Source organism: Novimethylophilus kurashikiensis, assembly GCF_003112435.1.
In the GTDB taxonomy this organism is placed as follows: Bacteria; Pseudomonadota; Gammaproteobacteria; order Burkholderiales; family Methylophilaceae; genus Novimethylophilus; species Novimethylophilus kurashikiensis.
The window spans coordinates 1-57,671 of the sequence record NZ_BDOQ01000002.1 but is presented as its reverse complement, the minus strand read 5'-3'; the positions used below and the strand labels follow the sequence as shown (position 1 = coordinate 57,671).

General features: G+C 56.0%; 50 protein-coding genes and 2 tRNA genes (1 of these 52 running past the window's edge). 26 read left to right on the top strand and 26 right to left on the bottom strand.

Annotated elements, in window-relative coordinates; all coding sequences use genetic code 11:
- The 3 genes in view from NMK_RS01555 to NMK_RS01545 are tightly spaced (each overlapping or abutting the next) and all read right to left on the bottom strand, a layout consistent with a single transcriptional unit that may run on beyond the window.
- Positions 1-254, bottom strand: the beginning of a protein-coding gene (locus tag NMK_RS01555; RefSeq protein WP_109014009.1) for an SPOR domain-containing protein. The gene continues 436 nt to the left of window position 1, outside the view; 254 of the gene's 690 nt are visible here — the first part of the coding sequence; it begins with the start codon at positions 252-254; the stop codon falls past the left edge of the window.
- Positions 251-979, bottom strand: a complete 729-nt coding sequence (locus NMK_RS01550; RefSeq protein ID WP_109014008.1) for a type III pantothenate kinase — start codon at positions 977-979, stop codon at positions 251-253. The genes NMK_RS01555 and NMK_RS01550 overlap by 4 nt, the downstream gene beginning before the upstream one ends.
- On the bottom strand, positions 979-1,956 hold the full coding sequence (locus tag NMK_RS01545) for a biotin--[acetyl-CoA-carboxylase] ligase (RefSeq protein ID WP_109014007.1): 978 nt from the start codon (positions 1,954-1,956) through the stop codon (positions 979-981). The genes NMK_RS01550 and NMK_RS01545 overlap by 1 nt, the downstream gene beginning before the upstream one ends.
- A gap of 85 nt (positions 1,957-2,041) precedes the next feature.
- On the opposite strand from NMK_RS01545, the gene NMK_RS01540 reads away from it, so the two are divergent.
- Genes NMK_RS01540 through NMK_RS01525 form a run of 4 tightly spaced genes read left to right on the top strand, consistent with a single transcriptional unit; the run spans position 2,042 to position 6,182 of the window.
- The gene (locus NMK_RS01540; RefSeq protein WP_109014006.1) at positions 2,042-3,814 is read left to right on the top strand and encodes a glutamine--tRNA ligase/YqeY domain fusion protein; all 1,773 of its coding nucleotides are present in this window, start codon (positions 2,042-2,044) and stop codon (positions 3,812-3,814) included.
- A gap of 10 nt (positions 3,815-3,824) precedes the next feature.
- Positions 3,825-5,216 carry a tetratricopeptide repeat protein gene (locus NMK_RS01535; protein WP_109014005.1) on the top strand — a complete coding sequence of 464 codons (1,392 nt, stop codon included), beginning with the start codon at positions 3,825-3,827 and terminating at the stop codon, positions 5,214-5,216.
- Positions 5,217-5,223: 7 nt separating this feature from the next.
- Positions 5,224-5,793 (top strand): flavin reductase family protein, encoded by a 570-nt coding sequence (locus tag NMK_RS01530; RefSeq protein ID WP_109014004.1) that lies wholly within the window; start codon positions 5,224-5,226, stop codon positions 5,791-5,793.
- Positions 5,790-6,182: a hypothetical protein gene (locus NMK_RS01525; protein WP_109014003.1), complete on the top strand. Its 393-nt coding sequence runs from the start codon at positions 5,790-5,792 to the stop codon at positions 6,180-6,182. The genes NMK_RS01530 and NMK_RS01525 overlap by 4 nt, the downstream gene beginning before the upstream one ends.
- Positions 6,183-6,236: 54 nt before the next feature.
- Here NMK_RS01525 and NMK_RS01520 read toward each other — a convergent pair whose 3' ends face one another.
- Complete coding sequence (locus NMK_RS01520) at positions 6,237-6,509, bottom strand: hypothetical protein (protein WP_146187114.1); 273 nt, start codon at positions 6,507-6,509, stop codon at positions 6,237-6,239.
- Between the two features lie 60 nt (positions 6,510-6,569).
- On the bottom strand, positions 6,570-7,118 hold the full coding sequence (locus tag NMK_RS01515; RefSeq protein ID WP_109014001.1) for a YgjP-like metallopeptidase domain-containing protein: 549 nt from the start codon (positions 7,116-7,118) through the stop codon (positions 6,570-6,572).
- 185 nt (positions 7,119-7,303) lie between these two features.
- On the opposite strand from NMK_RS01515, the gene NMK_RS01510 reads away from it, so the two are divergent.
- Both NMK_RS01510 and NMK_RS01505 read left to right on the top strand, forming a co-directional pair.
- Complete coding sequence (locus NMK_RS01510; protein WP_109014000.1) at positions 7,304-7,957, top strand: helix-turn-helix domain-containing protein; 654 nt, start codon at positions 7,304-7,306, stop codon at positions 7,955-7,957.
- Between the two features lie 78 nt (positions 7,958-8,035).
- Positions 8,036-8,126 (top strand) — tRNA-Ser (locus NMK_RS01505).
- 99 nt (positions 8,127-8,225) lie between these two features.
- On the opposite strand, the gene NMK_RS01500 is transcribed toward NMK_RS01505, so the two are convergent.
- On the bottom strand, positions 8,226-8,798 hold the full coding sequence (locus NMK_RS01500) for a HutD/Ves family protein (RefSeq protein ID WP_109013999.1): 573 nt from the start codon (positions 8,796-8,798) through the stop codon (positions 8,226-8,228).
- Between the two features lie 60 nt (positions 8,799-8,858).
- Positions 8,859-10,433: a phospholipase D family protein gene (locus tag NMK_RS01495; protein WP_109013998.1), complete on the bottom strand. Its 1,575-nt coding sequence runs from the start codon at positions 10,431-10,433 to the stop codon at positions 8,859-8,861.
- A 159-nt stretch (positions 10,434-10,592) separates the two neighbouring features.
- Here NMK_RS01495 and mltF point away from each other — a divergent pair, with 159 nt between their 5' ends.
- Positions 10,593-11,990 (top strand): membrane-bound lytic murein transglycosylase MltF, encoded by a 1,398-nt coding sequence (mltF, locus tag NMK_RS01490; protein WP_109013997.1) that lies wholly within the window; start codon positions 10,593-10,595, stop codon positions 11,988-11,990.
- Positions 11,991-12,006: 16 nt separating this feature from the next.
- Here the strand turns inward: mltF and NMK_RS01485 are convergent, their stop codons facing one another.
- Genes NMK_RS01485 through NMK_RS01470 form a run of 4 tightly spaced genes read right to left on the bottom strand, consistent with a single transcriptional unit; the run spans position 12,007 to position 16,636 of the window.
- A complete protein-coding gene (locus NMK_RS01485; RefSeq protein ID WP_109013996.1) occupies positions 12,007-12,798 on the bottom strand; it encodes a potassium channel family protein in 792 nt (263 codons plus the stop codon).
- A 2-nt stretch (positions 12,799-12,800) separates the two neighbouring features.
- Positions 12,801-14,084 (bottom strand): serine--tRNA ligase, encoded by a 1,284-nt coding sequence (serS, locus tag NMK_RS01480; protein ID WP_109013995.1) that lies wholly within the window; start codon positions 14,082-14,084, stop codon positions 12,801-12,803.
- Between the two features lie 36 nt (positions 14,085-14,120).
- Positions 14,121-15,434 carry a replication-associated recombination protein A gene (locus NMK_RS01475; RefSeq protein ID WP_109013994.1) on the bottom strand — a complete coding sequence of 438 codons (1,314 nt, stop codon included), beginning with the start codon at positions 15,432-15,434 and terminating at the stop codon, positions 14,121-14,123.
- Complete coding sequence (locus NMK_RS01470) at positions 15,434-16,636, bottom strand: glycosyltransferase (protein ID WP_109013993.1); 1,203 nt, start codon at positions 16,634-16,636, stop codon at positions 15,434-15,436. Before NMK_RS01470 ends, NMK_RS01475 begins: the two co-directional genes overlap by 1 nt.
- 209 nt (positions 16,637-16,845) lie before the next feature.
- Between NMK_RS01470 and NMK_RS01465 the strand changes: the two genes are divergently transcribed.
- From NMK_RS01465 to NMK_RS01455, 3 genes are read left to right on the top strand one after another with little or no spacing between them, the layout of a single operon-like run.
- Positions 16,846-18,501, top strand: coding sequence for a ShlB/FhaC/HecB family hemolysin secretion/activation protein (locus NMK_RS01465; RefSeq protein ID WP_109013992.1), 1,656 nt, complete (start codon positions 16,846-16,848; stop codon positions 18,499-18,501).
- 26 nt (positions 18,502-18,527) lie between these two features.
- Positions 18,528-21,347, top strand: coding sequence for a beta strand repeat-containing protein (locus NMK_RS01460; RefSeq protein ID WP_109013991.1), 2,820 nt, complete (start codon positions 18,528-18,530; stop codon positions 21,345-21,347).
- Positions 21,348-21,363: 16 nt separating this feature from the next.
- The gene (locus NMK_RS01455; RefSeq protein ID WP_109013990.1) at positions 21,364-22,050 is read left to right on the top strand and encodes a FecR family protein; all 687 of its coding nucleotides are present in this window, start codon (positions 21,364-21,366) and stop codon (positions 22,048-22,050) included.
- Positions 22,051-22,111: 61 nt separating this feature from the next.
- On the opposite strand, the gene NMK_RS01450 is transcribed toward NMK_RS01455, so the two are convergent.
- From NMK_RS01450 to msrP, 4 genes are all read right to left on the bottom strand, one after another.
- Positions 22,112-23,536, bottom strand: coding sequence for a tetratricopeptide repeat-containing glycosyltransferase family protein (locus tag NMK_RS01450; protein WP_181376136.1), 1,425 nt, complete (start codon positions 23,534-23,536; stop codon positions 22,112-22,114).
- A 138-nt stretch (positions 23,537-23,674) separates the two neighbouring features.
- Positions 23,675-23,750, bottom strand: a tRNA-Lys gene (locus tag NMK_RS01445).
- Positions 23,751-23,782: 32 nt separating this feature from the next.
- On the bottom strand, positions 23,783-24,454 hold the full coding sequence (gene msrQ / locus NMK_RS01440) for a protein-methionine-sulfoxide reductase heme-binding subunit MsrQ (protein ID WP_109013988.1): 672 nt from the start codon (positions 24,452-24,454) through the stop codon (positions 23,783-23,785).
- Positions 24,454-25,434, bottom strand: coding sequence for a protein-methionine-sulfoxide reductase catalytic subunit MsrP (gene msrP, locus NMK_RS01435; RefSeq protein ID WP_109013987.1), 981 nt, complete (start codon positions 25,432-25,434; stop codon positions 24,454-24,456). Before msrP ends, msrQ begins: the two co-directional genes overlap by 1 nt.
- 93 nt (positions 25,435-25,527) lie before the next feature.
- On the opposite strand from msrP, the gene NMK_RS01430 reads away from it, so the two are divergent.
- Entirely contained in the window at positions 25,528-25,941 is a 414-nt protein-coding gene (locus tag NMK_RS01430; RefSeq protein WP_181376135.1) for an ester cyclase, read from the top strand.
- Between the two features lie 34 nt (positions 25,942-25,975).
- Here the strand turns inward: NMK_RS01430 and NMK_RS01425 are convergent, their stop codons facing one another.
- A complete protein-coding gene (locus tag NMK_RS01425) occupies positions 25,976-28,117 on the bottom strand; it encodes a YgiQ family radical SAM protein (protein WP_370848361.1) in 2,142 nt (713 codons plus the stop codon).
- 202 nt (positions 28,118-28,319) lie between these two features.
- Here NMK_RS01425 and NMK_RS01420 point away from each other — a divergent pair, with 202 nt between their 5' ends.
- The 9 genes from NMK_RS01420 to NMK_RS01380 all read left to right on the top strand — a co-directional run bounded on the left by NMK_RS01420 (position 28,320) and on the right by NMK_RS01380 (position 40,469).
- The gene (locus NMK_RS01420) at positions 28,320-31,145 is read left to right on the top strand and encodes a bifunctional diguanylate cyclase/phosphodiesterase (RefSeq protein WP_227871307.1); all 2,826 of its coding nucleotides are present in this window, start codon (positions 28,320-28,322) and stop codon (positions 31,143-31,145) included.
- 20 nt (positions 31,146-31,165) lie between these two features.
- Positions 31,166-33,394, top strand: coding sequence for a heavy metal translocating P-type ATPase (locus NMK_RS01415; RefSeq protein ID WP_227871304.1), 2,229 nt, complete (start codon positions 31,166-31,168; stop codon positions 33,392-33,394).
- Positions 33,391-33,756: a cupredoxin domain-containing protein gene (locus tag NMK_RS01410; protein ID WP_109013984.1), complete on the top strand. Its 366-nt coding sequence runs from the start codon at positions 33,391-33,393 to the stop codon at positions 33,754-33,756. The genes NMK_RS01415 and NMK_RS01410 overlap by 4 nt, the downstream gene beginning before the upstream one ends.
- Positions 33,757-33,768: 12 nt before the next feature.
- Positions 33,769-34,251, top strand: a complete 483-nt coding sequence (locus tag NMK_RS01405) for a YHS domain-containing protein (RefSeq protein WP_227871303.1) — start codon at positions 33,769-33,771, stop codon at positions 34,249-34,251.
- An 81-nt stretch (positions 34,252-34,332) separates the two neighbouring features.
- Positions 34,333-34,980, top strand: a complete 648-nt coding sequence (gene aat, locus NMK_RS01400; protein ID WP_227871341.1) for a leucyl/phenylalanyl-tRNA--protein transferase — start codon at positions 34,333-34,335, stop codon at positions 34,978-34,980.
- Positions 34,964-35,695: an arginyltransferase gene (locus NMK_RS01395; RefSeq protein WP_109013983.1), complete on the top strand. Its 732-nt coding sequence runs from the start codon at positions 34,964-34,966 to the stop codon at positions 35,693-35,695. Before aat ends, NMK_RS01395 begins: the two co-directional genes overlap by 17 nt.
- 167 nt (positions 35,696-35,862) lie before the next feature.
- On the top strand, positions 35,863-37,857 hold the full coding sequence (locus tag NMK_RS01390) for a UvrD-helicase domain-containing protein (RefSeq protein ID WP_109013982.1): 1,995 nt from the start codon (positions 35,863-35,865) through the stop codon (positions 37,855-37,857).
- Between the two features lie 110 nt (positions 37,858-37,967).
- On the top strand, positions 37,968-38,525 hold the full coding sequence (gene pagP, locus NMK_RS01385) for a lipid IV(A) palmitoyltransferase PagP (protein WP_109013981.1): 558 nt from the start codon (positions 37,968-37,970) through the stop codon (positions 38,523-38,525).
- A gap of 39 nt (positions 38,526-38,564) precedes the next feature.
- Positions 38,565-40,469 carry an ATP-binding cassette domain-containing protein gene (locus tag NMK_RS01380; protein ID WP_109013980.1) on the top strand — a complete coding sequence of 635 codons (1,905 nt, stop codon included), beginning with the start codon at positions 38,565-38,567 and terminating at the stop codon, positions 40,467-40,469.
- Between the two features lie 24 nt (positions 40,470-40,493).
- Here NMK_RS01380 and NMK_RS01375 read toward each other — a convergent pair whose 3' ends face one another.
- Positions 40,494-40,916, bottom strand: coding sequence for a surface-adhesin E family protein (locus NMK_RS01375; RefSeq protein WP_146187113.1), 423 nt, complete (start codon positions 40,914-40,916; stop codon positions 40,494-40,496).
- Positions 40,916-41,107, bottom strand: a complete 192-nt coding sequence (locus NMK_RS01370; protein WP_109013978.1) for a YjfB family protein — start codon at positions 41,105-41,107, stop codon at positions 40,916-40,918. The genes NMK_RS01375 and NMK_RS01370 overlap by 1 nt, the downstream gene beginning before the upstream one ends.
- Positions 41,108-41,251: 144 nt before the next feature.
- Here NMK_RS01370 and NMK_RS01365 point away from each other — a divergent pair, with 144 nt between their 5' ends.
- The gene (locus NMK_RS01365; RefSeq protein WP_109013977.1) at positions 41,252-42,052 is read left to right on the top strand and encodes a TIGR01458 family HAD-type hydrolase; all 801 of its coding nucleotides are present in this window, start codon (positions 41,252-41,254) and stop codon (positions 42,050-42,052) included.
- On the opposite strand, the gene NMK_RS01360 is transcribed toward NMK_RS01365, so the two are convergent.
- Positions 42,038-42,583, bottom strand: coding sequence for a chemotaxis protein CheW (locus NMK_RS01360; protein WP_109013976.1), 546 nt, complete (start codon positions 42,581-42,583; stop codon positions 42,038-42,040). The genes NMK_RS01365 and NMK_RS01360 overlap by 15 nt on opposite strands.
- A gap of 79 nt (positions 42,584-42,662) precedes the next feature.
- The gene (locus NMK_RS01355) at positions 42,663-44,285 is read right to left on the bottom strand and encodes a methyl-accepting chemotaxis protein (protein ID WP_109013975.1); all 1,623 of its coding nucleotides are present in this window, start codon (positions 44,283-44,285) and stop codon (positions 42,663-42,665) included.
- A 207-nt stretch (positions 44,286-44,492) separates the two neighbouring features.
- Here NMK_RS01355 and NMK_RS01350 point away from each other — a divergent pair, with 207 nt between their 5' ends.
- On the top strand, positions 44,493-45,152 hold the full coding sequence (locus NMK_RS01350; RefSeq protein ID WP_109013974.1) for a peroxiredoxin: 660 nt from the start codon (positions 44,493-44,495) through the stop codon (positions 45,150-45,152).
- Between the two features lie 65 nt (positions 45,153-45,217).
- Here NMK_RS01350 and NMK_RS01345 read toward each other — a convergent pair whose 3' ends face one another.
- The 6 genes from NMK_RS01345 to NMK_RS01320 form a co-directional block, all read right to left on the bottom strand.
- The gene (locus NMK_RS01345; RefSeq protein WP_109013973.1) at positions 45,218-46,843 is read right to left on the bottom strand and encodes a methyl-accepting chemotaxis protein; all 1,626 of its coding nucleotides are present in this window, start codon (positions 46,841-46,843) and stop codon (positions 45,218-45,220) included.
- Between the two features lie 22 nt (positions 46,844-46,865).
- Positions 46,866-48,485, bottom strand: a complete 1,620-nt coding sequence (locus NMK_RS01340) for a methyl-accepting chemotaxis protein (protein ID WP_109013972.1) — start codon at positions 48,483-48,485, stop codon at positions 46,866-46,868.
- 77 nt (positions 48,486-48,562) lie between these two features.
- On the bottom strand, positions 48,563-49,012 hold the full coding sequence (locus NMK_RS01335) for a cache domain-containing protein (protein WP_109013971.1): 450 nt from the start codon (positions 49,010-49,012) through the stop codon (positions 48,563-48,565).
- Positions 49,013-49,091: 79 nt separating this feature from the next.
- Positions 49,092-50,615, bottom strand: a complete 1,524-nt coding sequence (locus NMK_RS01330) for an OprO/OprP family phosphate-selective porin (RefSeq protein WP_109013970.1) — start codon at positions 50,613-50,615, stop codon at positions 49,092-49,094.
- Positions 50,616-50,809: 194 nt separating this feature from the next.
- A complete protein-coding gene (locus NMK_RS01325; protein ID WP_227871302.1) occupies positions 50,810-52,453 on the bottom strand; it encodes a methyl-accepting chemotaxis protein in 1,644 nt (547 codons plus the stop codon).
- A 289-nt stretch (positions 52,454-52,742) separates the two neighbouring features.
- A complete protein-coding gene (locus tag NMK_RS01320; RefSeq protein WP_109013968.1) occupies positions 52,743-53,345 on the bottom strand; it encodes a Yip1 family protein in 603 nt (200 codons plus the stop codon).
- Positions 53,346-53,600: 255 nt separating this feature from the next.
- Between NMK_RS01320 and NMK_RS01315 the strand changes: the two genes are divergently transcribed.
- From NMK_RS01315 to NMK_RS01300, 4 genes are all read left to right on the top strand, one after another.
- Entirely contained in the window at positions 53,601-54,083 is a 483-nt protein-coding gene (locus NMK_RS01315; RefSeq protein WP_109013967.1) for a DUF2244 domain-containing protein, read from the top strand.
- Between the two features lie 13 nt (positions 54,084-54,096).
- Positions 54,097-55,302 (top strand): cytochrome c oxidase subunit II, encoded by a 1,206-nt coding sequence (gene coxB, locus NMK_RS01310; protein ID WP_109013966.1) that lies wholly within the window; start codon positions 54,097-54,099, stop codon positions 55,300-55,302.
- A gap of 11 nt (positions 55,303-55,313) precedes the next feature.
- Positions 55,314-56,915, top strand: coding sequence for a cytochrome c oxidase subunit I (gene ctaD / locus NMK_RS01305; protein ID WP_109013965.1), 1,602 nt, complete (start codon positions 55,314-55,316; stop codon positions 56,913-56,915).
- A gap of 12 nt (positions 56,916-56,927) precedes the next feature.
- Positions 56,928-57,671, top strand: a 744-nt coding sequence (locus NMK_RS01300) for a cytochrome c oxidase subunit 3 (RefSeq protein ID WP_109014368.1), incomplete at its 3' end; no start/stop codon positions are given.

Genomic DNA, 57,671 nt, shown 5'->3' with positions numbered 1-57,671 from the left:
CCACCCCACTCGTAACATGCGACTGCTGCCGGTGCAGTGGTCGATATTGGCGCCAACTGAGGCTGATCGGCCGGAGACGCGGCCTTCTTGGGCAAGGCATTCAATTCATCCGGGGTGAGCATTTTGATTTTTTCGGGGGCGATGGGTTCATGCCCGGTCAACGGCTCACTGCTCGTCGTATGACCTTCGGTGAGCTTGAAAACCCCGAACACCGCCACGTTCAACAACAGCAATCCCCACACCAGCCACTTCATCGCGCTATTTCCTTCGCCATCCGCACCAAGCCATCAAGCACTAGATTATCCACGATCACGGCATGGCTGGACAACGCTGGCTGGAGGCTCAGCGCATCGCCGCCTGTCAACAAAAGAGCGGGAGTAACGCCTTCGCGTTCGGCCAGATTGCGGCACATACTCTCAATACTGCCCGCCAAGGCCGCTATGGCGCCACTCTCGACAGCTTCGCCTGTGGAATTCGGAAAAACATTCATGTTGCCTTCGGTCTCGGCCACGCCAGCGGTATTAGCCAGCAATGCTCGCTTCATCAAAGTCAAACCGGGAACAATATAACCGCCCAGAAACTCGCCTTGCGAGGACAAGGCATCCACCGTGAGGGCGGTGCCTACACTGGCAACCACACAAGCACTGTGCTCCTGCTGCCATGCGGCGATCAACGCCGCCCAGCGATCAGTACCCAATTGCTCTGGCACCGAGTAGCCGTTTCGTACACCGCAACATTGCGCGGAAGACTGAACCCAATTCTGCACGACGTTCAGCGGCGCCAATAGGGCTTCCAAGGCAGCCTGCACTTCCACACCAGCAACATTGGAGAGAATAGTCTGGGAGATCGAATAAGCTTGCCACAGGGCGGCCAGTGCAGGGATTTCGCGATGAACGATGGCGCCCTGTGCCAGCCATTGGGTGCCGTCGTGTACCCCCCATTTGACGCGGGTATTGCCGGCGTCTACCGCAAGCAGCATCAGGCGACTCCGCGCAGGCTTATTTCTGCCGAAGAGAAGCGTTGCAAACCTTCGCCCGCTTCGGCCAGCAATGTGCCGTCCTCGGCCACACCCAGCACGGTCGCCTCGCGGCTGGAACCGTCAGGCAAAATCAGATTGACCAGCTTGCCGTGATACGCGTGCTGTGCCACCCATTCCTCGCGCAAGGCATTGAATCCGTCACGTTCGAATTCGCTTAACACATCGCCTAGATGACGCAGCAGCAAGGCCAGTAACTGACTGCGATTGATCTGCCCAGGAAGAATGCCGGACAGGTCGGCGACCGGCTGACCGATGGCAGCGGCAGCCCCTTCTGGCAATCGTACATTGAGACCGATGCCGATAATCGCCGCGCTCGGCCCCAGCATTTCGCCTTGTAATTCGATCAGGATGCCCGCAAGCTTACGGTGCCGATGCAGCACGTCGTTCGGCCATTTGAGGGCAACATCCTTGGCCCCTGCCTCCTTCAGCGCTCGTCCAAGCCCCACACCCACGGCCAGGCTCAGCCCGCTTAATCCCGCTGCGCCCTGGCTAAACCGCCACAGGAGCGAGAACGTCAGTCCCGCACCCAAGGCTGAAACCCAGGTACGCCCTCGCCGTCCTCGCCCACCTTCCTGCAACTCGGCGGCGACGCAAGTACCGCTGGGCGCGCCTTCGGCAGCGGCACGCGTCAATCGGGTATTGGTGGAATCAACCAAGTCGTGAACTTCCAGCAAAAATCGCTGAGAATGGCCGTTGAGCCCAGTTTGCACGACCTCGCGGTCGAGAAAATCCACTGCCTGAGGCAGGCGATATCCCTTGCCACGGACGGAATAAATGGTGACGCCCAGAGTCTCGGCGTGTTTCACCGCGTTCCAAACGGTAGCTCGGGTGACGCCGAAGTGGCTGGCCAGTTCTTCGCCGGATCGAAAGCGACCGTCGGCGAGCAGGCGAAGGATGGGAAAGAGGTATTGAGGCACGACCCAATATTAGCACAGGCTTCCGCAATCCCCGGTCGCCTGCGGCAGTGTAAAATATAGGGAAATACAACCGACACCGAACAACATGTCCGACACCAATCACACTCCTGCTTCCAATTTTTTGCGTCAAATCGTTGAGCGCGACCTCGCCCAAGGCACCTATGTCAGCCGTCACTGGGGCAGGACACCGGGCGATGCCGAGCATCATGCCGCAGGCGAACCCGATCCGGCCAAGATCCGCACGCGTTTTCCGCCCGAGCCTAATGGCTACTTGCACATCGGCCACGCCAAGAGCATCTGCCTCAACTTCGGCCTGGCGCGCGATTACGGCGGCGTTTGCCATATGCGTTTCGACGATACCAACCCTGAGAAGGAAGAACAGGAATACGTCGACAGCATCACCGATGCGGTGAAATGGCTGGGCTTCGGCTGGGATGCGTTCGGCGCATCGCACCTCTATTACGCCAGCAACTATTTCGATTTCATGTACCGCGCCGCCGAGTACCTCATCACGGCCGGTCATGCCTACGTCGACCAGCAAACGGCCGAGGAAATGCGTGCCAATCGTGGCACCCTGACCGAGCCGGGCAAGAATTCGCCCTGGCGCGACCGTCCCGCCGATGAAAGCCTGGCCTTGTTCCGCGAAATGCGCGACGGCAAGCATCCGGACGGCGCAATGATCCTGCGCGCCAAGATCGACATGGCCTCGCCCAACATCAACATGCGCGACCCGGCCATTTACCGCATCAAGCACGCCACGCACCACAACACCGGCGACAAATGGTGCATTTACCCGATGTACACCTTCGCCCATCCGGTCGAAGATGCGCTCGAGGGAATCACGCACTCCATCTGCACGCTGGAATTCGAAGACCAGCGCCCGTTCTACGACTGGGTGCTGGAGCGACTTGCAGAAGGTGGCTTGCTGGCGAACCCACTGCCCAAGCAGTACGAATTCGCCCGCCTCAACCTGACCTATGTCATCACCAGCAAGCGCAAGCTGATGCAGTTGGTGACGGAAAACTTCGTCGATGGCTGGGACGACCCGCGCATGCCGACCATTGTCGGCCTGCGTCGCCGCGGCTACACGCCGGAATCGCTGCAACTCTTCGCCGAGCGCATCGGCGTCTCCAAGGCCGATTCCTGGATCGATTACAGCACCCTGGAAGGCGCGCTGCGCGACGACCTCGAAGGCAAGGCCGCCCGAGCCATGGCCGTGCTCGATCCGGTCAAGCTCAAGCTCACCAACTGGGATGCATTGTTCGGCGCCAATCATGCCGAGCCTTGCAGCGCCCCCGTTCATCCGCATCACGAAGAGATGGGCAAGCGCCATTTCAACCTCACGTCCGAGGTCTACATCGAGCGTGAAGACTTCATGGAAACGCCGCCCAAGGGCTATCACCGCCTCTACCCCGGCAACATGGCGCGCCTCAAGTACGGCTATGTCATCCAATGCACCGGCTGCGAGAAGGACGCCGACGGCAATATCACCGCCGTGCTGGCCGAGATCGTGCCTGACACCAAGAGCGGCACGCCTGGGGCCGACAGCGTCAAGGTCAAGGGCGTGATCACCTGGGTTTCCGCCAGCGAAGGCCTGCAAGCCGAAGTGCGCCTGTACGACCGTCTGTTCACCGAAGCACATCCCGATGCCGGCGGCCGCAACTTCCTCGATTCGCTCAACCCAGCCAGCCGTAGCATCGTCAACGCATGGGTCGAACCCGATCTCGCCAATGCCGCGCCCGACACCAAGTTCCAGTTCGAGCGCCACGGCTACTTCGTCGTCGACGGCAAGGACAGCCAGCCTGGCAAGCCGGTCTTCAACCGGGCAGTGACCTTGCGGGATACGTGGCAGAAGTAATCACCGGCGAATGCCCCACTCGCAGCGCAGCCAAGCCGAAGCGCTGTTTCTGGAAGGAAATCGCCTGCTCGCCGCAGGCGATCTTTCCGGGGCAGAAGCCGCATTCAAGCAAGCCCTCACCCTTGTCCCAGACTTTATCGAGGCGCACGCCAACCTGGGGCTGATCTACAACTTATCAAACTCGCCGCAAGAAGCGGAACATCATTACCGCCAAGCCCTCACGCTTGCCCCGCAAGTCGCACAGATTCATCTCAACTTCGGCGCACTTCTCGCCAAGGTCAAACGCTTCGAAGAGGGCGAATCGGCCTATCGGCAGGCCATTGCGCTTCAACCGGACTATGCTGCCGCCTGGTCCAATCTTGGCGCGCTGCTTGCAGGGTTAAATCGGGACGAAGAGGCGGAGCAATGCCATCTCAAGGCACTCGCCATCGATCCCGACTACGAGAAGGCTCGTTTTAATCTTGCCTACGTCCTGTTGCGCCAGGGTCGATTCGAGGAAGGCTGGACATATTTTGAAGCCCGCGATTGGCACGCTTCGCTTGCGGCCCATTTGACATGTCCTCGCTGGCAAGGCGAATCGCGTGTTGGGAAAAAGCTATTGATCGGCTATGAAGGTGGGTTCGGCGACGTGCTGCAGTTCTGCCGCTACATCCCGTTAATAAAGCGGCTGAGTGCTGCCGAAATCACCCTGTTTTGCCACCCGCAGCTCAAGTCTCTCTTGACTACACTGGAAGGCGTAGATGCCGTAATCGGCTACGATGAAGCATTGCCCAGCGACGGCTGGGATGCCTGGCTACCGCTGCTTAGTGCACCGTTCGTGTTTGGTACTCGTGCGGACTCCATTCCCGCGGCCCTCCCCTATCTCAAGGCCGAGCCTGAGCGAATGCAGCACTGGGCACCTCGACTTCCTGAAACCGGCTTTCGTGTCGGCCTGGTTTGGAAAGGCAGCCCGAATCACGACAACGACGCCGATCGTTCGCTGTCGTCGTTGGCTTGCCTCGCACCGCTCACCGACATTCCGGGGATCCAATTCGTCAGCCTGCAAAAAGGCGCGGGAGAAGATGAAACACAGCTTGGGTCGCACAGTCTCATCCCGCTAGGCCGCGAAATTCAAGACTTTGCCGATACCGCCGCCATCCTCGCCCAGCTCAACCTATTGATTTCCATCGACTCGGCTGCAGCCCATTTGGCTGGGGCCTTGGGCATTCCATGCTGGGTATTGCTTCCGGCGTACCAACCTGATTGGCGCTGGCTCAACACCGGGGAAACGTCGCCCTGGTATCCAGATGTGATGCGGCTGTTCCGGCAGCGGCGCATGGGCGATTGGGAAAAGGTAATCGCGCAAGTTGCAGCATCCTTGGCAATCTGGGTACAAGAGAATACGGCTACAGCCTCGTTATAATCTCGCCATGCGCCGCCCTGTCGAACTCCCCCATGCCTACCGCCTGCTCAACCACGGCCCGACCGTGCTGGTCACCTGCGCCCATGCCGGCCAACGTAACATCATGGCTGCCGCATGGAATATGGCGCTTGATTTCAATCCGCCAAAAATCGCCATTGTCATCGACAAAAACACCTATACACGAGAACTCATCGAAGCTTCCGGCAGTTTCGGTGTCAACATTCCATGCCGTGCTCAAAAAGATATCGTGATGCAGGTAGGTAGCTGTTCGGGACGGGATTGGTTGGCTAAGCCGGAACATGACAAATTCAATGCCTTTGGGCTACAGACATTTTTCGGAGCAGAGATCGAAGCCCCCATGTTGGAAGGCTGCGTCGGCTGGCTGGAATGCAAGGTTATCCCAGAGCCGCACAATCAATCGACCTACGACCTATTCCTCGCTGAAGTCGTCGCAGCCTGGGCGGACGACCGCGTGTTTTCCGAGGGTCGCTGGCACTTCGAAGGGCATGACGAACTGCGCACCTTGCACTATATTGCCGGTGGTATGTTTTTAACGACGGGTGAAACGCTCTCATGAATCAATCGCCGCGCCTCACGTATCTTTTCGCAAATTTGATCTTCGCCGCTTTAATTTTCAATTGCGCGTCTTCGGCAGCACTTGCCGACGAAGATGGCGGTGTCCGCATCCAGCAGCAATTTGACGCCAAGTTCAAGAACTACATGGGAAGTGGCAGCGATGCCTTACTACCGCTGCCGAAACTGGAAAAGCCCGATTGGGAAAAGCTGCGTAGCACGCATGCGATGAAGCAAATCTTCGTCGAGCGCGACGTGTTCTACAACGCCAAAACTTACACCCTGACGTTATTTCAAGCCGAGGACGGCAGCTACTATCTGGACGCCAAGGGCGGCTTCTGGGGCATGGATGAGCTGATCTACGGACCGTTCGATCAGTCGGTGCTGCAATAATAACGGTCGATCAGACAGGATCTGTGATCGCCCAAAGAGGGCTAGTCAAATTGATTAACCTTGCGGGGGACGCGCCTGGGGGCGTTTGGTGCAGTTGCGAATAAACGCGGTGCCGTAGCAATAATCCTTGGAATAGGTCGTGTTGCCCATGCAGAACTTGCTCTCGGCTTCCATGTTGGTACGCTGGTCGGGCGTGCAAACGTATTCTATCGGCGCCACGGTCCACGGCTCGATCTGGGACGAAATCGATTCGCCCACCTTGGGCTCTTCCGCAACAGCTGTGCCCCAGACCATCGCTAGCACCGCCATCAAGACCATACGTTTCATTTTTGTTCCCCCAACCTCTTTCACGCCTCCATCCTCCATCGGCCGCTTCCGTACAAAACTTTAGGCCTTATCGACTGATGACACTGCCTCGACAGACCACAATGACTTACCCGTAGTCTCTAAATAAGTCAGATACACCCGCAAATCGAACTCCAACTGGTGGTAATCCGGCTCCATATGCTGGCACAGCTGATAAAACGCCTTGTCGTGCTCACGCTCCTTGATGTGCGCCAATTCATGCACGACGATCATCCGCAAAAACTCCCCCGGCATTGTCCTGAACATCGTCGCCACGCGAATCTCGCGCTTAGTCTTGAGCTTGCTGCCCTGAACTCGGGAAACGCTGGTATGCGTACCCAAGGCGTTTCGAATGACGTGAATCTTGTTGTCGTATTCCACTTTGCTCAATTGCCCGGCGTTGCGCAGGTACTCCGCCTTGATCTCGTGCACGTAGTCGTAGAGTGCCCTGTCGGTACGGACGGTATGAGCTTGAGGGTATTTCTTAAGCAAAATATCGCCAAGGCGATCCTGGGCGATGAGTTGGTGGACTTGGTCGACCAATGAAATAGGGTAACCGGCAAGATAGTTGGGGGTAGAGACAGCTTTCATTCTAGAATTTTAACGGAATAGATGTCTTTTCAATCACATCAGATAGCATTGCGATCATGGTTTTTGGCAATACTTAAAAACCTTCGACATCGCCCTCCTCATCTCCCTTATAAGGTGCTTCCAACTTTATTTGGTAAACTGGATGTAAAAATATAGAAACAATTTCATCGAGGGAGAAATGGGTGATGGCAACCCGGCAGAACAATGCAGCACAGGAAGTTGCTCCGGTCGAGCCGCAAGGCAAGCCGCTGGACCGCTACCTGGGCAATACCGTGCGCCAGTTGCGACTGGAGCACGGGCTGACGATTGCCGAGATTTCGGAGCGTGCGGGCATCAGCCGCGGCATGTTGAGCAAGATCGAGAACGGCATCACCTCCGCCAGCCTTGAAACGCTGGAGCAACTCGCCAACGCCTTGGGCGTGACCATCTCGCGCCTGTTCCGAGGTTACGATGCGCCTCAAAGCGGCGCGCAGTTGGTAAAAAAAGGCAAAGGGCTGGAAGTCGTGCGGCGCGGCACCAAGAGCGGCCACACTTATCATTTACTGGCCTACGACCAAGGGCCGCAAAAATCCTTCGAACCCTTTTTGATCACGCTGGAAGAACCGGGCGAAGAATTTCCGGCATTCGAGCATCCGGGCACCGAGTTCCTGCACATGCTGGAAGGCGTGCTGGAATACCGAGTCGGCGATGAAACCTTCGTGATGGAGCCCGGAGACTCCCTCACCTTCCGCGGCGAAATCCCGCACAAGCCGGAGAAGATGCATCGATTGCCGATCCGTTTTCTATCCATCATTCATTACGACACACCTGCCGGGGCTGCGGAAGCAGCCGAAAGCTGATTCCGGCAAGACAACCATCGCCACTCCAACAAGCCGCTTTGTATAACGCCCTCCCTCAGCTATAATCCACGCCTTTCCGGAGAGGTGGCAGAGTGGTCGAATGCACCGGACTCGAAATCCGGCATAGCCTTATGGGTTATCGTGGGTTCAAATCCCACCCTCTCCGCCAGAAATAAATAAAGCCGTATTTTCTAGCCAAAACAATTGGTTAAGAAAATACGGCTTTTTCATTTACCCCACGCCCCAACCCCATACTTGAGCCCGTAGCTTACGAACTGCCAAATGTCAGTTCAATCAAAGTAGGTCGTATTCCACCTGACATTTCCATTTGCAATTGTGCATTGGGGAAAATTAATACTGCATCACTTGCTTGAAGCATTACGGATGGATTGGAATGTTCAATCAACTGCACTGCACCTTCAGCAAGGACGATGATGCGCTCTACCCCGCGGGTCGCTGGCAGGGACAAATCGGGCACCACATTCATTTTGCAAACCTGATCACCTCGTGTCATCACGTTTAGAACCAGGCATGCACCATCGACAGGGATGCAATGAAGGTCTTCGTTCCCGGAGAAATCAATTGCCTCTCCGAGATTGGTCAGCGTGATGTTGCGGTTAGAAAACTGGAAAAGCGCCCCTTTCCCATTCAGCAACATCAAGCGCCGGCTAACATTGTGAAACCGGGAAAACGGCCCCGTGCACTCAATTTTCGCAATGCTGACGCGCCACAAAAAATTTTCTGAATTCGCTGTTACTGGATAAACAGCAATCTCACGCGTAAGACCACCACCATTTTTCCACGGCTTCCAGCTATCTGGATGATTTCTTCGGACGATCATCAATCACCTCAATGGCACACTTAGTCTGATCAGCAATCTTAGTAATATTTAAGCGATCAACTACAACTCGCTGTCCAGCGGAAGTATCGACATCAATTCTTCCTTGACCTTACGACCGCGATCACGCGAAGGCTCGGTATCGTAGTCTTTCTGTTTACCATCCTCCCGCGTGCTCCAGACCAGCGACTCTACCTGGGTCGCAGAATCTACCTTTAATTGCACTCGATAACTGTTGGCGGGACTGCTCAATCGTTCGAACCGTTCCGCTTCTTGCCTCGCGAGTTCGGGGCTATCGATGATCAAACCGATTTCGGTATTGATGTGCATGGAGCGCTGGTCGAAATTCATCGAGCCGAGAAAAATCCGCTGCCTGTCGAAGATATATTGCTTGGCATGCAAGCCGTAGGTGCCGTAACGAATCAGGTCTTCCGATTCGCCGCTGCCCTTTGCCAAGCCGAGCGTGGCGCGTACTTCATACAGTTGGACACCCAGTTTGAGCATCGCCCTGCGGTAATGGGCGTAACCGGCATGGGCCGGCAATTGCGGCGTCGATTCCAGTGAATTGGTCAAAGCACGCACCGCTACGTGACGCATTTGCAGGTCCTGAAAAAGCTTGAGCCCCTCTTCACCCGGCACAAAAAATGGCGTCACGATCAGGACTTCGGAATTGGCCGCTGCCGCTGCCTGCGCGACGGGTTCATAAATCAATGTGCCTGCCAGCTTGTCATCCTCGACCTCACGCTTGTCTGGGCTGTCGCAAACAACTTGAGCTTGAGCCCATTTCATGGCGGCAATGCTGGGTATCGTTCGACGCTGCAACCCGGCTGCAAACGAAGTCTTGTCTTGCTCAGCTTCCTTCCGATAGCTACTCAGGCTGGTTTTCAGCACGTCGAGATTTTGTGGTGTGACTCGTGCCGGCTCAATATTTTGCGCCGGTAAGACGTGGTCGGAATTCCAGAACCAATCAAACTTCTCGGTGAGTTTTTTTACGACTGGCCCGATGCTGATCACATCGTCATCGCCGAACTGACCTTGCGGGTCGATCTGGAAATATTCGTCCCCGATATTACGCCCCCCTACCAAGGCCACAGCCGAATCCGCGACGAACAGCTTGTTATGCATTCGGTAATCAAGATAGGACTTATGCGTGCTGATTTCCATGACACGGGCTAGATTGTCGTGGCCGCGATAATGCAGTGGATTGAACACTCGCACCTGGATATTACGGTGCGCGGCCAACGTCAGGAGCTGCTCGTCGCCGTCCACGGTGGCACCGTCATCGACTAGGATCCTGATCTTGACGCCCCGTTCTGCGGCAGCAAGCAAATGGGCCGTCAACAATCGACCGCTCCGGTCTTGCCTGAAGATGTAATACTGCAAGTCGAGCGAAGCCTGGGCCTGATCGATCAACTGCAATCTCGCAGCCAAGCCGTCAAGCCCATCATTGAGGATGTAAAAGCCGGAGCGCCCTTGATGCTTGCGGGATGCATCAAGGTAAAGTCGCCCCAATCTTGTTTGCTCGGGATGTTCGAAAGCGGTGGAATAGGTTTTTGCGACGTTGGTGTTCGTGGGCAGCGCACTGCAAGCAGTTAATGCCGCAGCCAGCATTAGCGCAATAAAGTTGGTTTTTCTCATTGTTTCTACATCCGAAAAGATCAGGTGAATACTCCAGGCGACACCTTGATTTTAAGACCGGCTGAAACTGATCAGGTTCGGCTCGGTCTTACAGCGACATTATTTTTTGATGAGTTCGCGATACTGGACAAACCTCGCAGTTTTAGCAACACTCCGCCCATGATTCGAGCGCTAGCCCTTCTTTTTATCGCTGTTTTTGTTGCAAGCTGCTCCAAGCCGCCCGCTAAAACCTTGCCATCCGTCAAACAAGGTCACGAGTTAGTTGTGGTGACTTACAACAATCCGGGCACGTACTTCGTCAACGGCAACAACGAATATGCCGGGTTGGAATACGACCTGGTGAAACTGTTCGCCGAGCAGCTAGGGCCGAACGTGAAAGTGAAGTTTTTGGTGGTGGACGGAGTGGATGAAGTCATCCCGGCGCTGCTCAAGGGCAAGGCGCATTTCGCTGCAGCAGGATTGGGCGTTTCGCACACGCGGAGCCATCTGGTGCGGTTTGGCCCGGTGTATCAACACGTGCAGCCGCAGGTGGTGGTAAACCGCGAAAAAACCGAAAGTCCGAAAAAACTGAGCGATCTTGTCGGCAAGACGCTGGAAGTATCGACAGGCAGCAGCGCCGCCGAGCGGCTCTCTGAATTACTGTTGCAACTGCCTGGGCTGCATTGGGACGAAATTCGTCACGCCGGGGCGGACGAACTAATGGAAAAGGTCGCCGACGGCGAACTCGACGCCACCATTGCCAATTCGCACTTGGTGGCCATGGTGCAGAACTACTACCCAAACTTGACCGTCGGCTTCGATTTTGGCCTGCCGGAAGACCTGGCCTGGGCCTTCCCCAAGAACGGCGAGGAATGGCTCTACCAGGACGCACAAGCCTTCTTTGCAAAAATCCAGAAGGACGGCACGCTGCGTAATCTGCTGGACCGCTACTACGGTCATACCGAGCGCCTCAATGCAATGGACGTGACCAATTTCCTGGTTCGCGCCCGCACCGTCCTGCCGGATTTCCTCACCACATTCAAGCTGGCGCAGGAAATCAGCTCCCTGGATTGGCGCCTGTTAGCGGCTTTGAGCTATCAGGAATCGCATTGGGATACCTATAGCACGTCGCCCACCAATGTGCGCGGCATCATGATGCTGACGGAAGATACGGCGGACAAGATGGGCGTGAGCAACCGGCTCGACCCCAAGCAGAGCATTCCGGCCGGGGCGCGCTATTTACAGCTGATGAGGGATAACATCCCGGAGCGCATCCCCGAACCAGATCGTACCTGGTTGGCATTGGCGGCTTACAACGTGGGAATTGCACACCTGGAAGACGCCCGGGTACTGGCGCAGAAGCTCAAGCTCAACCCGGATTCATGGGCAGACGTGAAGAAAACCCTGCCGATGCTCAACAAGGCCGAGCATTACTCCAGCCTGAAATACGGATTTGCGCGCGGCGGCGCGGCAGTGATTTTTGTGGAATCGATTCGGACCTATTATCAGATCCTGGAGAAATACGAGCAGAAGCATCTGCCCGTATTCCCGCATCTCAACGCGGTATCGCCGGCTTAAGCAAAGACGCCGTTTTTCAGGCGTCGTCGCGTCCCCGCTCGTCTAGCCTTTTTTCGATATTCTCGAGCCGGGCGAGAATTTCGTGCAGCGTATCGTCGACGCTTTTTTCTTCCTTGACGATCTTGTGCTCGACTTCCGAACCAATCAAGAACACCGACAAACTGGCCGTCAGCACTGTGACCAGCACCACACCCAGCAGGATAAGGAAGCTGCCGAAGACTCGTGCCGCTGCCGTCTTGGGTACGATATCGCCGTAGCCGGTGTGCGACATGGTCACCCAAGCGTACCACATGCCGTCCCACACCGTACCGATCGAGGGATCAAGGCGCGACACGATGATTCCGGAGAGAACCACGACGATAGCCACGATGATTAGCGTCGGGCCGACCTTGGCCCCCGCCAACACCTCGCGCAACCGCCGCGACACGCGCATCAGGATGAACATCATCAAGAACAGCCGCAGGTTACGCAGCGCGCCGATCAAGGGCGTGAACTGCCATTCGATCGGTAGACCGCCCACGATGATGACGAGGTTCATCCAGTTATTCAGCAGGTAGCGCCGCTTGTTGTGCACCAGCGACGTCAGCAGTACCGTCTCGAACAGGAAAACGATCCAGATGATCCAGTCAAACACTTTGGACCAATGCGGACTGATTGAACCGGTTTCGTCCAGATACCACTGCACCGGAATCCACAACGCGACCAACAACAGCGGCCATTCCAGCCGCTGCGCCCAAATGCGCGCCTTGCCGCGCTCGCTGGGGTCAACCCCGGTAACGCCGAGCAGGCTCGTTAGATTGAGCGCCACGGTTAAGCCGCAACGATTTTTTCGAGACCGCCCATGTAGGGGCGCAGCACCGTAGGAATGGTCACGCTACCATCCGCGTTCTGGTAATTCTCCAGGATCGCCACAAGCGTACGACCCACCGCCAAGCCGGAGCCGTTGAGCGTGTGCGCCAATTCCGGTTTGCCGGCGGCATTGCGGAAGCGGGCCTGCATGCGGCGCGCCTGGAAGGCTTCGAAATTGGAGCAGGACGAGATTTCGCGGTATGTGTTCTGTGCCGGCAGCCAGACTTCAAGATCGTAAGTCTTGGCCGAGGAAAAGCCCATATCCCCCGTGCATAGTGACATCACGCGGTACGGCAGCTCCAGCTTTTGCAGGATGGCTTCGGCGTGGCTGGTCAGTTCCTCGAGCTTTGCATAGGACTGATCGGGGGGAACAATCTGCACCAGCTCCACTTTGTCGAACTGATGCTGGCGGATCATGCCGCGCGTATCGCGGCCATAGGAGCCAGCCTCGGAACGGAAGCACGGCGTATGGGCGACAAACTTCAGCGGCAGTTGCTCCAACGGCAGGATTTCGTCGCGAACGAGGTTGGTAACGGGCACTTCTGCCGTCGGAATCAGATACAGCTTGCCTTCGTCGCCGCGCGGCACATGGAACAGATCTTCCTCGAACTTGGGCAACTGGCCGGTGCCCTGCATGGAGTCGGCGTTGACCAGATAAGGGACATACAACTCGGTGTAACCGTGCTCAGCGGTATGCACATCCAGCATGAACTGGGCGAGTGCACGGTGCAGACGGGCCAGCGGGCCTTTCATGACGGTGAAACGTGCTCCGCTCAGCTTGACGCCCGCGGCGAAGTCGAGCTGCGACAAGCCCTCGCCCACATCCACGTGGTCCTTGACCTCGAAATCGAAGCTGCGCGGTGTACCGACGCGACGCAACTCGACGTTATCGGTTTCCGACGTGCCCACCGGCACAGACTCGTGCGGGACATTGGGAATGGTCAGAAGCAAGGACTGCATTTGCGACTGGATGACGGTGAGCTTTTCTTCCGCCGCCTTGAGCTCATCGCCCAACGTAGCGACCTCGGCCATAATGGGCGCAACATCTTCACCCTTGGACTTGGCAATGCCGATCTGCTTGGAAGTGGCGTTGCGCTTGGCCTGGAGGTCCTGGGTATGGGTCTGCACCGTCTTGCGTTCGGCTTCCAGCGCCTGGAACGCGACGGTATCCAGCACGAATTTGCGGGAAGCAAGGCGCGCGGCGGCACCTTCGAGATCGTTGCGAAGTAATTGAATGTCGAGCATGTTGTTCTCTTGTCCTGAAATACGCGCGGTTTGTGGCTATCCGCGCTTCTTGGCTTGTTGGTCCAGCGCCCGCAGATGCGCCAGCTTTTCCCCTATTTTACCCTCCAGCCCGCGCGGCGTGGGTTCATAAACGCGCAATGGCTGCATGTTGTCGGGAAAATACTGCTCACCGGCGGCATAGGCTTCCGGTTCGTCGTGGGCGTAACGGTATTCCTTCCCGTAACCAAGCTCTTTCATGAGCTTAGTCGGGGCGTTACGGAGGTGAATCGGCACAGGTCGAGTCTGATCCTGGCCCACTAGCGCCTTCATCTTGTTGTAGGCCATGTAGGCCGCGTTGCTCTTGGCCGCCACGGCGAGATAAAGCACGGCATTAGAAAGCGCCAGCTCGCCTTCAGGCGAGCCCAGGCGTTCGTAGATCTGGCAGGCTTCCAGTGCCATGGTTTGTGCACGCGGATCGGCTAGGCCGATATCTTCCACGGCCATGCGCACAATACGGCGACCAAGGTAGAGCGGGTCCGCCCCACCGTCCAACATGCGCAGCAGCCAATACAGCGCCGCGTCGGGGTTGGAACCACGTACCGATTTGTGCAGCGCCGAAATCTGGTCGTAGAACTCCTCCCCGCCCTTGTCGAAACGGCGCAGCTTGGAAGAGAGCGTGCTGTTGAGGAATTCGAGATCGAGCTTGGGGATACCAGCACCGAGCGCGGCATTAAACAACTGCTCTACAAAATTAAGCAGCTTGCGCGCATCGCCATCGGCGTAAGCCAGCACCTGCTCCTTCACTTCGGCATCGACGGCCAGCTCAGCAGCTTCCTGCTGCCGCGCGCGCTCGAACAATTGGCCGAGTTCGTCCTCGTTGAGCGCCTTGAGTACAAACACCTGTGCCCGGCTCAACAACGCGCTGTTGACCTCGAAGGACGGGTTTTCGGTGGTAGCGCCGATAAAAGTGAATAACCCGCTTTCCACGAACGGCAAAAAAGCGTCCTGCTGAGATTTGTTGAAACGGTGGACTTCATCTACGAACAAGATGGTGCGTCGCCCGGATTGCTGGAGGGTGTGCTGCGCCCGTTCCACCGCCTCTCGGATGTCCTTCACGCCGGAAAGCACGGCCGATAGCGGAATGAACTCCGCATCCACGGAATTCGCCATCATGCGCGCCAAGGTGGTCTTGCCTACGCCAGGCGGCCCCCACAAGATCATCGAGGGTAGCCGTCCCGACTCGAATGCCATGCGCAAGGGCTTGCCCGGCCCCAGCAAGTGTGACTGCCCCACAACTTCATCCAGCGTCTTGGGGCGCAAACGCTCGGCAAGCGGTGCGTGTGGTTCGATATTGGAAAACAGGTCTGCCATTACTCGATCAGGCTCTTGATGGTTTGTACGATCATGTTGCGTTGCGCAACGGGATCAAAATCTGCATATTTTGCCGCAAAACCGGCCGCCGCTTGCTTGAAACTTTTATCGGTCAGCATTTTCCTGACAAGCTCGGGGTAATCCGAATTTCCTTCCATATCAGTAACAATCCCCGCTCCAATCGCCATCACACGCTGCCCCATCAAATATTGCTCGAGATGCATGGGCATCAAGAGCAACGGAACGCCAGCCATCAATACATCCGAAACAAAGCCATGGCCAGCATAGTTGATGGCTAGATCGCATGTAGGCAACAAGTGATCGAGCTTAATCAACTCATCAACAATTCGGCAGTTGGGACTTTGCCATTGTGCTTGCTGTGTCGCGGATAAACCGGGGATAAAAGCAACGATTCTGCAGTCTGCAGCTTTGAGTGCTTGCATCATCGGCTCTAACGCTTTCACTTCAGGCCTCAGATAGACCAGAACGCACGGATCATCGCCGTCAGGCCAATCGACGGGCTTACCCTTGGCTTCAATCATACTGCCCACATAAAAAGCCCGCTGCATTTCGGCGATGCGGAACGCATAGTGGTCCAGTTCAGGAAATGTGCACAACAGATTGGCTGCCACGTCAAAAAGATCGGCAACCGATCTCAGCGGCGGGCGGTGATAACGATCCAGCACGATGTTGATATTGCGCGTCACCCATCGGTCAGCCTCTACAAGGCGCTCGACCGGGACCGGTACCCAGGGACGCATATTCGGAACCGGATTAACGCGCGGCGGAAGATTAAATCCACTGCCCAAGGTAATAGCGGGAAGACCTAGAATACGCGCTGCCAATAGCGCAGTAGGAGAATAGTTGGCAATTACCGCCTGGGCATTCAAAGCTTCAAACGCAGAGCACCAGCCTGTTACCAGGCCTTGCAGGCAATCAGCATCGTGATACCCGTAACGGAGCAAGATTTCAGCAAAGCTTAACGGTGGATCCGGCAGCCCACCAACTTGCAGCGTCCATACCGGGCTTTGCAATACGGGCATCGCCGGCAGGTTTAGTCCGACAATCCCGTGCAACTCGCGCACCATCAATGCAATAGGCAGATGGTGATTATCCAGTGTACGCATGACGGGAAGCATCTCACCCAGATGACCGAGAGTGCTGCCTAGTTCCCAGACACACACCACGCGCTTTTGCGCCATAAATAAGAATTTCCTTAAATTTGATCAAAAAAACATTAATTAATCAGCTCAAAAGTTTAATTAACAAATACCGCAAACATCCATTGATTATCCATTGACTTTTATAAGGAAATTACTCAGCATTACCAATAATTAACGCGTTTCCAGAACAAATAATGCCAATAATTCCGGGAATAGCGAATAAATAATCCATAAGGGAGCTAAAGGATATGTTCAGCCGACGCTTGCGTGCCCTGACCGCAGCCGGAATTCTTGGTGGCCTCGTTGCCACCTCCAGTTACGCAGATGCAGACCTCACTGCATCGCCTCGCTTCGATATTCGCGAATTTCAGGTCGAAGGCAACACCCTCCTGCCAGAATCCCAGATTCATTCCCTGGTTACGCCTTATGTCGGCGTCTCACGCGATTTCGGCGATGTTCAACGTGCCATTGCGGCATTGCAAACTGCTTATCAGCAACTGGGTTATAACTCCGTGCAAGTGCTCCTGCCCGAGCAGGAAGTCGTCGACGGTGTCGTCAAGATCAACATCCTTCAACAGCATATCGGCAATATCAATGTCGAGGGTAATCAGTTCTACGAAAGCGACAACATCCTCCAAACTGCGCCAGCATTGAAGTCTGGTGAAATCCCCAACATGAAGGTGGTACAGAAAAGCATTGCTGTCGCCAACGAAAATCCCAGCAAGCAAACCGTCGTGTTGTTCAAGAACAACCCGGACGACCCCGCCACCATCGACGCAACGCTCAAAGTGGTCGACGACAAACCCTGGAAAGGCTTTGTCACATTGGACAACAGCGGCAGCCGCGAGACTGGCCAGGGGCGGCTCGGATTCGGGTACCAAAACTACAATTTGTTCGGCCGCGATCATCGGCTCACCTTGCAGTACATCACCAACCTTCACTCCCCCGAGGAATATTTCAACCCGGAACACGAAGTCAACGTGTTCGGTGCAGCCTACACCATTCCGCTTTATGAGCTGGGCGACAGCGTGGACTTCATCGCCGGCTATTCCAACGTCAATACGGGTACGGTGGCGGGCGGTTTGATTACGGTCAGCGGCAAGGGTGTGATCCTTGGAGCGCACTACAACCACAATTTTGCCAAGCAAGGCAATTACGACCAGCGCGTGGTGGGTGGCGTGGAATATCACGCCTATCGTAGCGACATCTTCATTGGCGGTTCCGGCAGCGGCCTGACGCCCCATGTGACGGCGACGCCGTGGAGCCTGACCTATATCGGCAAATGGCAGCAGGAAGAGGAAAAATTCGCTTTCAGCGTAGGTGGCAGCTGGAACGTGTTGTCGGAAGCCGCAAGTCATGGCGACGAAGCGATTTATAAGGGCTTCCCCTACCTCGCCGAGCAGGATTTTTCCAAGTACAGCTTTAGTGTCGATGCGGTGCACGCCTTTGCCAAACATTGGCAATTGCACCTCAACCTGAGTGGCCAATTTACGGATGACCATCTCATCCCCGGCGAGCAGTTCCGCATCGGCGGCATGGATTCCGTACGCGGCTGGCACGAGAGTGTGATCTCCGGCGACAAGGGTTATCGTTGGACGGCGGAAATCATCACCCCGGATTTCGGCAACCAATTGGGAGATAAAGTAGGCTTGCGTGCGCTGGCATTCATCGACGGCGGGTATGTCGACAACAACCGCGGCATAGATGGCACCAAGGCCGTGGACGGTTCTGACAAATCCATTGCCAGCATCGGTGCCGGGTTACGCTACAGCTACAGCAAGAACATCGTCGCGCGCTTCGACTACGCTTACGTTATCGATGGCGACATCAACAAGAACAACCCTACCGGCAGTCGTGAGCGCGGCGACGCCTTCGGCCACATCGCCCTGGGCTACATCTGGTAAACCATTATCGAGCGGAGACCACCATCATGGCCTCGAATAAAGCAACTCCCACTTTCAAACGCAAGCTGCTCGCGACTGCTGTCATATCCTGCTTTGCAGTCGGCACTGTCGAGGCTAACCCCAACGGTGCAACGGTTGCCCACGGCACAGCGACCTTCAGCACATCGGGCAGCACGCTCACAGTGACCAACACGCCTAATGCCATCATCAACTGGGCCAACTTCAGTATCGATAGCGGGGAGACCGTGCGCTTCGTGCAACAGTCCTCCGCTTCCGCCGTGCTGAACCGCGTTACCGGCAGCAATCCGTCACAAATCCTGGGGGCACTGCAATCCAACGGCAAGGTATTCCTGGTCAACCCCAACGGTATCCTGTTCGGCGCTAACGCCCAAATCAACGTCAACGGTCTGGTCGCCTCATCGCTCAATATTACCGACAGCGATTTTCTCAATGGCAAGCTCAAGTTCAATGCCGACCGCGCTAATCCTGGTGCCGTGACAAATGCGGGACAAATCGCAACGCCGGCGGGCGGCTTTGTCTACCTGCTCGCGCCCAACGTCGAAAACAGCGGTGTCATTACCACACCGAGCGGTGAAGCAATCCTGGCAGCAGGCAATTCCATCGAAATCGTCGATTCGGTTGATCCCAGCCAGCGGGTCGTCGTATCGGCGACGAGCCAGGATGTCAACCTTTCGCAACTGATGACACAGAGCAACGGCAATATCTTCACCGTGCTAAATTCGGGCAAGGTGTCTGCGAATACGGCAGTGCAAGACCAGACGGGGAAGATTTATTTCAAGTCCGCGGGAAATATTTTGACTACCGCAACCTCGGTACAGGAAACAAACGGCAATCTGAATGCCGATGGCGGGCATATCCAGGCATTTGCAGACGGGGGCGGTTTTTACCAGGGAACGTTCTCGGCGGACGGTAAAAACGGAGGATTTATTGAAACTTCCGGCCATTACCTGAATGTAGAGGGTGTCAACATCTCTGCAAAAGGCTTGGATGGAAATGCCGGCACATGGCTCCTTGACCCAACGGATGTAACGATCATTCACGCGACTACTGCCAATGACACCAATTTGTATGGAGGCTTCTCAACTTTCCAGCCTCAAGCTGGCAGTTCCTCCACTGTTATTTCCGATTTCACACTTAATAACGCCATCAACGGCAACACAAATGTAACCCTGACCACGCAGCCGTTCGATAACGCAGTAGGAACCGGAAACGGAGATATTACCTTTGCAGGGGATGTCGTACTTAGCAAGAGCTCAGGCGCCACATTCGGCACCACCTTAGCCATCAGTGCCTATCGAGATATCGTTTTTGGTGGAACCGGCACCAACAGCATCGTAAATAACTCCACTAGCCAGAGCCTTCTCGTTACTCTTGAGAGTGGAACGGGTGGCAGTGGAAGCATCAGGAATATTGTAGGAAGTACCTTGACCCTCAACAGCGCTGGCGGCGGAGGCTCAATGGTCCTTCAAGTAAAGAATGGAAAAACATGGACTAATAATGGAACCACTAACCTTCTTGGTGGTTCCCAGATCCAATTGTACGATGGCACCACTCCTGGGACCTTTGTTAACAACGGCACAGTTAATATCACCAACAATACGTCTAACTGGGCGTTCAGGACTGGTGGCGGTAGCGTTCAAACAGGTGTGATCAACAATAACGGCATTCTAAACGTCACGACCGCGGGTCTGAACTCGTTCGAAGCCATTTTCAATAATGGCACATCGGGAAAGCTGAACCTCTCAGGAGGCGGCACATTGAGTTTGCAAAATGCCGGCACCATTAGAGGCACAGTCAATATCGGTAGTGGTTCAAAAGTGTGGTTGAGCCAGGACAACGGCGTCTCGCACATTTTCAACAACACCACCCTGAACGGCCCTGGCACTCTACAAGTTGACATTGGAACGACTCAGATGACCGGAACGATTACCTTGGGTAGCGTGGTAATCGATTCACGGGTTACAGTTGCCGCGCCAACGGGGGTTACCCTCAATTCATCGTCTGGTATTAATTTAACCAACTTCAACTTGAGTGCCGCATCCGGCAATGTGGCGGTGAACTCTTCTGCAGGGATTGTATTGAACAACGTGGGGATCACCGCGACGAATGGCAATGTCACGCTAGCAGGATCGACACTTTCTTTGGATGCTGCCACGATAAATTCAGCCACACAAAATTTGAGCGCAAGCTCTGGTATCTCGCTCGTCAACGACACCACACTCAACACCAGCGGCAATATGCAAATTAGTACGCCTGGTGCGCTTATGATCGATGGATCAGTTCTAACTTCCAATGGCACGCTTTCGTTCACCGGCGGCAATACGACTATCCAGAATATCAGCAGCCTCTCATCGAACACGATGTTCGGAAAAGCTAGCGGAGATATGACGTTGAATGGCAGTTCGTCGTTAACTGCACAGTCCGAAATGACGCTGACGACAACTGGACATTTATCCTTGAATAACTCCAGCTTTATCAAGGTCGTCTCCCCAAACACACTATTCTTTAATTTCCCTGCGCTATTTGCTAATGGCTGGTCGGTGGACGGCCTTGCAAACGCTTACGGTACAGCAGGAAACGGCTCTTACATTATCGTGAACAATGCAACTCCTATCCTGGGGAGCGACTTTTTCGTAACGTATGCATCATCGACACCTTCAACCATGGGCGTCATCTACAACACTCCGAGTAACGCGCTTACACCCAGCGATCCGGTTCCCACGGGCATCACGTCCGGACTCCCCACCATAGGCGATTTCTTCCCGACTGGGCCGACCAATCCGCCCGGTTTGAATCGCGACGAAACACCCCAGCAGTGCAGTTGATTGCAAGGACAAGTTCATGTTGAAAACACTACGCCTGCTCGCAGTTCTGTTCACCGCCTGGCTTTCTCTGGAAGCCTACGGCGCGGCCGCCATCGTGACCAATCTTAGTGGCACCTTGTACGTGCAAAAACCGGACGGAACGACGAAGATTTTGTCGCAGAAGTCGGAAGTAGACGTGGGTGATGTGCTCTCCACAGAGAAGGATAGCTATGCTCGCATCAAATTCACCGACGGTGGAGAAGTGATCATCAGCCCGAAATCGCGCCTTAAGGTAGACGATTACCGTTTCGAGGAAAATTCGCCAGACAAGGACAATTTCGTATTCAGCCTCATCAAGGGCGGCTTACGGACGATTACAGGCCTAGTAGGCAAGCGCGGCAACCGCGATGCCTACCGATTGAATACGCCAGTCGCGACCATCGGTATCCGAGGCACGCACTTCCGCCTGCTGATGTGCCAGAACGATTGTGAGAAGTTGATCAACGGGCTGCATATCAACGTCATCAGCGGCACTATCAATGCCCGCAACCAGGGAGGCGACAAGGACTTCACTTCCGGCCAGTATGGGTATGTGAAGGACGAAAACACCGCGCCGGAACTGGTTCCTGATGATCCTGGCTTCCCGCCTTTCGAAAGCACATTTGACGGCATAGGCGGCGAGAGTGGGGAGGACACCAGCGGACCTGGCTGCTATGTGAAATAACAGTCGAGGCGTTCTAGCGTTTGCAGAAAAATACGGCCCGAGTTTCCCCGGGCCGTTCTATTTATAGCGCTTCAAGCGCAGCTTTTAGTTCGAGCATCACAGCCTCCCAATCCCCTATCGCGGGCTGACGGAACAAGCGTGCATTGGGATACCAAGGACTGTCACTTCGATCCAGCATCCACCGATAGTCTGGCATATAGGGCAACAGTAGCCACAGAGGCTTGCCCATTGCGCCGGCGAGATGGGCTACTGAAGTATCCACGGAGATGATGATATCCATGGCGTCGACCAAGGCGGCCGTATCGGAAAAATCGTGGATGTCATCTGCATGAATACGAATTTGCGTACGCTGCTGAAGAGTCTCTAGGTCTTCTTCCCGAATATCTTTTTGCAAACAGTGAAATTCAAACGGGAAATCTAGCACGGATGCCAACTGGGAAAAGCGGAGACTACGGTTCCGGTCGTTCTTGTGCGTGGTGTTACCAGACCAGACAAGGCCGATGCGCAGAAGACAGCGCTGGCCGAGACGGGCTTGCCATTCTGCTGTTTTGATTGAGTCGCTAAAGAGATACGGGATATTGGCGGGAATCGTATCTAGTGTGGTCTTGAACGCAAGCGGAAGGCTCATTACCGGGCAAAGCGCATCATAGTGTGGCAACGCTTCGCCTGAGGCGACAATCTTGAAAGTACTCGGGAGCGTAGCCAGTACCGACACCAATGCCGCCGGGGCTTCGAGGATCACCTGAGCACCTAGCGCCTCCACCTGGGGCACATAGCGACAAAATTGTATGTAGTCGCCCAACCCCTGCTCTGGGTATATCAACAATGTTTTTCCCGCAATTGAAGTCTGTCCCAGCCATGGCAAACCGCGAAACTTCCCGGATGCTTTCGCTTCATTGCGCAGCCAACGCCACTCGAACAAACTCCAACCCAACTCATACTGGCCCACTAGAATCAGCAACAAGGCCTTGTTCCAGTAAGCTTCGGCATATTCGGGATTTAACTGGATGGATTGCTGATATGCCGCCCATGCCTCTTCCAGTCTGTTAAGTTCCTGCAAGGCGATACCCCGATTGCTATGCGCTTCCGCATAAGCAGGGTAAAGCGCCAACGCCTGATCATAACTGGCAACGGCTTCCTCGAATCGATTAAGCGATTTCAACACGACACCGCGATTATTCAAGGCTTCCAGATAATCCGGTTGAATCGCGATGGCGCGGTCGTAGTCCTGCAACGCCTCTTCGAAGCGCATGAGAGTTTTCAGTGCAACGCCGCGATTGTTATAGGCCTCTGCAAAATTTGGGGAGTACGTCAGTGCCTGGGTGTAGCAAGCGACGGCTTCGGGTAAACATCCCTTCTTATGCAGCGCCAAACCTTGTTGGGTAAGAGCTTCCGCAATATCGGCCTGTACTAACGTAGCACGTGTAGAAATGATGGGAGTCGCCTCCAGACTAAGAGGCGATTTGTAATCATTGTTATTCTTCATTGTTCTGCCCTTACCGGGATTACCGCCAGTTCGTGACATACATCAAGACTGCTGCCAAGCTTTGAGATGCGTCGAGAGCAACTCAATACTATCGTCAAAACAAAAACGGCCTAGGTCGTAACCTAGGCCGTTGAATTCTGGTGGGGCATGTAGGGGTCGAACCTACGACAAACGGATTAAGAGTCCGCTGCTCTACCAACTGAGCTAATGCCCCCTCGAGAGACCGCAATTATCCAGATGAGCTTATTACCTGTCAACACCTTTTTTGCGGAAAACCGCTCTGCAAGCCAATAGCAGGGCCAAAACCATTGCGTAGACAATGGGTTGAGTCAAATCCTTTTTGACCAGCCACCAGTAGTGCGTCACCCCTAAAATGGCAATGGGGTAAACCAGGCGATGCAGTTTCTGCCAATTGCCCCCCAGGCGGCGCATCATGGCGTTGTTCGAGGTGGCGGCCAATGGAATCAAACAGAGAAAAGCGGCAAAGCCGACCAGCACGTAACGATGTTTGGCGACGTCCTTGGTGATCGACGCCCAATCGAACCATTGGTCGAGCCAAACGTACGACAAGAAATGCAGCACTGCATAGAAAAAAGCATAGAGCCCTAGCAGTCGACGCAACGCGACCAGCCAGTTCAGGCCTGTGATCTTGCGCAAAGGCGTGATCGCCAAGGTGATCATCAGGAATGTCAGTGCCCAGGTTCCGTTGGAATGGATAACGAACTCAACAGGATTAGCTCCCAGGTTGTCCATAAAACCTAGCACCACCAAACGCACCAGCGGCAACAGCGCCAGGAGAAATACCGTTGCCTTGATACGCTTGATCTGCTGCGCGGATACCTTGACCCATATCCCTGGCTTCGGCTTCGACTCTGCCTTACGCCCCTCACCTCGACCTAATGCAGCGGATTGTCCCATCAGAAATATTTCCTCAAATCCATGCCCGTATAGAGCTGCCCGACCTGATCGCCGTAGCCGTTGAACATTAATGTCTTGCGGCGACGATTGAACAAGCCGCCCTCCCCGATCCTGCGTTCGGTCGCTTGGCTCCAACGCGGGTGATCGACTTCCGGGTTCACGTTCGAATAAAAACCATATTCATGTGCATTAGCTCGCATCCAGCTGCTCACTGGCATTTTTTCAGTGAAACGGATGGTCAAGATGGACTTGATTCCTTTAAAGCCATATTTCCAAGGCACGACAAGGCGAAGTGGCGCACCGTTCTGGTCCAGCAAGGCCTCGCCGTATAGGCCGACGGCAAGCAGCGACAGAGGATGTCGCGCCTCATCCAGCCGTAATCCTTCGGTATACGGCCAATCCAATACCGGCACACGTACCCCGGGCATCTGGTCTGGATCCGCCAGCGACACGAACTCAACGTATTTGGCATTACCCGTAGGTTCTGCCCAGTCGATCAGCTTGGCAAGCGGGATACCGACCCATGGAATGACCATGGACCACCCTTCCACACACCGCATACGATAAATACGCTCCTCCATCGGAGATAACTTGAGCAAATCTTCGAGGCCGATTTTCTTGGGCCGCTTCACCTCCCCTTCGATACTTACCGTCCAAGGCTGCTTGTGCAATGTTCCCGCATTGCTGGAAGGATCGCTTTTTCCTGTGCCGAACTCATAAAAATTGTTATAAGTCGTCACGTCCTCATAAGGCGTGAGTTTTTCATCGACGCGATAAGCGCTTTTGACGATCGGCGTGAGTTTGCGACGTGTCTGCGCTTGCACGACGGCAGCCTCAGCAGGATGAATCAACCCGCTAGTCAGGCCTGCGGCAGCTGCTAAGCCAAGTCCTGCCGTCTGAAGAAAACGGCGGCGCTCGGCATAGATTTCCTTTGGCGTAATTTCCGAAGGGGTAATATCGGCGGAACGACGAATAATCATGATAGTCTCCTGGTATTTCCTATTGCTTTTGTCGGTTTACTAAGCAGAAAATTACACTGGATTCCAAAATAATTTTGCAGGACGGAGATGCCCATGCGCCCGCACAAAGAAATCGTCCGGCAGTTTTACGAAGCCATTTGGAATAACGACGACAAAACCATCATTCCAGAGTTGCTCTGCGAAGATTTCTCCTTCCGGGGCTCCCTGGGGAAAATGCAGTACGGCCATGCCGACTTCGCCACTTATCTCAACCTCGTGCGCGAATCCATCCAGAACTATCGCTGCGATATCGTCGAAATGATTCAAGAAGACGACAAAACCTTCGCCCGCATTCATTACTCTGGCATCCATTACGGGGATTTTCTAGGCTACGCCCCAACTCACGCCAAGCTCGAGTGGAACGGTGCCGCCGTGTTTACCTTTCGCGACGGCAAAATCGCCGACCTTTGGGTACTATGGGACATCCAGGGCCTGCAGAAGCAGCTCGCACAACTGATCCAGGAATAAAAAAGCCGGCTTACACGCCGGCTTTTTTATTAATTTAGTAGTGTCGCGGATTGGGCTTCTTGAAGCCTTTTACTCGCGGCGTACCTTCTTTTGCACGATCACGGTGTTTACCTCCGCCTGATGGCGTCGTGGTCGTCGGCTGCCAAGCCGGCACAAGATGCTTTTTACCATTGCCAATGAGATCGGCACGTCCCATCTCCTTCAATGCCTCCCGCAGCATCGGCCAGTTAGCCGGATCGTGATAGCGCAGGAAAGCCTTGTGCAAGCGCCGCTTGCCGCCTGCCTTGGGCACGGCCACATCTTCGCTCGACTTGGTCACCTTGCGGAGAGGATTCTTGCCGGAGTGGTACATGGCTGTCGCCATTGCCATGGGCGTAGGGGTAAAGGTCTGCACTTGATCCAAGCGGAAATTGTTCTGCTTGAGCCAGATGGCCAGATTCATCATGTCTTCATCCGTCGTACCCGGATGCGAAGCGATGAAGTACGGGATCAGGTATTGCTCCTTGCCCGCTTCCTTGCTGAAACGCTCGAACATCTCCTTGAACGCCTGATATGCCCCCATGCCCGGCTTCATCATTTTCGACAGAACATTCTCTTCCGAATGCTCCGGCGCAATCTTGAGATAGCCGCCCACATGGTGCTGCACCAGTTCCTTGACGTATTCCGGCGATTTCACCGCAAGATCGTAGCGCAGGCCGGAACCAATGAGGATTTTCTTCACTCCGGGAATCGCCCGCGCCTTGCGGTACAGCTGGACCAGAGCCGAGTGATCGGTATTGAGGTTGTCGCAAATATCCGGATAGACGCAGGAGAGCTTGCGGCAACTCTTCTCGATATCCTTGCTCTTGCAGGCCAATCGATACATGTTGGCCGTAGGACCACCCAGGTCGGAAATCATGCCGGTAAAACCTTCTACCTTGTCGCGGATTTCCTCGATCTCGTGAAGGATGGATTCTTCCGAACGGCTTTGGATAATGCGGCCTTCGTGCTCGGTAATCGAGCAGAACGTACAGCCGCCAAAGCAACCGCGCATGATGTTGACCGAAAAACGAATCATCTCCCAGGCCGGAATCTTGGCGCCTTTGTAGGCCGGATGAGGCGCACGGGCGTAGGTCAGGCCGTAGACGTGATCCATTTCCTTGGTGGTGAGCGGAATTGGCGGCGGATTAAGCCACACTTCACGGTCCCCGTGGCGCTGCACCAAGGCGCGGGCATTGCCCGGGTTGGATTCCAGATGCAGTACGCGCGAAGCATGGGCATACATCACCGGGTTGGCCGAGACCTGCTCGTAATCCGGCAAACGTACCACTTGGCGCTCGCGAGGCACCTTGGCCGGGCGATGAATCACGATAGGCTGACTTGCAGGCTGGTCGGCGACACCGTCCGAGGCGCAGGCAGCACCTTCCGCCATCACCATGGCGTACGGATCAGGATGCGGATCGACGCGCCCCGGACGATCCATCATCGCCGAATCGACTTCCAGCCAATCCTCAGGGATGGATTTGCGCAGGAACGCCGTGCCGCGCAAATCGGTGATATCACGAATATTCTCGCCCTTGGCGATACGATGCGTGAGATCGACCAAGGCCCGCTCGGCGTTGCCGTAGATCAGCAAATCGGCCTTGGAATCCACCAGGATGGAACGGCGAACTTTATCCGACCAGTAGTCGTAATGAGCAATACGGCGTAGGCTGGCTTCAATGCTACCGATCACCACCGGCACATCCGAATACGCCTCGCGGCAACGCTGCGAATAAACGAGAACAGCACGATCCGGCCGCTTGCCGGCTTCGGCATTGGGCGTATACGCATCGTCCGAGCGGATTTTACGATCGGCCGTGTAGCGGTTGACCATGGAATCCATGTTGCCCGCGGTCACACCGAAATACAGGTTGGGCTTGCCCAATACCTTGAACGGATCAGCCGATTGCCAATCCGGTTGAGCAATAATACCGACGCGGAAGCCCTGTGCTTCCAACAACCGACCAACCAGTGCCATGCCGAAGCTGGGATGATCGATATAAGCGTCGCCGGTAACCAGAATAACGTCGCACGAATCCCAACCCAGCGCGTCCATCTCGACGCGACTCATGGGGAGGAAAGGGGCGGTTCCGAAGCGTTTTGCCCAGTACGGGCGGTACGAAGTAATAGAGAGGGGCTCTTGCATGGCGCGCATTGTACTCTTGTACCGAATCAATTACATCAATAAAAACAAACCCATAAAGCATTTGGGCGGAGTATTCGAGATTGATGAATCACGATCAATACGAGACCTACCTAATCCGCATGGCATTCTTTGCCTTTTATCTAGACGTTAACGAAGCAAATCCCTAGACTATGTACACATAGCCCTACAACTAAATTCCAAGACTACCGGCTTGAAATTCCTATCCACATTACAGCGATTCCTGATCCCGATCGTGATCCTGGTCATCTTCGGGCCGCTGTTCATGGCGCAGCGCGAGTTCTCGCAAGAAATGCGCAACGTCGACCTCTTTGCCCAAGGCCGGGCGGAGTCCCTGAAGCGCCTTCTGACCGTCAGCGAACACCTGATGATGGACCAAGTACAAGCGTCCATGCGTTTACTCAAGGAAGTCGGGATCGATCAGCAAGGCGCACCGCGCATCAATGGCGAAGCCGTCGTTCTTGGACGCAAGGTACCTGCCCTGTATCTCGGTAACCAGCCGCAAACCATCAATTTTGCTGTCGTCGATCACGTCACCGCCATCATGGGCGGCACCGCCACGCTATTCGTCAAGACGGGGGAAGACTTCGTCCGCGTGGCTACCAACGTCAGGCAAAACGGTGAAACGCAGCGTGCTGTCGGCACTATGCTCGACCCGCAAGGCAAGGCCATCCAGGCCATCCGCAACGGCGCGCCTTTCTACGGCGTCGTCGATATCCTGGGTACACCGTACATCACCGGCTACGAACCCATGTTCGATGCCAACCACCAGGTCATCGGTATCTGGTATGTGGGTTTCAAAGTCGATATCCAGGCCTTGCGCGAGGCCGTCGAGAGCACCAAGCTACTGCAATCAGGGTTCGCCGCCGTGCTGGATGCCAACAGGCATATCCGGTTCCTATCCAAACACGTATTGGAAAAAACCGCGGAACAGATCATCAAGCAACAAGACCCGGACTGGACGCTGACACGACAGCAAATCCCGGAATGGGGATTCGAAGTCGTGGTGGCCTACCCCACCAGCGAAGCGCATAACGTCAGCCTGACGCGCTCATCCAACATATTGCTTATTTTCCTCGCCCTGGGGCTTGTGCTCATCGCGCTGGTGATTTTCCTGATGCGACGTTTTGTGCTGCGACCATTGGGTGGCGACCCCGTGGTCGCGACCGAACTGGTGCGCAACATTTCTGCAGGTAACCTGGCCGAAGACGGCATCGAGGCGGATGAAGGCACCTTGATGGCCAACATGCTCAAGATGCGGCAAAACCTGCGCTCCATGGTCGAAACGCTGCACCAGAATGCCGAACGCCTCAGCCTTTCCGCGAGTGTGTTCGAACATGCTCACGACGCCATTTTCATCGCGGACCCGCACGCCCGCGTCATCGAAGTCAATCCGTCATTTATCAAGATCACCGGCTATGCACGGGAAGAAGCCTCGGGGCAAGACGTACAAGCCTTGCTGGCACCCGAACATGATGCTGAAAGCTTCAGCGAAGTATGGCAAGCAGTCGAAGACAAAGGCATGTGGCGCGGCGAAACCTGGCTTTCGGGCAAGCACGGCACAGTGTTTGCGGCCTGGCTCGACATCTTTGCCGTGCGCGACGAACGCGGCGTGGTGCGTCGCTACGTCGGCGTGTTCTCCGACATCACACCGCTCATGGAACAGCAGCAAAAGCTGGAGCGCATGGCTTACCACGATGCCCTCACCCAGCTACCCAACCGCGCCCTGTTCTCCGACCGCCTGCAACAAGCACTGGCCCATATCGACCGTAACGGCGGCCTGCTGGCCGTCAGTTATTTCGACCTCGACGGATTCAAGCCCATCAACGATACCCTGGGGCACGAAGCCGGGGATCAGCTATTGATCCAGCTTGCCCAGCGCCTGCGTACCAGTTTGCGCGCCGGGGATACCGTAGCGAGACTAGGAGGAGACGAATTCGCCCTGCTGCTGTGTGGCCTGCAATCACGAGAAGAAGCCGGGCAAACGCTTGAACGCCTACTCGCCATCATTTCGGCGCCTTATCAGATCCAGGAGGTGACGGTGTATGTCTCCGCTAGTGCCGGGATCACGCTTTCGCCGCCGGACGATGCTAATCCCGATATCCTGCTGCGTCATGCCGACCAGGCCATGTACACCGCCAAGCTCAGCGGAAAAAATCGCTACCACGTGTTCGACCCCGAGCACGACCGCCAGGCCCGCGCCCAGCATGAAGCCCTGGCCGCCATCAAATATGCGCTCGATCAGGGGCAGTTCAGGCTGTACTACCAGCCCAAGGTCAACATGCGTTCAGGCAAGGTCATCGGCTCGGAAGCCTTGATCCGCTGGCTGCACCCCGAAGACGGCCTGCGGCCGCCGGCGGAATTCCTGCCGTACGTCGAGGATACCGACCTCTCCATCGAACTCGGCGAATGGGTTATCCACGAAGCACTTAAACAGCTCGCACGTTGGCAAGAAGAAGGCTTGGGCATCCAGGTCAGTGTCAACATTACCGCGCACCATCTGATGCAGCCCGATTTCGCCCAGCGCCTCAAGGAACTGCTAGATGAGTTTCCGCAAGTCCCGCCGCGTTTGCTGGAGCTGGAAATTACCGAATCTGCGGCGCTCGAAGATATCGGTGTCATTAGCGACCTGATCGACCACTGCCACACGCTTGGCGTGACTTTCGCCCTCGACGACTTCGGCGCGGGCTATTCCTCGCTCACTTATTTGCGCCGCTTGCCGGTGGACATCCTTAAGATCGACCAATCCTTCGTCCGCGACATGCTGCTCGACCCCAACGACATGGCCATCGTGGCCGGCGTCATCAGCCTCAGTCTGGAATTCGGCCGACGCGTCATTGCCGAAGGCGTGGAGACAGCCGAGCACGGCATGAAGCTCTTGGCAATGAACTGCGAACTGGCACAAGGCTACGGTATTGCGCGCCCTATGCCGGCAGAAGCCTTCCTCCCCTGGGTGAAAACTTTCAATCCGGATGCGCGTTGGGCGGAAGCCTATACCGACATGTTGATTCCCCGCTAAGTCCGTACTATGCTGGATTTGTGAGCCAATCCTTACCCCCGATTCACCTTTCGATCGAAGGCATGCGTTGCGCCGGTTGCGTCGGCGCGGTAGAAACCGCGTTGCGGGCCTTGCCCGGCGTACAGCAAGCCGATGTCAATTTCGCCGATCGCACCGCTACAGTTAGGGGCGAAGTTTCCCAAGGCGCTCTCATAGAAGCGGTCGTCAAAGCAGGTTACCAAGCACGCCAGGTCGAGGAAGAAACCGACAACGGCGAGCAACAGGCGGCCGAACAAGCGCATTACCGCAAGTTGCTGCATCAATCCTGGTTTGCACTCGCCGTGGCCGTACCCGCTCTCCTCTTCGGTTTTCCCGCAATGCTGGGCGGTGCCATACCGCATACGCTCATGCGTTGGGGTTCCCCCGTCCTAGCGGTGCTGACCCTATGTGTCATGCTGTATTCCGGGCCCCAGTTCTTCAAGGGTGCATGGAAATCGCTGCGCAATCACAACGCCACCATGGATACCCTGATTTCCGTCGGCCTGGGCGCAGCCTGGGGCTACTCGGTCACCGTCACGCTCGCGCCGCAATGGTTTCCAGCCGGTACAGCCGAGCCTTTTTGGGACGTCATCGCGGTGGTTACCGGATTAGTCGTGCTCGGGCAAGCGCTTGAAATGCGTGCCCGCGGCCGCACTTCAGAGGCCGTTAAACGCCTCATCGGGCTCAAACCAAAAACCGCCCGCGTTGTCCGCAACGGCCAGGAGATCGATGTGCCGCTCGCCGAAGTGCATGTAGGCGAAATTCTACGAGTCCGTCCCGGCGAGAAAATCCCCGTGGACGGCGTGTTGACCGAAGGCCATTCCAGTGTGGACGAATCCATGCTGACGGGCGAACCCATGCCGCTAGAAAAATCAGCAGGTAACGAAGTAGCAGGCGGTACGCTTAACAAATCCGGCAGTTTTTTGTTCCGCGCTACCCGCGTAGGCAAAGACACCGCGCTCTCCCGCATCGTCGAGATGGTGAAGCAGGCCCAAGGTGCGAAACCAGCCATCGGACGGCTGGCAGACGTTATCGCAGCGTATTTCGTGCCTGCCGTGCTCATCATCGCAGTCGTCACCTTTGTCGTATGGTTCGACTTCGGCCCGGAGCCGCATCTCAACTACGCCATGGTCGCCGCAGTCACCGTACTGGTGATTGCCTGCCCGTGCGCATTGGGACTCGCCACACCGATGTCGGTGATGGTGGGGGTAGGCAAGGCGGCCGAGCACGGCATCCTGATCCGCAACGGCGACGCACTGCAACAAGCGGGACGGCTGACCACCATAGTGCTCGATAAAACCGGCACCGTCACTCAGGGCAAACCTGCGGTCACGGCCATTGTTCCTGTGCCGGGCATGGCTGCGGGGACGGTGTTGCAATGGGCGGCAAGCCTCGAAGCAGGATCGGAGCACCCGTTGGCTGAAGCCATCGTGGCGAAGGCCAGGGAAAGCGGTTTGTCATGGCCTGCGGCCACGCAATTCCAAGCCGTTGCTGGGCATGGCGTGCATGGGCAAGTCGAGGGCGCGCATGTGCGGCTAGGCAATTCGAAATTCATGGAAGACCACGGCATCGACTGTAAGCCCTTGCGGAGCGAAGCGGAACGCCAGGCGGCAGGCGCGGCGACACCGATGTACTTGGCTGCAAACGGCAAACTGGCAGGTATTATCGCCGTGGCCGATCCGGTCAAGGCGGATTCTCAGCAGGCCATCGAACGCCTGCGCCAACTCGGTATCCGCGTCGTCATGCTCACCGGCGATAACGCTGCCACGGCGCATGCGGTTGCTGCAAAAGTCGGCATTAGCGAGGTCATGGCAGAAGTATTGCCTCAGGACAAGGACAAGCAAGTGGCAGAACTGATGCGTCACGGCGAAATCGTCGGCATGGTAGGCGACGGCATCAACGATGCCCCCGCTCTGGCCCGCGCCGATGTCGGCTTTGCCATCGGCACCGGCACCGATGTTGCCATCGAATCGGCTGACATTACCTTGATGTCCGGCTCGCTTAACGGTGTGGCCAATGCTATTGCCATTTCGCGTGCCACTGTGCGCAATATCAAACAGAACCTGTTCGGCGCCTTTATCTACAATTCCCTGGGTATCCCTGTCGCAGCGGGCGTGCTCTACCCCGTGTTCGGCCTGCTGCTCAACCCGATGATTGCGGGCGCAGCAATGGCCATGTCGTCGGTCACGGTGGTAAGCAACGCTGGGCGTTTGAGGTGGTTCAAACCATGAGCGCGTTGATTGTCACCCTCGCAGGCATTGCCGTTATCGGTCTCGTCGTTTGGTGGTTCTGGCTATCCAAGCCTCGCGCGACACGCGTCGTCAGCCAGGACGCCATCGAAATCCGGGTGAAAGACGGCACGTACCAACCGGCAGCCATCGAAGTCGCAGCCGGCCAGGCATTGAATTTGAAATTCGTACGTGAAGACGCTACGCCATGCGCGGAAAAGGTCGTGTTCGACGACCTCGGCATAACGGCGGATTTACCATTGAACCAGGCAAAAACCGTGGCAATTCCGGGACTGACGCCTGGCGAACACGAATTCACCTGCCAGATGGGCATGTATCGGGGGAGATTGATCGCCAGGCCTTGAGAGGGAATCGGCATGATGGAAAAACCAGGCTTTGTTCGAGATCCGGTATGCGGCATGCAGGTCGATCCGCATCAGTATGCAATTCAATACCTGGAAATTCCATATGCGTTTTGTTCGCGGCAGTGCCTGGAACGATTCAGAGACCATCCGCACCTCTACATAGGACAACCCGGCATCAAGGCGCCGCGGCAGGAAGGGCGTGAAGTCCTGAAGAAACGCAGCCTGCGGCTGGCCACCCCTTTGACAGGACAACAGGCGGTTGCCCTGGCCGAGGCATTGACCACCCTGCCCGGCATCCGGCGTGTAGAAGTCGAGGGCGAACGGCTTTATTTGATCTACGACTTGTTGCAAAGCACCGCGGAGCAAATCGAGGAAAAACTGGCCGAGGTCGGCGTCGGCCTTGGTGACGGCTGGGCGGATCGCCTCCGCCTGGCGTTTGTACATTATGAAGAAGAGCTGGAAGCAAGCGGCCTGGAAGTGAATGACAGGTTATAAACGAGGAAGGATGTCGTAGTGTTCAGGAATTACATTCCATGGCTGGAGCCGGAATCGTCGTTTCCACCGCTGGAAAACGCGATGCTCGAACCGAACGGGTTATTAGCGGCGGGCGGCGATCTCTCGCCGCAACGCTTGCTCGAAGCCTACCGCCGCGGCATTTTCCCCTGGTACAGCCGCGGCCAGCCCATCCTGTGGTGGAGCCCAGACCCGCGTATGGTGGTGTTCCCGGAAGAACTCAAGGTTTCCAAATCACTCGCCAAGCGCTTGAAAAAAGGCGATTTCGAAGTACGCACCGATTCGGCCTTCAGGGAGGTGATGTTGGCCTGCGGCAGTGCCCCGCGCGACGGTCAGCACGGAACCTGGATCGTACCCGAGATTGTCGAAGCCTATTGCAAGCTGCACGAACTGGGCTATGCCCATTCGGTCGAAACCTGGATGGACGGCGAACTGGTCGGCGGCCTATACGGCGTTGCCGTGGGCAAGATGTTCTACGGTGAATCGATGTTCCATAAGGCCACGGATGCATCCAAGATCGCCTTTGTGCACTTGGTGCGGTGGCTGCACAAACAGGATTTCGGCATGATCGATTGCCAGATGCATACGCCGCACCTGGAAAGCCTGGGTGGCCGGGAGATTCCCCGGCACGAGTTCGAGGAGATTCTGCGGCGGCTGATCAACTACCCGCATTCGACCCGAAAATGGAAGCTTCATGACGCTGCTCAATGACTTGCCGTTCGCACGGCTCAAGTTCTACGTCACCACGCAATATCCTTGCGGCTACTTGCCAGACCAGCAGGCCCGCTCGCTCGTCGCTGCCCCGGCGCAACTCATCGACACCGCGACCTACGGCGAACTGGTCAAGCAAGGCTTTCGCCGCAGCGGCCTTTACACCTACCGCCCCCACTGCGAAAACTGCCAATCGTGCGTACCGGTCCGCCTGCGGGTGAATGACTTCCACCCCACCCGCAGCCAGCGCCGAGCCTGGAAGCACCATGAAAACCTGATTGCCCTGATGCGTCCGCTGGAATTCAGCGAAGAACACTTCGAGCTTTATTCCGCTTATCAGAAAACCCGCCACGCCGGCGGTGGCATGGACACCGACAATGCCGAGCAATACCGCAGTTTCCTCATGCAAAGCGGCATCGATTCCGCCATGATCGAATTCCGTGAAAACGGCGTGTTGCGCATGGTCAGCATCGTCGACCGCCTCCCCGATGGGCTTTCCGCCGTCTATGCCTTCTACGACAGCAGCATCCCCGGTGCCAGCTACGGCACCTACAACGTCCTCTGGCTCACCCAATGGTGCCGCCAGCAAAATCGCCCTTACCTCTACCTCGGCTACTGGATCGAACAATCCCGCAAAATGTCCTATAAAATCGAGTTTCAGCCGCTGGAGAAACTGGTGGGGATGCATTGGCGGGAGCTGCCGAGAACACCTTAGATCAGGCTTAACCATCTTCGCAGCACAGTTCTCTTAATATCGTGAATTAGCGCCACATCTCTTGGTCTGCCTAATCACAATCTCTGAATTGCCCCAGATCCACAACGCAGTGACGCCCCACCCCTTCCTCCGTTAAAATCACGCCTGCTTGTTTCCCCTGACGCCTCATGCTTTCCAAACTTAACGATCCCCAACGCGAAGCCGCGAAGTACATCGACGGCCCATTACTCGTCCTGGCTGGTGCCGGCAGCGGCAAGACGCGGGTGATTACGCACAAGATCGTGCACCTGATCGACAAGTGCGGCTATGCGCCCAAGAACATCGCGGCGATTACCTTCACCAACAAGGCGGCGCGGGAGATGCAGGAGCGGGTTGGGCATTTGCTCGAGGGTAAGCCTTCCAAGGGGCTCACGGTCACCACCTTCCACTCGCTGGGTTTGCAGATGCTGCGGACCGAGGCGAAGCTGCTGGGCTACAAACCGCAGTTTTCCATTCTCGATTCTTCCGACAGCATGAAAACGTTGTCGGACATTCTCGCCACCACCGATAAACAACTGCTGCGCCGCACGCAATGGAAGATTTCGCAGTGGAAAAACGCCTTCGTTACGCCCGATACGGCAGCAGTCACGGCGGAGGACGAGCTGGAGGTGGCTTCCGCCAAGATTTACCAGCTTTACCAGCAGACGCTGAAAGCTTATCAGGCGGTAGATTTCGACGATCTCATCCGCCTGCCGGTGGAGCTGTTCGAGCAGTACCCGGAGGCGCTGGAGCGCTGGCAGCGCAAGCTAAAGTACCTGCTCATCGACGAATACCAGGATACCAATGCCTGCCAGTATCGCCTGGTGAAGATGCTGACCGGCATCGAGGGCCGATTCACCGCGGTGGGCGACGATGATCAAGCCATCTATGCCTGGCGCGGGGCAGATGTAGAAAATCTACGCCAACTGACGCAGGATTTTCCGCGTCTCAAGGTGATCAAGCTGGAGCAGAATTACCGCTCCACGGTGCGCATCCTGCGTGCCGCCAACAGCGTCATTGCCAACAACCCCAAGCTGTTCGAGAAGAAACTCTGGAGCGACCTGGGCGTAGGCGATCCCATCCAGATTGTCCCTGCCAAGGACGAGGAGCACGAAGCCGAACTAGTGACCATGAAGCTGCTTGCGCACAAGTTCGAGCATCGCACGCGGTTTGCCGATTACGCCATTTTGTATCGCGGCAACCACCAATCGCGCGTCATCGAGCAGCAGCTGCGCAACCAGAAGATTCCCTACACCGTCAGCGGCGGTACTTCCTTCTTCGACCGCGCGGAGATCAAAGACGTCATCGCCTACCTGCGCCTCATCGCCAACGAGGACGACGATCCTGCATTCATCCGCGCCGCCACTACGCCCAAGCGAGGCATCGGCAACACCACGCTGGAGCGCCTGGGCGAATTTGCCGCCAAGGACCATATTTCCTTGTTCGCCGCGGTATTCGAGCCGGAATTCCAGCACGCCGTGGGCGCTAAGCAGCTGGAAGATTTACTCACCTTCTGCAAGTTTATCCAGCGTATGCAACAGCGCGCCGTGAAAGACCCGGCCGGCCAGGTGTTGACCGATTTGCTTGGCGCCATCGGCTACGAAGCCTTCCTCTACGATAGCGAGGAGCCGCGCGCAGCCGAAACCAAGTGGAAGAACGTGCTGGATTTCACCGGGTGGCTGGCGAAAAAAGGCGAGGAAGACGAGAAGGACCTGCTCCAGCTCACGCAAACCGTGGCGCTCATGAGCATGCTGGAAGGCCGCGAAGAAGCCGAGCCCGACGCCGTCAAGCTCTCTACCCTGCACGCCTCCAAGGGGCTGGAATACGGCCACGTATTCCTCATCGGCGTGGAAGAAGGTGTGCTGCCTCACCGCGAATCCATGGACGAACAGAAGGTGGAGGAAGAACGCCGCCTGATGTACGTCGGCATCACCCGCGCCCAGAAATCGCTCACCATCACCTACTGCAAAAAACGCAAACGTGCCGGCGATTGGGAGTCGTGCGAGCCCAGCCGTTTCCTCGAAGAAATGCCGCCGGACGACATTCGCCATTCGGGTAAAGCCACGGTGGAAGCCGACCCTGCCGAACGCAAAGCTCAAGTGGCTAACCGCATCGCCCAGATGAAGGCCATGCTCGGAAAATAGCCCGTCTTTGCAGAACTTTACCTCTAAGTCATGAACTCAACATTAGTTGGGCGAGTCTTACCGTTGTAATCAACCCGGCTAACAACAGCGAAAAGCTCCGGAGCAATTCAATGACTAGACTACGTCCAACAGCAATCTGCATCGCCCTCGCCTTGTGCAGCACCTCCTCGGCCTGGGCCGTTTGCGACAACACCGACAGCCTGCTCGACCGCACCTGCCAACATGTCACCGACACTTGGGAGCAAGGCGGTAACGATCTCTACATCCCGTTCCACACCTACCACCTGCGCTCCGCCTATACCTCGGAGAAGATCGACTCTTTTCGCGAAGACAACTGGGGCCTGGGTTACGGACGCAGCCGCTACAACGCGTCCGGCAATTGGGAAGGTCTCTACGCCATGGCCTTCCTCGATTCGCATTCCAATGTTGAACCGATGGTAGGCTATGGCTATCAATGGATTGCAGGGCAACCGCAAGCGCTACATGCGGGTGTCGGTTATTCGGTGCTGGTGACGGCGCGTGAAGATATCGGCCACTACACGCCAATCCCCGGTGTGCTGCCCATCGCCTCGGTCGGCTACCGCGACGTTTCTCTCAACACGGCCTTCGTGCCGGGCGGCAAAGGTCACGGCAACGTGTTTTTCTTCTGGTCCACATTCGGGTTCTGACACATAGGTAGGCTGGCCGCTTCCCTGTAAAATAGCGGCATGCCTCTTATTACTCTCGACCAGGCCAGCCTGGCTTACGGCCTCACGCCGCTCCTCGACCACGTTCAATTCCAACTCGACCCCGGCGAACGCGTCGGCCTCATCGGCCGCAACGGCGCGGGGAAATCGAGCATGCTCAAGGCCATTGCCGGCACTGCCCAGTTGGACGATGGCAGCGTATGGCGCGCGCCGGGGATCAATCTGGCCTACGTGCCGCAAGAACCGCCGCTGGATGAAACCCATACGGTGATGGAAGCCGTGGCCGAAGGCCTGGGCAACCTGCGCCAGTTGCTGCTCGACTATCACGCCGTTTCGGTCGAGCTATCGCATGCTGGAGCCGATACCGAAGCCTTGCTCGAACGCATGCAACACTTGCAACATGATCTGGAAGCGCAAAATGGCTGGCAGGTACAGTCGCGCATTGATACGGTGGTAAGTAAGCTGGGCCTGCCGGCGGACGACAAAATCGCCAGCCTTTCCGGCGGTTGGCGCAAGCGGGTGGCACTGGCCCAAGCGCTGGTGGCTGAACCCGACGTGCTGCTGCTGGACGAACCCACCAACCATCTCGACATGGAAGCGATCGAGTGGCTGGAAGACCTGTTGCTGGGCTTTAACGGCGCGGTGCTGTTCATCACCCACGACCGGCGCTTTCTCGACCGGCTGGCAACACGCATCGTCGAACTGGATCGCGGCATCCTGCGCGACTACCCCGGCTCCTACGCCGCCTATCAGCAACGCAAGCAGGAAGAGCTGCAAACCGAAGCGCAGCAGAACGCCAAGTTCGATAAATTCCTGGCACAGGAGGAAGTCTGGATTCGCAAGGGGGTGGAAGCGCGCCGCACCCGCAATGAGGGCCGCGTTCGGCGACTGGAATCCCTGCGGCTGGAACGTGCTGCCCGTCACGATCGCATCGGCCAGGTAGCACTAACGCTTGATGCGGGCGAACGCTCGGGTAAGCTGGTGGCCGAGCTCACCCATGTCGCCAAGTCGTTTGGCGGTAAAACCCTGATCCGCGATTTTTCCACCCGTATCATGCGCGGCGACCGCATCGGTTTACTCGGTCCCAATGGCGTAGGCAAATCGACCCTGCTCAAGCTCATCCTGGGCGAGCTGCAGCCGGATTCAGGCACCGTGCAGCTCGGCACCAAGCTCAACGTCGCCTACTTCGACCAAATGCGCGCGCAGTTGAACGAAGAAGCTACGCTGGCCGATACGATCAGCCCCGGCGCCGATTACGTGCAAATCGGCAACGAGCGCAAGCACGTCATCAGCTACCTGGAAGACTTCTTGTTCCCCTCGCAGCGCGCCCGAGCGCCTGTCAAATCGCTCTCCGGCGGAGAACGCAACCGGCTGCTGCTAGCGCGGCTGTTCAGCCAGCCGGCGAATGTGCTGGTCCTCGACGAGCCGACCAACGACCTCGACATCGACACGCTGGAATTATTGGAAGAACTGCTGCAGTCGTTCGAAGGCACGCTGTTCCTGGTCAGCCACGACCGTGCATTTCTCGAAAATACCGTCACGCAGGTGATTGCCTTCGAAGGCAATGGCGTGCTGACGGAATTCGGCGGCGGTTATGACGATTGGCGGCGCTTCCAGGCCGCGCGCGACGCCGCAGCTATGCAAGCCAAGCCTAAAGCCGCGTCGCCGGCAGCCCCCAAACCGGCTACCGCTCAACCCGCCAAGACTCGGCTCAGCTACAAGGAAACCCGCGAACTGGAGGTCTTGCCCGAGCGCATCGAGCAACTGGAAAACGAGCAAAAAGAAATCAACGAACGCCTAACCGACGCAGCGCTTTACCGCGACCAGCCGCAGGAAGTAAAACGCCTGCAAACGCGCCTAGCCAAATTGGATGAGGAACTGGAAGCCAGTCTGCTGCGCTGGGAAGAACTAGAAAGCCGGTTGTAATCCGGTAGGTTTTGCAATCTGAACTTAGTCTTCTTCGTTGCCAAAGTCGTTGCGCGGTTCGGTACAGATGATAGCCATGGCAATATCGGATTCGCCATCCGGCACTGCCAGTTTCCATTCCTGATCGTTGGGATGATTGAAGTAAACGGGATCGGGCCGATCCGCGATGTAGCCCATGCTCTGGGTGATGTAGTAGCGGCGGGTGTCGCAATTGACGATGCGATGGCTGACGTAACGTGTCAGCAGATAGCCTTCTTTTTCGCGCGGCTTGGCATAATCCATCCTCACCCAGGCACGACGGATGGCTCGCTCGGCCTCGTAGGACGCATTGTCGAGATAGACACGCACGCCGTAGCTGGAAGGCAAATCGTCCATCTCGTTCCATTCGGCCGCGGTCGCCGTTAGGGAGACCGCGAGAAACAGCAAAGTAAGGAGCGCCCGACGCATCAGGCCGTGGTATTGACGTTCTGACCCAGGTGGGCGGGAAGGTTTTGCGGCAGGGGAACCGCATCGAGCAAGGCCAACGCACCTTGTGCCTCGATATTGATAGCCTTCTTCAGCACCGCGATGCTGACTTCTGCGTTTGTCTGGGCCGCGCTCATTTGGGTGGCGAGGTTGGCGATGCCGGATACGTCCATGATGACTCCATACCGATTTCGGTTTAAGTTAGCCGAATAGGATTGATTATCCGCTTTATCTCGGCGCGAATAAACACCAACGCAAGGTCAAGAACTCCTGCGCTGGCAACAGGTCAAACCCCATACTGAATCAGGGAGGCGGTCATGACGTTGATTCAGAACATCCGAGGACTGTTGTTCGATTTGGACGGCGTGCTATATGTCGGATCCGCGCCCATTCCCGGAGCCATCGAAGCAATCGCCAGGATTCGTGCAATGGGCCTGCCCTGCCGGTTCGTCACCAACACCAGCACCTTGTCGCTGGCCACCCTCCAGCAAAAAATAGAGAAACTCGGGTTCAACATTCCTGCAAATGAGATCGTCAGCGCCCCCCAAGCCGCCGTGCTGTATCTCCGCAGCCTGGGCAACCCGGTTTGCCGTCTGCTGCTGGCCGAGGACGTAAAACGCGATTTCAGCGAATTCCGGCAATCCGACAACGATGCCGAATACATCATCGTCGGCGACATCGGCAGCACCTGGACTTATGCGCTAATGAACCAGGTATTTTCCCGCTTGCAGGCTGGTGCTCAGCTCATCGCCATACACAAAAATCGCTTCTGGCAGACAGAGCAAGGCTTGCAGATGGACATCGGCGGCTTTGTGCATGGTCTGGAATACGCCAGCGGCACTACTGCCACCCTGATCGGAAAACCTGCTGAAACCTTCTACCGCATGGCTTTACAAGACATGGGGTTACCTGCTGGACAAGTCGCCATGATAGGCGACGATATCGATGTCGATGTGGGTGGCGCGCAACAGGCAGGATTGGCCGGAATACTGGTAAAGACGGGCAAGTACCGCGAGTCTTATGCAGCAGCCTCCGGCATCAAGCCAGACCTTGTCCTGGATTCTGTCGCCGAACTGCCGGATCAGTTAAACATCAATTCCTGGTCAGGAGCTGGATAGCTCGTCCAGATAAGCCCGCAATTCGTGCTGTTCATCGCGTGACAGCAATCGTTCCGCCGCAAGGATCATGAGGTATTCGCGGCTCGCCTTGACCAAGCCATCCAACACATCGACATTCATCAATCGGCGTGCCTCATCCGGCAAGGGCTTGATGTCATCGGCGTCAAACTCGTGCAAACCACCGACTTCTTCTGCCAGAATCCCTACTTGCAGGGCATCCTTAGCCTCGTCCAATGTTACGATGAGAAGGCATGAACGATCATGGATATCCGTGTCATGGCCGCTATAGCGCCGAGCCAGATCAATGACAGGAAACAAATGCTGGTTGTGCCGGTAGAAGCCGCGTACACAGCCAGGCTTGTCGCGCGGCACGGCGATGATGCCGCAGCGCACGATCTCCTTTAATCGGGTCATACGCACGGCGAACGCATGACCGGAGACGCGGAATGCAAGACAGGGAACACTTGCGGCAGGCTCCGCCTCGCGCGGCCTCAAGGCGTTACTGCAAGCATGCATCAAGGCCAAAATCATTGTTCACCTCCTTGCATTTGGGTGCTTGGATGCACCAGCAAACCGATATTTAGCATTAGCAGCACAATCACCTATTGCATTAAAACCGAACAAACTCATCCTCAGTGGGCGGGCGCCCTTGCGAAACAGGTAGGCGCTGTGCTGGTCGAGATTGCGAGATAGCTGCCGGAATAGCAGGGCGATAATTGGGCGCATTCAACTCTCCCACATTGAAGAATCCGACCAATTGTTGCAATTGTTCCGCACTGGCGCTCATTTCCTCTGCAGTAGAAGCCAACTCCTCGCTGCTGCTGGCATTTTGCTGGGTAATCTGGCTCAGCTGATTCATGGCCGTATTGATCTGCCCGGCGCCGGATGATTGCTCTTCGCTTGCTGCCGTGATTTCCTGCACCAAATCGCTGGTCTTGTTGATGGCAGGGACGATGTCGGTAAGCAGACTACCGGCCTTTTCGGCGAGATCAACGCTATCTCTGGCAACTTCACCGATTTCCTGCGCCGCGACTTGGCTACGCTCGGCCAGCTTACGGACTTCGGCTGCCACCACAGCAAAACCTTTGCCGTGTTCTCCGGCCCGAGCAGCTTCAATCGCAGCATTCAAGGCTAGCAGATTGGTCTGATAGGCGATGTCGTCGATGATGCCGATCTTGTCTGCGATTTGTTTCATGGCAGCCACTGTCTGCTCCACAGCCTCGCCGCCCTCGTTGGCATCCTTGGCCGCCTTGGAAGCAATATCCTCAGTTACCTTGGCGTTCTCCGAATTCTGGGTAATGCTGGCCGACATTTGCTCTACCGACGCTGAAGTTTCCTCGACAGAAGATGCCTGTTCGTTTGTCGCTTGCGACATCGATTGCGCCGTTGCGGAAACCTCTTCCGACGCGCTGGAGAGATTCATCGCGGAAGCACGGATTTCGGTCACGATGGAAGACAGTTGCTCCACCATGCGCTTGATGGCGGACAGCATGCTGCTGTCGTCGCCGGTACGTGTTAGGACAGCAACCGTCAGATCGCCGTTGGCGATGCGGGTCACGACTTCTGCGGCATAAGCCGGCTCGCCACCCAACTGACGCACTAGGCCTCGGGTGATGACAACTGCGGCGACCATCCCGGCAAGTACTGCAGCGAGCCCAAGCGCAATCATGACATTGCGCGTTTTCTCATAATTGGCAGCGGCCTCTACGGCACCGTTCGCCATCATGTCATCCTGCATGTCAGCCATCTTGACGAGAGACTGCTGGAAGGCTTCGTTGGCCGGCACGAACTCGGTCTTCATGAAACTCAACGCAGCTTTTTCATCGGTCCCAAGCAGTGCATACAGCTGGTCGTACTTGGGAGCTAACGCTACGCGGGTTTGCTGGATAACCGCCAGTTGTTCGCGTCCCTTTTCTGATTTCACCTGCTTGTCCATTTTATCCAAGCTCATCGCATTCTCGTCCCGATTGGCCTGGATAAGCTGCTTGATCTGCCCGATCTCATCATCGCTGCTCGCAAGAAACAGCTGCCGCACGTACTTTGCATTGTCTCGAGCGTTCTTGTCGGCCTCATTAGCCAGTGCAACGTTGGCATAAAACTGATTGGTAATTTTGGAAGTCGTGACGTTCATGCCTGCCATGTTGTAAATGGCACTGAATACGATGATAGTCAGGAGGAGGATGACTAGCCCGAACCCCAGGCCCAGCTTGAAGGCGACAGTTAGCTTTTTCATGATGTTTTGTTCTTTCTTGTAATTTTAGATGCTGTCAATAGTGAGCATGTTTTACATACCCACGGCACATGTCAGGATAATCTCACCTCTTTCTTAAGGAATTCTTAAGAGCACTTAAATGTCTGAGCTAAATGAAAAAACCAGCAAATCAAGTAGTCCAACAAGGGTTAGGCATGCGCTTAACCTACTAGGTAAAACGGAGGAATCATGAACGGCATCTCGGAAGAAAAGACATCCCGGCTGGAATTGAACGGCCCTGCTCCTGACTTTGAAGCGCAAACCACCATGGGCCCCTTGCGCTTGTCGGACTGGGCCAAGGACAGCTGGGTAATCCTGTTCTCACACCCCGCCGACTTCACACCGGTCTGCACCACGGAGTTTATTGAATTCGCAGAGCGCTACGATGAGTTCGAAAAGAAAAACGTAGCCTTGTTGGGATGCTCGGTCGATAGCGTCTATAGCCACATCGCCTGGGCCCGCAACATTCAGGAAAAATTCGGCGTGGCCATTCGTTTTCCGGTCATCGCCGACATCGACACCAGAATCTCCCGACTATACGGCATGATCCATGAATCCAGCACCAGCACGGCTACTGTACGCTGCGTTTTCTTCATCGACCCCAAGCGCATCATCCGCGCCATGATCTATTACCCCCTCAATGTCGGGCGGAATTTCGATGAGATCATGCGCGTAATCGATGCACTGCAAACGGCAGACGAGCATAAGGTCGCCTGCCCGGCGAATTGGACTCCGGGAAAAGATGTCATAGTCCCTGCCCCAACCACTCTGCAAGACGCCGACCAGCGTGCAGCCAATAGCGAATACGAAGTAAAGGATTGGTATTTTGCACGGAAGAAAGTCGCCTAGGAATAAAAAAGCCAGGTCGACCGACCTGGCTTCGTGGCTACGAAACAGGGTGTGCAGAATATCTCTTAGAATTGCACGAACTCTGCCTCTTCAGCCTCTACTGCCGCGGCGGAGGGCAAGACTTCCTCCGCGGGGCGCTGTGATGCAGAGCCTTCACTCGGCGAGGTTGTGCGCGTAATACTAGCCTGTCCTGCAACCGTAAAGAATCCAACCAATTGCTGGAGTTGTTCCGCGCTGGCGCTCATTTCCTCGGCAGTAGCGGCAAGCTCTTCGCTACTGCTGGCGTTCTGCTGGGTAATCTGACTCAGCTGGCTCATTGCGATGTTGACCTGGCTGGTACCCGAAGATTGCTCTTCGCTCGCTGCGGTAATTTCCTGCACCAGATCGCTGGTACGGCTAATGGCTGGCACCATGTCGTCGAGCAGCTTCCCTGCCTTTTCCGCCAAATCCACGCTGCTCTTGGCTACTTCGCTGATTTCCTGCGCTGCCACCTGGCTGCGCTCTGCCAGTTTGCGCACTTCGGAAGCCACCACGGCAAAACCTTTTCCGTGCTCACCGGCACGGGCGGCTTCAATCGCGGCATTCAAGGCCAACAGGTTGGTCTGGTAAGCAATGTCGTCAATGATGCCGATCTTGCCGGCAATCTGCTTCATGGCCGATACCGTCGCCTTGACCGCTTCGCCGCCTTCATGGGCTTCCCTGGCGGCCTTGGTGGCAATGCCTTCCGTGATCTTGGCGTTATCAGTATTTTGTGCAATAGAGGCGCTCATCTGTTCGATGGAAGCTGAAGTCTCCTCAACACTGGCTGCTTGTTCGTTGGTTGCTTGAGACATGCTTTGGGCAGTTGCAGAGACCTCTCCCGAGGCCGACACCAAATCCACCGCAGAGGCACGAATCTCGCCCACGATCTGCGAAAGATTTTGCGACATGTCTTTCATCGCAGCCAACATGCTGGTGGTATCGCCCTTGCTGGTTTCGATAGCGATGGTCAAGTCGCCGGCGGCAATTCTCGCCGCGATTTTGGCAGCAAATTCAGGCTCGCCGCCCAGCTGCGACATTACGCCGCGTATAACCCGCCAGGTTGCCAGCAACGAAATCACCAGAGCGGTTGCTAGGATGACTAATGAAACTGCCACGCTTCGAGCGGTTTTGGTATCGACCCGCGCCACCGTGCTATCGGCATTTTTTTGCTGCTGCAGCAAAAGCGCATTGACGGCATCTGAGATTTTTTGAAATTTCTTGTCTGCCGATTGCATCATGCCTGCGCCGGAAGCCGGGTCCGAACTCGCCATATCGATGGCTTGCTTGAGCGATTTGCGATACTTGGGAAGCTCTGCGGTGATGCTTTCCAGGGCTTTTTTCTCATCGTCCGTCAGCCCCTGGACCTGTGCAGCCTTGTCCAACGTCTTGGCGACCTGATCGATCCCTGCATTGATCTGCGCGGTCTCCTTATTGATGCGCTCATCATCGAAATTGGCTATCCATGTGATCAACCGATAAACCGCTAGATTGGTTTGATTGAGGCCTGCACGTGCATCATTGGCGAGCGTCATCGTGGTAATGCCCTGCGTCGCCAGTTTTTCGACATCGCTACGGATCGATTGCAAGGCTGTAAACGTGGCTATCCCCAATGCCAGCAGCATGACAATGGCAATCAATGGCGGAATTAACAAACGTGTACGGAATTTCATTCTTCAAGCTCCTATTTTTATCTCACACACGAAACTGGGTAACGGCTGTTTCTAGGCTCGTGGCCAACTGCTGCAAATGCGTTGCGGCATCAGCGACCGATGCCGTTGCTGCACTGCTCTCCTCCGTCATCCGGGTGACCTTTTCGATATTCAAGGCGATACCCTTTCCTGCCGCGTTCTGCTCTCGCACTGCATCGGTGATATCACGCACCTTCATCGCGGCCGTTTGCGTACTTTCATTGACTTGGGCAAACACGCGGCCGGCCTCATCCGCGAGTTCAGCGCCCTTGTTGGCCTGAACGCTCGATGTTTGCATGCTGCTCACGGCACGCGCAGTATCGTTCTGGATACTGCCGATCAATTGCCCGATTTCAGCCGTGGCGGTCGTAGTCCGCTCAGCCAGTTTTCGAACCTCATCGGCGACCACCGCGAATCCTCTACCGGATTCACCCGCGCGCGCCGCTTCGATTGCCGCATTCAGCGCCAGCAGATTAGTCTGCTCCGCAATATCGCGGATCGCCTCGACGATACCTCCCACCTGTTGGGATTGCTGCGAGAGCACTGCAATATGCGCAGCCGATTCGCTCATATGGGCAGCGTTCAGCGACATTTCCTTACCGGCATCGCTCACCACCACGCCACCACGCGCAACATCCTGGGCCGCCCGCTCTGCCAATGCCTCGGTTTCCGCAGCATGCTCGGCGACGCTGCCGATACTGGCGGTAATTTCCTCTACGGTTGCCGCCATCTCCGCGGCAGCCGAGGCCTGTTCATTGGCGCCTTGGGTCAACTGACGAGTAGCCATGGCCACTTGTTCCGCACTTGAGCCCACTTTTGCAGCCACCTCGATGACCGTTCGCATCGAACCGCCGATGCGAACCAGCGTTTCGTTAAGATGTCGCCCCATTTCGCCCAATTCATCCTGGGTGGTGACAGGAACTCGGATCGTCAAATCGCCGCTGCTACCGATACGCACAATCGCGTCTTCCATCGCCAGCACCGGCCGCGTGACAGACTGCGCAACACGCCAGGTAATCAACAACGAAACCACGGCCGCAATCGCGACCAAGGTCGAGGTAATGGCGATATTGCTGGAAAACGCACTTTGCACTGAAGCAACCGTCCCATTGGCTTCCTTGCGTTGTTGCTCGACGATGTCGCTGACCGCAGAGGCAATCTTGATAAATTTTTTATCAACGGCCTGCATCATCCCAGCACCCGACGCCGGGTCGGATCCCGCCATATCCAAGGCTTGATTGAGGGATTTCTTGTATTTAGGCAAATCCTGGGCAATGGCCTTCAAGGCCTCTTTTTGGGCGTCGGGCATCCCGTCGATTTCGACCGCGCGGGCCAAGCCTTCCGCGGCCTTATCAATGCCTGCATTAATTTGTTCGGTTTCTTTCTTGATACGCGCTTCATCGAAATTGGCGATCCAGGTGATCAGTCGATAAACCGCGAGATTGGTCTGATTGAGGCTGGTCAGCACCAAGTCGACTTGTGCCACTGTTTCCATATTTTCATTGGCCAAGCGATTGACGCTCACACGAATCGACGACAAGGCGTAAAAAGTGGTCGCGCCCAGTATCAGCATCATGACGACAGCAACCAAGGGTGCGACCAACAGACGAGTTCGGAACTTCATTTTGTTTTTGTTGCCTCCGACATTCACGAGCAATGACCCGGAACGCCACAAAGGCGCTCCGGGTGCACACTTACTGCTTAGCGCTTGTAGACGCCGGCGCAAACGATCACATCGCCGGTTTTTTCGCAGAAAGCGGACTTAGGCAGCACTTTCTTGGTCACCGGGTCGGTGAACTTGTAGTCCTGCCAGAACTTGCCTTTGGACTTGGCAAGGTCGACACGCTCCTTGATGAACTCCTTGCCGTCAGCATCTGCCAGATCGATCAGATCCTTGCCCACTTGCTTTTCGTTCTGGCCGTGTGCCAGGCACTTACCGTCCATGCCGTACACAACCGGATACAAGTCCTTGTTGATCCACTTCTTGTCCTTGGCCGTAATGCTCTTGAGCGTACCGGCCTTGTCAGCGCCGATGGCTTTCACCACATGGCCTACCAGCGTCTCGGCATCGCCCTTGTCGGCGAAGTCATCGGCGTAAAGGTTAAAAGAGAACGTCATTGCCAGTAATGCGGAAATTGCAATTTTTTTCATGTTAGCTTCCTTATTAAGTGATTGAAAAATTTAGAACGCAATCTGCAAGCGGCCGGACACGGCCTTTTCATCGGGTCGATCAGCTAAGGCACCTGTTGCATCCGGCCCAACCGCCGTCAAAGCTGGTGTCTTCGTAGTCGAGCGACAACTTGAAGGTCTTGTTGAGATACCAGTTCACGCCGACAGCCCAAGCTTCTGCCTTGCTTGCAGCCTTTAATGGATCAGCAAAGGAACGCTTCTGCCTGGTAGCACCTGATCCATGAGGCGCAAATGCATCATCATCGATATCCAGTTCGCTATAACGCGCTACTAGTTCCCACGCGCCCCAGGCACCCTTATCAGGATCGAATGGGCTCTTGACCTTGGGATACTTGTAGCTTGCGTCTTCGCCCGTAAGCATCCACGAAGCTACTACTTGCCATGCTTCGTTATCCAGCTTGCCGTGCCAATGACCGTTCTTCTCAAGAGAGACTTCCTGCGACACACGAACGTACTCGCCCATGAGGCCGAACGGACCGTTGTAATAGGTGAATTGCGGAGACAAGCGATAGCGTTCTCCGTCGGCATAAGTGGCGGTATCAGTAGCACTTACTGTAGCAGTTCGGTAGCCGAAGAAAGACAATTGACCCAGAGCGCTCTTGTAGCCGATCAGGTTGGATTGGGACGATGTCATCGAATAAGTCGTCACACCCGCAGTCGTTGTCGATGCCGTCGCATTGCTTGTCCACCCCCGGCCGCGTACATCACTGTACGTTGCAGCCAAGCCGAATCCCAGCCCCTTAAGGAAATCAGGACCATTGCTCTTGAAAGGCTTGCTGAACACGCGAGCAACAAAATCCTTGTCGCTGTTGTTGTCGGTATCGGAATTGGTGAACGAATCAGTACTGCTGCCGTCCAGTGCGCCATCGAAATAGCCGAGGGCATAATCCAGCATTTCGTCGCCGACCATGCCGTGGACCTGAACACCGATATCGCGGTTAGGCGCGATATTGCTGGTAAGACCACGCTCGATGAACTTGCCGTCGGCATCGCCCTGAAGACGCTCGAGGCCAAACGGCACCTTTTGCTTACCGGCCTTGACCTGGAACCATGGAGTCAATCGGGCGTCCACGTAAGCATCCTGAATGACCGTCTTGCCGTTACCGAAATCGGGGACCAGCAGGAAATCGTACTTGCCGAACACCGTCCCCTGGAGAATGGGACGGAATTGCTTGAGCAAGAACGTATTGGGTGCTCGCACCTCGTTAGCATCGGTATTACCGCTGGCAAAACCGTCGCCACCGGGGAAAAAACGTCCGTCGACCTGGATCTGCCCGCGCAATTTGATCTCATGCTGACCATCTGCCGACTTGATACCGAAACCTTCTTCGCTAGCCTTGACGATGGGTGCGTCTTTTTGTTTGGCAACGATCTCGTCATTGTTCTTTTCCAGCGCCTGCACCTTGCCGCCGAGATCTTGCTTGAGACCTTTCACTTCCTGCTTGAGTTCTTGCACCAGGGCGCGCAATTGCTCCATTTCATCGCTGTCATTAGCCTGGGATATGCCAGGCAGAAGTGCGATACCCGCCCCTGACAATGCTAAAGCTATTTTTTTTATATTCATTAGATTTTCCTTATTATTTAACTTAAAACCTACCAACTTCTATTGATCGATTACCCTCCGATCACGAGGCACTACATAAAGGGAAGTCAGAAACAGCAAACCAAGGTGTGAAAGTTGATGACACACGGGCAAACGAATCCCGCAAGGCGACTGAAGTCGTCCTGCGGGAAAGTTGGCTTACTGTTTGTTCGGAATCAGAATTTGACGAAATCGTCTTCGCTATGAGCTTTGAATGTCGGGGTAGCAATACTGGCTACCCTGGAAGAAGATGGACTGCCACGTCTGGAAGGGCTTTGTCTCACCGAACTGCCGCCTTGATCGACTTGGAAGAAACCGACTAACTGCTGGAGCTGTTCGGCGCTGGCACTCATTTCCTCGGCGGTGGCCGCCAGCTCTTCGCTGCTGCTGGCGTTTTGCTGGGTGATCTGGCTCAACTGGCTCATGGCCGTGTTGATCTGGTTGGTGCCGGCCGACTGCTCTTCGCTGGCAGCAGTAATCTCTTGCACCAGATCGCTGGTACGGTTAATGGCGGGAACAATTTCGTCAAGCAGGTTACCTGCCTTTTCAGCCAGGTCCACGCTGCTTTTCGCTACTTCGCCGATTTCCTGTGCCGCTACCTGGCTGCGCTCGGCCAGTTTACGCACTTCGGCAGCCACCACGGCGAAGCCCTTGCCGTGCTCGCCTGCACGGGCCGCTTCAATAGCGGCATTCAAGGCCAGCAGATTAGTCTGGTAGGCAATATCATCGATGATGCTGATTTTGTCCGCGATCTGCTTCATGGCGGATACCGTGCTACCTACTGCCTCACCGCCTTCGTTGGCGTCCGTCGCAGCCTTCGAGGCAATACCTTCGGTCACCTTGGCGTTTTCAGTGTTTTGGGCAATGGATGCGCTCATCTGTTCAATTGCTGCGGAGGTTTCCTCTACGGATGAAGATTGCTCGTTAGTAGCCTGCGACATGCTTTGTGCGGTGGCCGACACTTCTTCCGAAGCCGATGCGAGATTATTGGCAGATGAACGAATTTCGCTCACGATCTGGGCCAGCTTTTCTGCCATGCCCTTAACGGAAGCCAGCATGCTGGTGGTATCACCCGGCTTGGTCGCGACCTGAACGGTCAAATCGCCGTCAGCAACACGTTGGATCATCTCAGCAGCGTACTCCGGCTCACCGCCCAGTTGATTCAACAACTGACGTGTGATCAGGATGCCAAGAACAGCCATCAATACAAATATCGTCACGCTAACAATGATGGCAAGACGAATGGCAGAGTCCTTGGTAGCCGCACCATCCTCCGCGGCCTTTTTGCCTAATTCCTGGTTGTAACGAACGTCTGCGTCGATCGCATCCTGCACTTTTGTAGAGGCTGGGGTCAATTCAGCGCGTCCCAACGCAAGCGCGTCCTTGGTTTTCATCGCGTAGGACAGCGCCATCACCTTGTTTCGCGCGACTTCGTACTCAGCCAGATGAGCGGAGATATCATTGATCAACCCAATTTCCTTATCGTCCGCAGCACAACTAGCGCCCAGGCAAGCATCGGTAAGGTATTTTTTAAGCAACTCTTTCATCTCGGCGATCGTGGCATCGCTCTTGGCCTGAATGTCATGCATGTCTGCTTGATCGTCAGAAGCGACATGCTTCCAGCTATTGGTGCGTATATTGCCGAAAGCTCTGCTTATTTTGGCAAGCTCGAGCAGGCTGGGAACGGAGTTTACATTCGCAAAGTTCACTTTCTCGTATACGGTAGATATCCGGCTGATACCCAACCACGACAATATTGCGATACCCAGCAAGGCCGTTAGTGCCAGCCCCCCGATGCGCTTCGCTACAGTCAATTTCACTTTTTGCTCCAATCCAGTGTTTTTTAGTATTTGTTCGACCGTCTTCAAGCCGTGCTGGGAACGCTGACACAAACAATCACGTAACCTGATACAGCCTGCGCGAAGCATGCCAAGTTAATCGCCTACTGCATATCAGGAACGATTGATTTTCAGATAGGAATCCCACCTAAAAAAGGTAGGGCAAGGACTACCTCAAAACGAGGTGTCCACATACTTGGAAAGGGAAATATTTAAAATCCCGCGGTTGCAGGCCCCAGGAGATAGAGTCTGCAACCGCGAGCGAGGGCCGCTAGGCCAGCGGCAAATTCACCGGCAGGTTCTGGACGCTACCCCATACCACCAGCGTGGAGACCATGAGGAACCCCCAGGCCACGACGCCCGCGATGAGCACGGCGCCGAACATGAGCATGGCATGGCCTTCTTCCTTGATGCCGAATACGGAAGGAATGCCGTAGTAAATGAAGCCGGCCGCGGCCATCATGGCCAGCGAGACTACGGCAAGGTTGAGCAGCACGCTCGGCACGACGAGAAAAATGGGGGCCAGCCACAACGGCGTAGGCGCCACGGCAGCGAGCATGAAAGATTCGTGATACGACGGATGAATTTCCGCGATTTCTGCCAATTGCCGAATGATGACAGCCATCACCGGCACCACGACCAGTTCGACCACGTAAAAGATGACAGCGATCAGCAACAACTTGGCGGGCGGCATGGCGGGAAAGAATTCCCCACCGAACTTGACTCCGGCGAAATATCCCATTAGGGGCGGAATCAAGGCATAAGGCATGACGTGCAACAGGTACAACTGATGGATCGAAGGCTTGCTCTGCACGAGACGGTTCCATCCCTTGCTTGGTGCGGTGAACAGCCAAAATAGATTCAGCGGATTCATACCTCATCCTTTCTAAAGGTTTAGACCTGCACCGATTAGTTTACTGTTTAAGTATGGATTGTCCAGCGTTTTAATGTGCGCAAAGCGACATTCAGGTACGGGGACAAATTCTTAAAATTCAATCCAGTAGCACAGCCATTTCGGCAGGGAACGAAACGGAAAGCAGCGAGGCCCTGCCCGGCAACTTTTCCCGGCTCAAAACGGCTGGGCGAATATCATTTGGAAACGGCATTCGATTCATATAGCGAGGCATGCATGGTCGACGTCGTGGGTTCGGCATCCTCATTGCATTACGCCATCACCGGCAGGCCAAACTGCTCCTTGTCGGCGGCTGGAACATGCTGTGTGTTCTTGAGCATTGCCACCATCACGCTGATCGTTGCATTCGGCTTTTTCCTGGCTGGGGCATGGGTCGTGCTGCCTTTTGCTGGGGCTGAACTTGGGGCACTGTTTTGGAGTCTACGTTATGTGTGTCTGCATGCCGGGGATTACGAACGGCTGACTATCGACCACGACAAGGTATTGGTCGAGCATCACACGACGAAACAGGATGTACGTTTCGAACTGAACGGCTACTGGGCCAGGGTAATCCTGGACTGTCAGCCGAACGGGTATTGCCGCCGGTTGGCTTTGCGTTCGCATGGCAAGGAGATTGAGTTCGGCCGGTTCCTAAGCAGTGAAGAACGTTTGAATGTGGGGCGACTTTTGAAATCGAGATTAGGTGGGTATTTATCTTGAGGGAGCCTACATCATGTTCGGAAAAAAGCTCTGGCGGCAGCTCGTCTGCGCCCTGCCGTTCCTGCTCGCCGCGCCTCTACACGCCGAATACCGGCTGAACCTGCAAACCCCGGCATCGCCGGTTGCCCAGCAGATTTACGATCTGCACAACCTCATCCTGCTGGTCTGTTTTGTCATCTTTATCATCGTCTTCGGCGTCATGTTCGTGGCGCTGGTCAAGCATCGCAAATCCGTCGGCCATCAGGCCGTCCAGTTTCACGAGAATACCAAGCTGGAAATCGTCTGGACCATCATCCCTTTCATCATCCTGGTCGGCATGGCCTACCCCACCACCAAGACCATCTTCGACATGCGCAACACCGGCCATCCGGATATGACCATCAAGGTCACCGGCCACCAGTGGATATGGGAATACGAATACATGGGCGAAGGCGTGCGCTTCCTCAGCAATCTTTCCACCCCGCAGGACCAGATCGACAACAAGGTGGAAAAAGACCCGCATTACCTGCTTGAAGTGGACAACCCCATGGTGGTGCCTACGGGCAAGAAAGTACGCGTGCTGCTAACCGCTACCGACGTCATCCATTCCTGGTGGGTGCCGACCTTCGGGGTCAAGCAGGACGCCATTCCCGGCTTCATCCATGAGGCCTGGTTCACGGTTGACAATCCAGGGACCTATCGCGGCCAGTGTGCCGAGCTCTGCGGCGTTCGCCACGGCTACATGCCTGTGGTGGTAGAAGCGGTCGATCCCGCCAGCTATACCGCCTGGCTGACGCGTCAAAAAGCCACCATGGCCGAAGCGGCAGCGGCTTCGGCCAAGACCTACACACTCGCTGAGTTGAAGAGCCACGGCGAAAAAGTCTTCACCACCAGTTGCGCCATGTGCCATCAGGCGACAGGCCAAGGCGTTCCCGGAACCTTTCCGCCGCTCGTCGAGGGGGCACCCTTCGCTGCGGCCAAGGGCATGACCGACCCCATCGAAACGCGCGGATTCTGGAAAGACGGCAAGATCGTGCTCGGCCCCAAGGAAAAACATCTCGACATCGTCATGCACGGCATTACCGGCACCGCCATGCCAGCCTTCGCCGGACAACTGTCCGATTTTGACATTGCCGCAGTCATCACCTTCGAGCGCAACAACTGGGGTAACCATACCGGCGACATGATCCAGCCGTCCGAAGTCGCAACCCTGCGTAAATCCACCGGCAAATCGAGCTGAGGAGCTTAGAAATGGCGACGACAATTCCCATACAAGACGTCCACAACGAACACCACGCAGACAATCACCCAGACCATCATCCGACAGGCTGGATGCGCTGGGTGATGTCCACCAACCATAAGGACATCGGCACGCTGTATCTCTGGTTCAGCTTCGGCATGTTCCTCTTCGCCGGTGCGCTGGCCATGTTGATCCGCGCCGAATTGTTCCAGCCGGGATTGCAATTCTTCCAGCCCAATGTGTTCAACCAGCTCACCACCATGCACGGACTGATCATGATTTTCGGCGCGATCATGCCGGCCTTCGTCGGCTTCGCGAACTGGCAGATCCCGCTCATGATCGGCGCACCGGACATGGCCTTCCCGCGGCTCAACAACTGGAGTTTCTGGCTGCTTCCGATGGCGGGTCTGCTGCTGATCGGCGCCTTTTTCGTACCGGGCGGCGCCATGGCCGGCGGCTGGACCATGTATCCGCCGCTGTTCATCCAGGGCGGGCCGTCCTACGACATGACGATCTTCGCCATCCACATCATGGGCATCTCGTCCATCATGGGCTCGATCAACATCATCACCACCATCCTTAACATGCGGGCGCCGGGCATGACGCTGATGAAAATGCCCATGTTCGTGTGGACCTGGCTGATCACCGCCTTCCTGCTGATTTCCGCCATGCCGGTCCTGGCCTCGGCCGTGACCATGCTGCTCATGGACCGTCATTTCGGCACCTCCTTCTTCAATGCGGCCGGTGGCGGCGACCCGGTGATGTACCAGCATATTTTCTGGTTCTTCGGACACCCCGAGGTCTACATCATGATCCTGCCGGCGTTCGGGATTCTTTCCACCATCATCCCGACTTTTTCGCGCAAGCCGCTGTTCGGCTATCGCTCGATGGTCTATGCCACCGTGGTGCTGGCTTCGCTGGCGTTCATCGTCTGGGCGCACCACATGTTCACCGTCGGCATGCCCATCGCCAGCCAATTATTCTTCATGTACGCCACCATGCTGATCGCCGTGCCGACAGGCGTGAAAGTATTCAACTGGACGGCCACCATGTGGAAAGGCTCCATCAGCTTCGAGACGCCCATGTTGTTCGCCATCGCCGTGGTATGTCTGTTCACCATCGGCGGCTTCAGCGGTCTGGTGCTCGCCATCGTGCCGGTCGATATCCAGTTGCAGGACACCTACTACGTCGTCGCGCACTTCCACTACGTGTTGTTTTCAGGCGCGGCCATGAGCATCATGGGCGGCATCTACTACTGGCTGCCCAAGTGGACCGGGCACATGTACGACGAACGCCTGGGCAAGATTCACTTCTGGCTCACGGCCATCGCATTCAATGTGACCTTTTTTCCCATGCACTTCCTGGGATTGGCGGGCATGCCACGGCGTATCCCCGATTACGCGCTGCAATTCGCCAATTTCAACATGATCGTGTCGCTGGGCGCCTTCGTGCTGGGGGCCAGCCAGCTACTGTTTCTCTATACCGTCATTAAGTGCATCCGCAGCGGGGCTGTCGCCGGTAACAGGCCGTGGGAAGGCGCGGAAACGCTGGAGTGGACGCTGCCTTCACCGCCGCCCTATCACTCGTTCGAAACCGCGCCGGTGATCAAATAACAGGAGGCCATCATGCAATCCTCGACCGCTGTCACGACGCACGATCGCTACTACGTCCCCGCCCCCTCCATCTGGCCCATCGTCGGCTCGGTGGCGCTGCTCACGCTTGCTGCGGGCTTCGTCCTGTTACTGCAAAAAGTCTCGGCGGGGGCTTACATCATGGGGCTGGGGGGCATCATTCTCGCTGTCATGCTCGTAGGCTGGTTCGGCAACGTCATCCGCGAAAACGTCGCCGGGTTGTTCAACGATCAGGTGGATTTATCCTACCGGTGGGGCATGGGCTGGTTCATCTTCTCCGAGGTAATGTTCTTCGGTGCGCTGTTCAGCGCCTTGTTCTACTCGCGCTTCTGGACCATCCCCGTGCTTGGGCATACCCCGCTCCTATGGCCAGGTTTCATCCCCGATTGGCCCAACGCTGGACCGGCTGCAAAAGAGGCCTTCCAGCCCATGCATGCCTGGGGCATCCCGGCCATCAATACACTGATCTTGCTGAGTTCCGGCGCGACCGTGACCTGGGCGCACTGGGGGTTAAAGCGCAACAACCGCATGCAAGTGAAGATCGGCCTCGCGCTGACGATTCTGCTGGGCGTGGTCTTTCTGTTTCTGCAGGCGCACGAATACATGTCGGCGGGATTCACCCTCAAGACCGGCATCTACGGCGCTACTTTTTACATACTCACCGGATTCCACGGGGCGCATGTCACGCTGGGCGCGATCATGCTTTCCGTCATCCTGGGGCGAGTCATGGCGGGCCAC

Bases quoted from the DNA above. Each gene is read 5' to 3' on its own strand.
- serS (WP_109013995.1), bottom strand. From the start codon at position 14,084: ATGCTCGACATTCAATTACTTCGCAACGATCTCGAAGGTGCCGCCGCG.
- NMK_RS01345 (WP_109013973.1), bottom strand. From the start codon at position 46,843: ATGAAATTCCGTACACGTTTGTTAATTCCGCCATTGATTGCCATTGTC.
- NMK_RS01460 (WP_109013991.1), top strand. From the start codon at position 18,528: ATGGCCTCGAATAAAGCAACTCCCACTTTCAAACGCAAGCTGCTCGCG.
- NMK_RS01430 (WP_181376135.1), top strand. From the start codon at position 25,528: ATGCGCCCGCACAAAGAAATCGTCCGGCAGTTTTACGAAGCCATTTGG.
- NMK_RS01405 (WP_227871303.1), top strand. From the start codon at position 33,769: ATGATGGAAAAACCAGGCTTTGTTCGAGATCCGGTATGCGGCATGCAG.
- NMK_RS01550 (WP_109014008.1), bottom strand. From the start codon at position 979: ATGCTGCTTGCGGTAGACGCCGGCAATACCCGCGTCAAATGGGGGGTA.
- NMK_RS01450 (WP_181376136.1), bottom strand. From the start codon at position 23,536: ATGAAGAATAACAATGATTACAAATCGCCTCTTAGTCTGGAGGCGACT.
- NMK_RS01470 (WP_109013993.1), bottom strand. From the start codon at position 16,636: ATGGCGCAAAAGCGCGTGGTGTGTGTCTGGGAACTAGGCAGCACTCTC.
- NMK_RS01355 (WP_109013975.1), bottom strand. From the start codon at position 44,285: ATGAAAAAGCTAACTGTCGCCTTCAAGCTGGGCCTGGGGTTCGGGCTA.
- NMK_RS01370 (WP_109013978.1), bottom strand. From the start codon at position 41,107: ATGGACGTATCCGGCATCGCCAACCTCGCCACCCAAATGAGCGCGGCC.
- NMK_RS01465 (WP_109013992.1), top strand. From the start codon at position 16,846: ATGTTCAGCCGACGCTTGCGTGCCCTGACCGCAGCCGGAATTCTTGGT.
- NMK_RS01455 (WP_109013990.1), top strand. From the start codon at position 21,364: ATGTTGAAAACACTACGCCTGCTCGCAGTTCTGTTCACCGCCTGGCTT.
- mltF (WP_109013997.1), top strand. From the start codon at position 10,593: ATGATTCGAGCGCTAGCCCTTCTTTTTATCGCTGTTTTTGTTGCAAGC.
- msrQ (WP_109013988.1), bottom strand. From the start codon at position 24,454: ATGGGACAATCCGCTGCATTAGGTCGAGGTGAGGGGCGTAAGGCAGAG.
- NMK_RS01520 (WP_146187114.1), bottom strand. From the start codon at position 6,509: ATGAAACGTATGGTCTTGATGGCGGTGCTAGCGATGGTCTGGGGCACA.
- NMK_RS01410 (WP_109013984.1), top strand. From the start codon at position 33,391: ATGAGCGCGTTGATTGTCACCCTCGCAGGCATTGCCGTTATCGGTCTC.
- NMK_RS01475 (WP_109013994.1), bottom strand. From the start codon at position 15,434: ATGGCAGACCTGTTTTCCAATATCGAACCACACGCACCGCTTGCCGAG.
- NMK_RS01320 (WP_109013968.1), bottom strand. From the start codon at position 53,345: ATGAATCCGCTGAATCTATTTTGGCTGTTCACCGCACCAAGCAAGGGA.
- NMK_RS01510 (WP_109014000.1), top strand. From the start codon at position 7,304: ATGGCAACCCGGCAGAACAATGCAGCACAGGAAGTTGCTCCGGTCGAG.
- msrP (WP_109013987.1), bottom strand. From the start codon at position 25,434: ATGATTATTCGTCGTTCCGCCGATATTACCCCTTCGGAAATTACGCCA.
- NMK_RS01330 (WP_109013970.1), bottom strand. From the start codon at position 50,615: ATGAATATAAAAAAAATAGCTTTAGCATTGTCAGGGGCGGGTATCGCA.
- NMK_RS01360 (WP_109013976.1), bottom strand. From the start codon at position 42,583: ATGATTTTGGCCTTGATGCATGCTTGCAGTAACGCCTTGAGGCCGCGC.
- NMK_RS01540 (WP_109014006.1), top strand. From the start codon at position 2,042: ATGTCCGACACCAATCACACTCCTGCTTCCAATTTTTTGCGTCAAATC.
- NMK_RS01365 (WP_109013977.1), top strand. From the start codon at position 41,252: ATGACGTTGATTCAGAACATCCGAGGACTGTTGTTCGATTTGGACGGC.
- NMK_RS01515 (WP_109014001.1), bottom strand. From the start codon at position 7,118: ATGAAAGCTGTCTCTACCCCCAACTATCTTGCCGGTTACCCTATTTCA.
- NMK_RS01500 (WP_109013999.1), bottom strand. From the start codon at position 8,798: ATGATCGTCCGAAGAAATCATCCAGATAGCTGGAAGCCGTGGAAAAAT.
- NMK_RS01380 (WP_109013980.1), top strand. From the start codon at position 38,565: ATGCCTCTTATTACTCTCGACCAGGCCAGCCTGGCTTACGGCCTCACG.
- coxB (WP_109013966.1), top strand. From the start codon at position 54,097: ATGTTCGGAAAAAAGCTCTGGCGGCAGCTCGTCTGCGCCCTGCCGTTC.
- pagP (WP_109013981.1), top strand. From the start codon at position 37,968: ATGACTAGACTACGTCCAACAGCAATCTGCATCGCCCTCGCCTTGTGC.
- NMK_RS01315 (WP_109013967.1), top strand. From the start codon at position 53,601: ATGGTCGACGTCGTGGGTTCGGCATCCTCATTGCATTACGCCATCACC.
- NMK_RS01530 (WP_109014004.1), top strand. From the start codon at position 5,224: ATGCGCCGCCCTGTCGAACTCCCCCATGCCTACCGCCTGCTCAACCAC.
- NMK_RS01375 (WP_146187113.1), bottom strand. From the start codon at position 40,916: ATGCGTCGGGCGCTCCTTACTTTGCTGTTTCTCGCGGTCTCCCTAACG.
- NMK_RS01525 (WP_109014003.1), top strand. From the start codon at position 5,790: ATGAATCAATCGCCGCGCCTCACGTATCTTTTCGCAAATTTGATCTTC.
- ctaD (WP_109013965.1), top strand. From the start codon at position 55,314: ATGGCGACGACAATTCCCATACAAGACGTCCACAACGAACACCACGCA.
- NMK_RS01390 (WP_109013982.1), top strand. From the start codon at position 35,863: ATGCTTTCCAAACTTAACGATCCCCAACGCGAAGCCGCGAAGTACATC.
- aat (WP_227871341.1), top strand. From the start codon at position 34,333: ATGCTCGAACCGAACGGGTTATTAGCGGCGGGCGGCGATCTCTCGCCG.
- NMK_RS01495 (WP_109013998.1), bottom strand. From the start codon at position 10,433: ATGAGAAAAACCAACTTTATTGCGCTAATGCTGGCTGCGGCATTAACT.
- NMK_RS01350 (WP_109013974.1), top strand. From the start codon at position 44,493: ATGAACGGCATCTCGGAAGAAAAGACATCCCGGCTGGAATTGAACGGC.
- NMK_RS01535 (WP_109014005.1), top strand. From the start codon at position 3,825: ATGCCCCACTCGCAGCGCAGCCAAGCCGAAGCGCTGTTTCTGGAAGGA.
- NMK_RS01340 (WP_109013972.1), bottom strand. From the start codon at position 48,485: ATGAAGTTCCGAACTCGTCTGTTGGTCGCACCCTTGGTTGCTGTCGTC.
- NMK_RS01395 (WP_109013983.1), top strand. From the start codon at position 34,964: ATGACGCTGCTCAATGACTTGCCGTTCGCACGGCTCAAGTTCTACGTC.
- NMK_RS01425 (WP_370848361.1), bottom strand. From the start codon at position 28,117: ATGCGCGCCATGCAAGAGCCCCTCTCTATTACTTCGTACCGCCCGTAC.
- NMK_RS01335 (WP_109013971.1), bottom strand. From the start codon at position 49,012: ATGAAAAAAATTGCAATTTCCGCATTACTGGCAATGACGTTCTCTTTT.